The sequence below is a fragment of the Cereibacter johrii genome (genome assembly GCF_001720585.1).
GTDB lineage: Bacteria > Pseudomonadota > Alphaproteobacteria > Rhodobacterales > Rhodobacteraceae > Cereibacter_A > Cereibacter_A johrii.
Map to the genome: position 1 here is coordinate 1 of NZ_MABH01000164.1, position 55,000 is coordinate 55,000.

The window sequence follows — 55,000 nt, forward strand, 5'->3', positions numbered from 1 at the left end:
GTCGGGCGTGGTCCGCGGCATCCGCGCGCCGGCTCCGCGGCCCACGGCCCTGGGCGGGCTCTGGCTCGCGCTCTTCCTCACGCTGCCCTTCGCGGCCCTCGGCGTGCTGATCGACTTCGGATCGCGGCTCCTTCAGTGACCCGAGGAGCGGCCCCGCCCCGAGGGACAGGCGGAGGCGCTGTTTGGGGGCCCGCCTGCGGCCGTCAGAGGTCGCGCACCAGCCGCAGCGCGTCATAGATCGCGGCGTGGGTGTTGCGCGCGGCCACTGCGTCGCCGATGCGGTAGAGGCGGAAGCGACCCTCGGGATTGACCAGCCGATCCTGAGAGCCACCCGTGGCAAGGGCGTCGTAATCCACCTCGCCCAGGTTCGAAGAGAGCGGCTTCAGCTCGAAATAGAGATCGTCGAGGGGCCGCGTGCCATGGTTGACGACCACCTGATCGACCAGCCGGTCGCGCAGCGCGGGGCCGTAGTCGCTGCCCAGAACCGCGCGGAGGCGGTTGCCTTCGCGCCTGACCGACTTGAGGCGCCATGTCACGGTGAAGGTCGCGTCGCGCGCCTGCAGGCTGCGCATGTAGGGCACGAGGTTCATCGCCATCACCTCGGGCGCGAAGCTGCGGTCAGGCGTCACGATCTCGACCGCGGCCCCGGTCGCGGCGATGAGATCGGCCGCCTGAAGTCCCGCATGATCGCCTGCATCGTCGAAGACGAGGGCGCTGGCAGCCGGCTTCACATCGCCCGAAAGGATGTCCCAGGCCGAGCAGACGAGGTCGTTGCCCTCCTCCAGCACCTCGGTATGCGGCAGGCCTCCGGTGGCCACGATGACCGCATCGGGCTCTGTCGCAAGCACCGCCTCGGCGTCCGCGAAGCTGTTGAAATGGAATTTCACCCCCAGCTTCTCGCACTGGTCGAGCCGCCAGCCCACGATCGACATCATCTCGCGCCGCCGCTCCTGTCGAGCGGTGAGCCGCACCTGACCGCCGGCCTCGGACGCGGCCTCGAACACCGTCACCGCATGTCCGCGGCTGCCTGCCACGCGCGCGGCCTCGAGGCCGGCAGGACCGGCGCCGACAACGGTGATACGTTTTTTCACCGGGGCCGGCGCGATCTCGTGCGGCTGTTCGATCTCGCGCCCGCTGGAGGGGTTGTGCAGGCAGAGCGCCATGCCGCCCTGATAGATCCGGTCGAGGCAGTAGTTCGCGCCGACGCAGGGGCGGATGTCGTCTTCGCGGCCCTCGACGATCTTGCGCACGAGATGGGGGTCGGCCAGATGGGCGCGAGTCATGCCCACCATGTCGAGCTTGCCGCTGGCGATGGCATGGCGCGCCGTCGCTACGTCGGGAATGCGCGCCGCATGGAAGGTGGGAAAGCCGGTGGCGGCCCGGATCTCGCCCGCGAAATCGAGATGGGGCGCGCTGCGCATCCCCTGGATCGGGATCAGGTCGGTGAGGCCGGGGTCGGTGTCGATATGTCCCTTCACGACATTCAGGAAATCGATCAGCCCGCTCTCCTTCAGCCGGCGCGAGACCTCGAGCCCCTCGGCCGCGCCCATGCCGCCCGCCAGATCCTGATCGCCCGTGTAGCGGACGCCCACGATGAAGTCGGGCCCCACGCGCTTGCGGATCGCACCGAGCACCTCGAAGGTGAAGCGCAGACGGTTCTCGAGGCTGCCGCCCCAGGGCGCCTCGAGATCGTTGGTCAGAGGCGACCAGAACTGCTCGAGCAGGTGGCCGTAGGCCTCGAGCTCGATCCCGTCGAGGCCCGCCGCCTTCATCCGCTCGGCCGCATCGGCGAAGTCGCCCACGATGCGGGCGATGTCCCACTCCTCCATCCGCTTGGGGAAGGCGCGGTGCGCCGCCTCGCGCTCGTGGCTCGGAGCCACCACCGGAAGCCAGTCGCCCTTGTCCCACCGCGTGCGCCGCCCGAGATGGGTGAGCTGGATCATCACCGCCGCGCCATGGTCGTGGCATTCGTCGGCTAGCTTTTTCATCCAGCCCACGACCTCGTCCTTCCAGACCAGGACATTGTTGAAGACGGGCGGACTGTCGCGGGAGACGCTGGCCGATCCTGCCGTCATGGTCAGGGCCACGCCCGCCTTCGCGCGCTCGACATGATAGGCGCGGTAGCGGTCCTTCGGCATCCCGTCCTCGGGATAGGCCGGCTCGTGGCTGGTGATGAGGATGCGGTTGCGCAGCGTGAGATGCTTGAGCCGGTAGGGCTGGAGGAGCGGGTCGTTCGACATGGGAGACTCCTTGGCGGGACGGCTGCATCATTTGCCGGAATGTGCAGATGTGTCAATTAAAGGTTCTGCGGTGCACGATGGATGATCCGGGGCGAACATTCGCTTGCCTGCCGCCTGTCGCCCGCCTAAGCACGGTGACATGGAGGAACGGGAATCCGAGACGGGGTGGCGCGGATCGCGCGACGGCTGGCTTCAGGCGGCCTACGAGGCGCTGATCGAGGGCGGCGTGGAATCGGTCAAGATCATGACCCTCGCAGCGCAGCTGAAGCTCTCGCGCACCAGCTTCTACTGGTTCTTCAAGGACCGGGCCGACGTGCTCGATGCGCTGCGCAGCCAGTGGGCCGGGACGACGACCGCGCCCCTCGTGGCGGCCTGCGCCGAATATGCCGAAAGCAGGGCCGAGGCCATGCTGAACGTGCTGGCCTGCTTTCTCTCGGGGCGGTTCGATGCGCGGTTCGAATTCGCCGCCCGCAGCTGGGGCCTGCAGGATCCCTCCATGGCTGCGGCCGTCGAGGCGGCAGATGCCGACCGGCTGGCGGCGCTGACGGACATGCTGGCGCGGTGGGGGCACGATCCGCAGGAGGCGGACGTGCGGGCGCGAACGGTCTATCTGGTGCAGATCGGCTATATCTCGATGCGGGCGGAGGAGACGCTGGAGACGCGGCTCGCGCGCATTCCGAGCTATGTCGAGATCTACACCGGCGTGCGCCCGGAGTCGCGCGAGATGGCGCGGTTCCGGGCCAGACTGGGCCTCGCGGCCTGAGGCGAGCGCCGCAGGCGCCTTCGCCGGGGGGGGCGATGCACGTTCAGGAAGCGCCCACTCCTCCTGCGCGGGTACTGAGCGCAACCCTGACGTGTAACGGCATGGGTTTTAGGGCGTTTTCGCGATTGGTGCCTTGAAAGACGGGGCCGGATCGGCATCCTTGAATCATCTTTTATCTTTTCTTTGGCACGCGCGCCTTCGGGTGGCGCACGCAAACTGATCGTTCGAGGATTTTCGGCATGAACCTTCGCAGGACGCTGCTCGTTTCCACGCACAACATGGATGCCCGGCCGTGGAGCGGCGTGCTCTGGGAATGGGCCAATGTCGTCTCGCGGCTCGAGGGCGGGCGCGTGATCGCGCCGCAGGACCGTCTCTACCGGCCGGGCGCAGGGGCGGTGAGCCTGCCGTTGCGCGACCGGCTGGAGCTCAAGTACCGCAAGCTGCGCGGGCGCTACATCCCGCGGATGGAGCCGATGACGCTCGATCTCGATTACGACCTCACGCTCTATACCTGCCAGTTCGTCTATGAGATCGAGGAGATCGACCAGATCCGGCAGTGGCGCGATCGGTCGGGGATTGCCGCGATCTTCCTTCTGGAAAGCTGGTCCTCGACCTTCGAGCAATGGAAGGACAAGCTGCGGCTTCTGGACCGGTTCGACCATGTCTTCGTGCTGAACGGCTCGAGCAAGGAGGCGCTGGCACGCTATACGAGCGCGCCGATCACGCAACTGTCCACGGCGACGGACACGATGCTGACCGCGCCGTTTCCGCATCTGCCGAAGCGCGGCATCGATGTGACGGTGATCGGGCGCCGCGACGCGTCGGTGCACGAGCGTCTCCTCGATCTCTCGGCCGAGCGCGACCTTGTCTATGTCTATGACGTCTGGAAGGGGCAGGAGATGCGCGACGGCTGGGCGCCGGTGCGGCGCTACAATGCCGACCTGATCCGGCACAGCCACTGCTTCCTTGCCTGGGATCCGGGCGATCCCTCTGCGGTGCGGGAACTGGCGGGCGGCGACCGGGCGCTCTCGACGCGCTATTTCGAGGGGGCGGCCGGCGGTGCGCTCGTCCTCGGCAGTGCGCCCGACTGCCCGGAATATCATCAGGCCTTCGACTGGCCCGACGCGCTGATCCCGCTCGATCGGGACATCGGCGAGGTGCTGGCCGAACTCGAGGACGATCCGGCCCGGGTCGAGCGGGCGCGGCGCAGCAACATCGCGCAGTCTCTGCGCCGCCACGACTGGGCTCACCGCTGGAAGCGCGTGCTCGACACGCTGGGGCTCGAGGCCACGCCCGAACATGAGCGGAGGCTCCAGCAGCTCAATGAGATGGCCGCCCATGTCGAGCGGGCGGAGCCCATCGTCCGCACGCGGCCGACGGTGCTCACCTCGTCCGCAGCGGGCTAGGAGGAGCCTCGGCGGGGCCCTGAAGATGTCCGTGGGAAGTGGCGTCGCCCGGCGGTAACGCCTTAGGGATCGCTGGCCTGCGCGGCACCGGAGGGGCGTCGCGCGGCAGGCCCTTCGGCAGTGCCCTCTCGACGGCGGAGCGCCTTCGACAGGCGGCGCCTTGTGCAGGCCGAAGGCGCGAGAGTTTCCGGCCCGAGGATCGGGAGGGGCGCCCCCTCGCGCCGGCCCGCGACCGCCGATCAGGCCGCGGCCGAGACCTTTCGTCCATGGGCGGTGGTGCGGGTGAGGCGGGCCCCCAGCTCGTCCTGAAAGCTGTCGAGCTGGGCCACGATCTGATCGAGGGCGCTGTCGCTCTGGCGGTGAACCGCCCCTTCGATCCGGCTGAGCATCCGGATCGAGCCGAGCGCACTCACATGGTGGTTCATCTGCGCGAGGTGGCTTCCGAGATCCGCCGCATCGCACAGGGCGCGGCGACTGCAGTCCTCCGCCCTCGCGCGATAGTGCGCGGCCGCTTCCGCGAGCCGGCCGCGCTCGGCCTCCGGATCTCCGACGCCCGCTTCGGCGTCGCGGGCAAAACTTGCCGACATTTCCTCGAGAAGAAGGCTTGCGCCCTCGAGGAACAGGGTCTCGGCCGCGGACCGGGCGATGCCGAGGCTTCCGCCCCTGTGCTGCTCGATCCAGCGGCTCATCCCATCCGACAGGAGCGCGTAATTGTCGGCGATGGCGCTCAGGGCGCGCCCGCCTCCCTCGAGACGCGACGCCACGATGCGCAGGTTGGTGGTGATGAGGATCGCCTTCCGGAACATGCGCCGCATCGCTTCAAGTTCGGCCTCGATGCCGTCCGCCGCGCGAAGCGCCGCCAGAGCCGCGCCGAGATCCGGGGCGGGTAGGCCGGTTTCTTCGGCGCGGCAGGCAAGCTCCGCCGCGAGCGTCTGCGCCTGAAACGAGTCATACCCGGAGAAGCCCTCCCGCGAGAGCTGCGCGAGGAGAGCGGAGGCTCCCTCCGCTGGAGTCGCCCCGTCTGCCTCGGCCGCCAGAAGCTCCGCATAGACCTCCTGCACCCGGCGGAAGGTCGCGCTGGCGGGCTTGATGCGCACGGAGAGGAAGCCCTCGCGGATCGGCACCACCACGGCGAAGACCCAATAGGCGCGCCCGTCTATGGCGCGGTTGCAGACATGGACGCCGGTGGGACGTCCCGCCTTCAGCCGCTCCCAGAGCAGGTGGAACGCGGCCTTCGGCATGATCGGGTGGCGGACGATGCGGTGCGGCGCACCGATGAGTTGTCCGGCGTCGTAGCCTGAGACGCGGCGGAAGACGGAGTTGCCGGCATGGATCACGCCCCGCCCGTCGGTGCGCGAGAAGAAGATCTCGTCGAAGCCGATCGGCACCTCGTCGGTCGCAGCCTGCGGCAAGGGACTGGGTGCGAGAGGATGCGGCGCGCGCACAGGTCGTGTCATGCTGGTAACCCTGGTGCCGACTTGCAGGCGGCGGACAATCGGTAAGACCTCAACTCGACGCCCGGTGGCCGCATCCTGCAGGAGGTGCACGATGCGGCCGACGCGCGCGTCACGTCCTTCTGGTCTAGCCGCACCGGCACTCCTGACCAGCCGGCAAAAAGACGCGTAAAACTCTATCGAAAGTCGATGGTCGCGGCGGTGCAGCGCGGGCTTGTCCGGCTCTGCGCCCGAGCAGGATCCGGGAGCGTCCGCCGTATTGCTGTTTCGGCGTGAGGCATCGCCCGATCGCCGCCAAGCGGCGCGCCTGCCGCCCCCGGCTGCCTTTCAGGGTTGACCGGCCGCGCGCCTGCGTCGCGGCCACCGCGATCCGCGCATCTCGGTCGCACCACGCAGCTTGACGCCTGCCAAGACCCTGCGGACGGAGATCATGTTCCTCACATGAGGCCCAGAGCACCCGTCATCGGCACCCGGACAGATCAGCAGGACAGGGTCGGGCGAGGAGGCGACCGAGAGCAGAGGCGTCGTGCGAGGCACGGCCTCTTGTGCCCTGCCGTCTCATCGCGGCTGTCCGAGCCAGCTGACCGAAGCCTCCGTCGGGCCGAACGGAAAGAGATGGAGACCCTCTAGCCCCAGCGCGGGCTCCTGCGCTCCGGCCTCGGCCAGGGCGGCCGTGAACCGCTCGATGCTGAACCCCTCCGGATCGCTTGCCGGGCGAGCGAGCCGCTCGGCGGAGCGCCCGGCGCCGAGATCGCGCGCGAACTCCGACAGGATGTGTCGATCGGCCGGTCCGGCGGTGCCCACGCGCAGCGGCACCGTCAGGCCCAGACTGCGGAGCCGGCGGGCCAGCGCCACCACGGGCGCGGCGTCGAAGGCGAATTGCGAGATCAGAAGGGCGGCCCAAGAGTTACCCGAGGCCCAGCAAACTTAGGGTAACCGCCCGATTGTGACCACCCTTGCGGGTTCAACTGATATCTGGGGTGCGTGATACGACGTCGTTATTGGCGTCGTTACTGACGTCAACGAGATCTGCGCAGATCAGGCGGCGATCTTGTTGTCGCCGGCTGGCAGGGGCTTCCAGTTCCAGGGAAGCAGTTCGTAAAGCCGCGGGTTGATGTGGTCGTTGATACGCGCCAGCACGTCGGCGAGGTAGGCCTGCGGGTCGAGTCCGCTCAGTTTCGCGCTCTCGATCAGCGTCATGGCACGGGCGAGCGTTTCGCCCCCGGCGTCGTTGCCGGCGAAGAGCCAGTTCTTCCGCCCGATGCCGATCGGCCGCATGGCGCGCTCGGCCGGATTGTTGTCGATGGCCACACGCCCATCCTCAAGGAAGAGGCAGAAGGCATCCCAGCGGTTCAGGGCGTAGCGGAACGCCTTCGCCAGGTCGCTCTTGCCCGAGATATACTCAAGCTGCTCCTCGGCCCAGGCCTTGAACGCCCTGACCTTCGGACGGCTGTGCGCCTGGCGGACAGCGCGGCGCTCGTCGGCACTGCGGCCGTTGATCTGCGCTTCGATGTCGTAGAGCGCGCCGATCCGTTCGAGCGCCTCGCGGGCAATCTCGGAGCCGGTCTCCTTCTCGACCTCGAAGAAGGCCCTTCGCAGATGCGCCCAACAGGCTGCTTCGCGGAACCGGGCCTCGCCATTCCCCTCCGCCAGATAGAGGTCCTTGAAGCCGGCGTAAGCATCGGCCTGCAGGATCCCCTTGCCGGCCCCGAGGTGCTTCTGCGAGTGCTCGCCCTTGCGATCGGGCGAGAAGTGATAGGCCACGGCCGGTGGCGCGGTCCCCGACCAAGGCCGCTGGTCGCGGACATAGGCCCAGATCCGCCCCTCCTTCACGCCCTTGCCGAGCTCGGCCTTCTTCGACCGGTCGAGCACCCGGATCGGCGTGTCGTCAGCGTGGAGCAGGTCCGAGGCCAGAACATCCTTGCGGATCAGCTCGACCAGCGGCGCCAGCGTCTTCATCGCGCCGCCGCACCAGCCCGCAAGCGTGGTGTCGGGGATGTCGGCCCCCATCCGGGCGAAGATCTCGTTCAGGCGATAGAGCGGAAGGTGGTCGTCGTATTTGGCGACGAGAATGAAGGCCAAAAGGCTCGGACCGGCGAGGCTGCCCGGGATCGGGCGGGTCGGCGCCGGGCATTGCACCATGCGCTCGCAGCACCGGCAGGACTTCTTCGGCCGCGCCACCTCGATCAGCTTCAGCCGGGCCGTGATCATGTCGAGGATCTGGCTCACGTCCTCGCCGACGAGGCGCAGGGCGCCGCCGCAATCCGGGCAGGTCTCGCCGGGATCGAGCTCGCGGCGCTCGCGCGGCGTGTCGGGCGACACCCGCGGACGGCGGCGCGGCGCCTTCTCCGGGGCGTCACCATCGCCCTGTTCATCCGGCGCCCCGGAGACCAGTGTGGTCTCGACGCTTTCCGGCTCGGGCGGCGGAGCGACCTCGGCCTGCGCCACCTGCAGGCTCTCGAGTGCGAACTCCAGTTGCTCGATCTCGCGGGCGATCTTCTCCGAGCCCTTGCCGAAGGCCTGCCGCTTCAGCCGCGCGATCCGCATCCGGAGCGACTGCACCAGCAGGTCGTGCGCGCGCAGCGTAGCCTGCAGCTGAAGGATCATCACCTTCAGGGCAGCAGGGTCGTCCGGCAGGGAAGCAGCGGTGAGCGACATGGGCCATTGCTACCATGCCGGCGCCAAAAGGCCCAACAAAACAATGGGAAAGCGGCGCTTTGACTCACATCCGCGTCGGCGCGCTCGTCCAGCGCGGCTGGCGCCAATCGATCCCTTCCCAGAGCATAGCCATCTGCGCAGGTGTCAGTGCAACCTTGCCCTCGGTGGCCTTCGGCCAGGGGAAGTGCCCGCGCTCGAGCACCTTGTAATAGAGGCAGAAGCCCTGCCCATCCCAATGCAAGATCTTCAGCCGGTCGCCCATGCGTCCCCGAAACACCAGGAGCGCGCCGCCAGCAGGATCCTCTCCCAGCACCTTCTTCGCCCGCGCGCAGAGCCCCGCGATCCCGCAGCGCATGTCCGTGGTGCCTGCCGCGAGAAACACGCGCACGCCATTCCCAGGCCCGATCATGCGCCTTCCAGCACCCGGATCAGTTGCGCGAGGCCCGAGGGCGACAATCCTTCTATCCCGCGCAGGCGCCGGCCGTTCACGAGCACGATCTCGACCGGTGGGGTCGCCGCGGGAACCGACGGGACGCTGTTCTCTGGCGTCATCTCGACCGGCAGGAACCCGGTCTCATCTGAAAGGCTCTCGCCCCGCCGCCGGAACTCCGCCCGCCACTGATAGATGTGCTGCCGGGTCAGATCATGACGACGGGCGACATCCGCAACGCGCGCCCCATTCACACCCACCTCCGCCAGGATCGACCGCTTCTCCGCATCCGACCACCGGCGTCGCCGCTCGACCCCCGTCAAAATCTCTTGCCGCATGATCCCTTCCGCCACAGACGCGTCGGTAACGACGTCAATAACGACGGATGGCTAGACCGAAACCGGCAGCATCAGAAGGCGGCCACAACCGGGTGCTTACAACTTAGGCGCGCGGTGTCCCACGCCCGGAAGGATAGGCTTTAGCAAAATCAAAGGGTTAGAAGGCCGGTGTCCCACGCTGTCTTGATCAGTCGCCGTACGGGAGACCTGGGATCTGGCACTGAGCACATCATGAAGCGCGCCCCTCCGCGTTTGCTCAGCTAGCGGCCATGCTTGAAAATTGTGTGTGACATGCAAGGCATCGAGCGTCCGCAGCCAGCCCGAAGCGGCCCCTCGCGCCTAGTCAAGCATAGCGCCAGGAGACGCAGCAGCCTCTTGAGCGGGGGCGGCTTATCCACCACGGCGTAGAAGGCTCGTTCTAGCCGCTTATCCCAATGCGGTGAACGCGAAGTTTATATCTGCTCGGCGCCGGCTACTGACCCCTCCCAGCCTTACCGGCCAAGCCATTTCTATGTGTCAATATCGTCATCCTTCTTTGGCGCTATCTTTTTGAGCGGGCGTACGTACTTCTTGACAGATGGATCATCCGGTCTGTGATCTGCCTCCATTCTTCTAATTCGCAAAACGGATTCTTTAATCGACTTTTTGGAGGTCGATGCCACTTCATCAAATGAATCGGCCGAGAACCCAAGCCTCATTATTAAATCCCTATTCAGGTCCTCGTTGTTTCCTTTGCTGTCAGATATTTCTCGTTGCGCCCTCTTTTCAAGATAAACTCTTGCATTTTGGTAGTTGGGCGAAATAAATCTAGAGCTTCTTTCTGCGTTCGTAGCTTGGACTTTATTCGCCAGTTTCCTGAGTATCGTCAGCTCCGACCTCAAGCTTTCATTTTGGTTATGCGCCCTCTCAAGTTCTTCGATTTTGGCCGATAGCTCTTCATAGGATTTTGTCGCTTCCGCTTCCTTTTGAGCGCCTTCCTCACGGAACCGATTGATATCCTTTGCGAGCTTCAGTGCGAAAGTCCCCATCTCGTCGGCTGCCCCGCTCAATCTATTGAAGATATTTACAAACTCCAGAACAAGGGGTTCATCAGTAAATTCAGGGTACCGGATCATATGGTCGATTTCGCTCCATCCCTCCTCAAATATCGTACGAACCTGAAGTTCGCACTTGATCGAATTCTTTGTGAAGTTAGTGAGAATTATGTAGTGGATAGACCGGTATCCGTCCGCATGATTTTCGACGTGCAGGCCAAGTTTATCATATAGATCTCGCAGGTCTTGCTGGTCGCCGTTGCGCAGATATGCTACAGGTTCCTCAGCGACATCCCAAGTTCGAATAATTTCCCCGTGGAGCTTGGAGAAATCTTCTTTCAAGAGATGAAGCACCCTAATACCTATGAGGTCGGTAACTACATCCCTATAGTTCTCAATGGATATTGTCTTGTACTTTTCAGATCCAGCCGCCTTTTTCCGGCAGATCTTTGATACTAGGTGTTCCGGTGACTTCAGTCTCCATCTTACCGAATGGACGCCTGTCATTTTCTGAAGGAAACTGCTTAGACTTATGGCGACATTATGTAACTCGTCGGACCTGCCCATGTAGTCCTTATAGATGGCTTCAATAATAGAGCGGTCTTCACCCAGTTTTTCCCATCTATCTTTATCTAGCCCACATTTTTCCCAGATTTCTTCCATCTAGCTTTTCGCTACCTTCCCTATCATGCCGTTTCATAATTGAGTGCGGCCGACTGAAACCAAGCGCCTTCGGACAGTGCGAAAGCGCCTCCATTCACACTTGCGCTTATACGACCTAAGTTCAAGTGTGGCGAAGACACAGCCATGCTTTTGAAGCCGTGGCGATGCAGGAACCATATGAGAATAGTGTCGGTGTTAACTATTTGTCACAGCACCACGCCGCCACAAGCAGTCTCCCGCGTTGCTTGGCCGAAGCTCTCGGCAACGGAAGGCTTCCAGATCTCTGCATCCCACTAAGGTCGGCCGACCAACAGTCCGCTTGCTGCGCATAGCGCCCGCTAGTGCCGCCGGGGTTAACGGCCGGCTTCCCCAAAATGCCGGATTTGAACAGCTAGTTTCTATCTCTTTATGCTCACTGGACGAAGCTGGGCACGAATTCCGTCCGGTTGCCACTCTTGCCGACGCGCCATTGCCTCAATCTCCGTAACGCGCGCCGCCGGTGGCATCCGAAACAAGTTTATCATGCTTTGATCCAAAGCGCGGTAAAAGGACTGAACGTCTTCCAGCAACACAACTTTCATTTTCTCTGATGGATAAGCTTCGGCGACCGCTTCAGCGCGGGGTGCAAGGAACCAAAGTTCATGGCTAGAATACTCAGGATGCGCAGTAGCGAACCATTGCAAATGATTATGCCCTATCCCAACTTCCTCACTATTTAGGAGGCTCTCGGATTTCTTCTTACTCTTCAACGACCAAAGATACGCGGTCTTTGCTCCTTCATGGAGCCAAAGCACATCCAGCGTTGATTCCTGATCAGATTCTTGCTCAGGCCTTGACGCTTTAAATCCCAATACCTCGCCCAGAAGGCGGATCGCCTCCTCATGCTGATTTGCAGAAAGAGATGCATCACAGATCTTCCTGATGTGGAAATCAAACTTTGACCATGGATTGGACGCAATTGCTCGATCGCTTCCAAAAATCGAAAGCAATGAGGCATGCAGGCTATTCTGCGGGATGACGGCTGATGCGACAGAAGCAGATGTCGTTGGGTGAGGAAGAGTGATATCGAAGAATGTTCTCGAGCGGGCGTCAGCATACTGCTTGCTTGCACTCTCCGGGTCGCCCTCGAGCTCGTAGGTGTGCCCGAGTTGAATGCTATACCACCCAGCCAGTCTTCGGTCCGCAGATGCAACCTCCTGAGCCGCGCTACCAAGCGCTTCCCGAGCTAAATCCGCGCGACCGTCCCACAAATGCGCAGAAAACTCGGCCTCAGCCTGAGCTGCCTTGAGGATTGCAGCGTCCGTTTCACGCGCTTGGTTGATTTCCTCTTCAGTCACACCAGTAGCCGAAACGGTATCACGGTAGAAGGTTAGCCAACCGGGATCACGAGAAAGAACCTGGTTGGCCAACGCCGGGAGAGCATCCACATCTGATATGCCAAACTGATCGACAAGCGACCGGCCAAGCTGAATCTGCCTTTGCAGAAGCGACGGCAGCAAGGCCAAGTTCCGCCCCTTACTCAACCAGCTGATCAATCTGTCGTCGAAGGAGAAAATAACGCTGTAGTCGTTGCGACCTCTGTTCGTTCGACCAAAAAGCTGCACAATCCGATTTGCGATCCTAGAAGCGAATGCATTTCGCATCTCAAGGCAGTCAAACTGGTACTGCTCGCAAAGACTGAAACCAGTAGGCAACCCGTCCGCTATCGAAACACGACAGGTGCCATGGGGCAGGTCAATCCCATCGACACGAGCAACAAGTGAAAACGCGCCAGGATGCGTCTGACGACGAAATGCCTCAAGCTTCTCCGAAAACTCAGTTACATTTGGCGGCACCGCGACCGATTTGTACTTTTCCGCCGCTCGGTAGGACGAAGACGCAATCAGGACTTTGTGCTGCGCCGACAGGCTGCTAGCAATCACCGAAAACTCAGGGTTTCTGGTACCCTTCCATGTCAATTGGTCGCGGCGCCGAAGAACAACTAGGCGCTCACCTACGCCAGCATCATTCTCAGGCTCAATTTTCACTGCAGGGCGTTTGCCGAAAGCGCGGCAGAAATCAACCTCGCTGGTGAGCGTTGCAGACAGGTAGACACGCCTTATGTCTCGGGATGCCAAAAGTTCCAACCTGCGAGACGGAAGGAAAGAAGGAGAAATTTCAACGCGGTACTTTGAGATGAATATTGAGCAATAGGCCAGCTTGTCGGCAAGATGGCCGAACGCAAAGTCTTGGGCGATATTGTGCCGATGCATCCAAGAAATCAGAGCGCCGCTCTGTGCGATGGACACAACCGCCCCTGGATGCACCATGGTACAATTGTATGTGCCCGATCCTCTTAGTATGGCTGCAAGGTGCTCGCGGCGACTAATTGCCTCGAAGTAGGGCAGCACCATCTTGATGAATTCGTTAAAAGCGGCTTCATTCTTGCTTCGGTCGAACGAAATGGTAAAGCAGTCGCGAATGACCTTCTCTGCCACATGTGCGTCGTCAAAGATAATTGCCCCTGGCCTCAGGTCTCCGCGAAAAACGGACCTGGAATTGAACAGAGCCTGATAGTTAGTGATGCAAAATCCGGTGCCATTCTCAAAGGCATCATTGGAGAACCGCCCACCTCCCCTTGTAGTACACGTAAACCCGAGGCGTTCCTCACATTCTTTTCTGGTTTGCCCAACTAGATCGTTTGTTGCACACGCATAGACGACATTCTGGACGCCCTCATTCATCAAGCTTTGGGCGATGATGATGCCAACGAGAGATTTTCCAGCACCTGTATGGAGCGAGACAAGAACATCATTCTTGTTGCGGTGCTCCTCCCACTGCTCGAGAGCATGCGATTGGCCCCGCCAAAGGTCGTTAGGCGTGGCGTCCAAAGATGATGCGCTGCGGAAGACATCAATTGGCTTTATTGGTTTCGACTGTGTCGAGGGACGGCTAAGTTTATTGAAATCGAAAAGTGACATTGCGCTACCACCTACATTTCCTGAACAACACCGCTAGACGCGAGCAGAGTCAAGCTCGCAGCCAGAGTCAAGCTCGCAGCGTCGTCATAGTTGTGTTGGGCAAGCGTCTTGCTGCGTTTCGGCTGAACGGCAGCTTCGGCGGCATGCGCCGGGACGGCCGACCGGCAGCTCAGGGGCCGGGTGCGCGAAGTTGTGGCGCTCGGTGGAGCAGTAGCAAAGAGGCCGCTTTCTGCGCATCTCCGCCATCCGGGCGCGGCGCGGCGAATGACCGCAGGCAGCCCTTTGCTGCCCCTCGTGCCACGCGCAGCATAACGCTAGGCGCCGACACGAGGGGCGAAGAGCAGACATTCGCTGCACAAAAGGCAATGTCTCGTACGGGCAGTAAGCTAAACCTATATTATTCCTTTAGGAAATTCTGACGTATAAATTCGATCCGACCACCAAACTCTTCAAAAACACCAGGAAATGCGGATTTCCGGTCCTCGAAGGCTACTGGAATAGATACACCTCCCAGCAAATCGGACCATTCCGAACAGAGAAGGCCGGCATCTTCTCCCCCAGATGAATTCCCTCCCGCAACCATCGAAAAAACGAAAGGCTCTTCGCTCTTGTCGTTCCTCAAAGCTTCTCGGAAGCCCTCTATGACTGAATGTTTCAGTTCCCCTTTTCGAAGAATCACATGTCCTGGTGAGAACTCTTCGCCATCGTTCACAATCGATTTCATGTAGCTAGTGGGATTTCCCTGCAACACTTTGTGGACTACCGAACTCGACCACACATTCAACGATGAAAAAGCACCCTTTCGTCCTAGGTAGCCGGAATAAATCTGTTCTCGCAATGTGGCTTGGATATCGTTCGCATTTTTAGGGGACGCGCCCAATTGCAGCCAGATGACAGATACATCTGAAAAATCAACCTTCAACTCCTTGAGGCGAGCAAGGCCCGACTGATCATGGATAAGCAAAATGAAGGGCTTCTGCAGTGAATTTGAGAAATCTGCTAAGCGCCACCCTTCATCCTCCCAGCACCAATGCGACCGCTTCTCACGGTAGTTATTGCGAAATGAAATCGATGTGAATTTCGCGACAACTTCTCGCGTCATAATTTTTTCAAACGCATTGATCTCAAATGGCGAGACTTCTGGCGCAAGGGCGATAGCTTGTAAAATCAGGTCTTTTGTCAAGCTCAGCTTAAGTTGATCAGCGAGCTTTTCATCCCTTTCCGTAAGACCGTTTCTCTGAAGGTTTAGCGGAAGGCGTCCATCTTTATCAGTGATGAGTATCGTGGGTGTGCTCAATGATATCCCTGGCGATATATCATTTTCGAAAACCTTGACTCTGTCACCGTAATCGGTGAGATCGGTTATGTAAATATTATTGGAGTACAGTTTTGCATTGCCATTCGACCAAGGCTTTGCCTTGAACGTCCGATAACTCCACCTCACATTGGCGTAATCGCTAGATGGCACACGCACCCATTCGCCTGTATTTTCAGCGGTAAAATGTGCTGGGATCTCTTCTCCACTTTTGTCGACGCGAGCCAGGCGTGGATGTGATCCGCAATACCAGTCCCAATTCTTTTGTTGGTCAGAGTTTGAAAGTAACGCTTCAATGCAAGGGTTTTTCTTCGAGTCAATATGGATTGTAATCTTTGTCCCAATTTCCCGGATGCATTCCGTAACCTCTATCGCTTCGTTGTCGATCTCGGCTGCAAATTTGAGGCCTGTAGCATGGCCAACACGTCTTGTTTCAACAGCGATAGTGGACCCAATCAAGAAACCGGCCAATGCCCCGACGCCGAACCGTCCAGTTCGTGACACCTCTGACTTTCCGTCTGGTGTCGTGAACTGTTTCTTCCACTGCGAGCTACTGCGAAAGGAAGCGCCCGCCCGGAGGAAGTAGTTCTGAACCACATCGGCATCCATGCCGATACCCCGGTCTTCCACGACAACGGAAACCAAGTCTTCGCCTTCATAAACGGGGTAGACTATGACGTCCGCATTATGCCCTGCGAGATCGCCGCTCGGAACCTGTCCCTCAATGTGCTCTCGCTCGATGACGGCGTCGATGCTGTTCTGGATCAACTCTCGAAGTCCAATTTCGGGTCTGTTCCCATACAATGGTGCGACGAGCAAACTGAGCAGGTCAGGGCCAGATGCCTCGAAGGAGATCTTGCTTGGCAAATAGGGAACGCTCTTCGCAAAGTGTTCCGCATCATCAATGCTTGTCCGCAACCGGCGAAGTCTCAACTGATATTTGTCGAAGCCTTGCGCGGCGAACCGTCCGTATACTTCCCCCAACGCAGCCCAAGTCGAATCCAGTTCACGCTGGAATCCCTCAGCCCAAGTCCGAAACTTCAAAAATGTAGCCACGGTTTTAGGCATGGCATCCACGAAGATCGCCTCTGGGTCATCGTCAGCAGGGGTGATATTGCGCACGGACTGATGGACTTGCCATTCCCCGGTTGAGAATGGGCTACTCAGCTTTCGAAGTTTCAGCGCTGCCTTTGGAGCCCTCTCAGGTTGAATCTGAAGAAAGTCCGCAATTCGAAGAGCCGCCATCAAAATGGGGGGGTGAACCCTTTGATACTCACGCGCATGAAATCTTTCACCTACAACGTCACAAGCTTTTCGCATGGACATCCCATGACTACGAGCGATCAAACCTGCAAGTTCCGGCAAATCTCCATGCTCCGTCGTGCAGATCTTAATCCTCTCTCCGTCTGCTCCGGGAAAGCCGAATAGCGCAATCTCGTGCGCCAATCGCGGATGATGGCGGCGAAGAAACTCCCCAATCAGCAGCTTGTGTTTCGAGGTGAAGTCGTCTGGGTTATCAGGGATATCCGAAATCGGGTCAGTTGTTCCAAACAGGCTCTTGAGCTTTCGTCCATCAAATCGCTTTGCCTCCAAGATGAACTCATCCCACAGGGTTCGCCATGTCACATTGTCCGCGCTCGTACGTAATTCGTTTCTGGGATCAATTAAGCTAACGAAACCATCTGAGCTGAGATGCATGCCGCAATCATGAAGGAGCACCGAAAGCGCGAGCACCGCGTAGTCGGAAGCAGACAATGCCTCCAGTGCGTCCTCTGTCAGGATCCCAAGCGCGGTGTCCAAGACTTCAGTATTATGATTCGGACCGTGATCCGTATACTCCGGGAAAAATTCGGGCTTCGCGGAGATAATGTGTTTGCTGGAATCAATCGCGCCGTGGACCATCGTCGACAAAGCATTCTCGTTGAAGAGAGCTTCAGAGATTTTTTTGGGCAATTCCATAAAGCAACCATCCTTGTAGAGAGTTAGTGCATTGTACTGAATGTAGCTGCCAGTTCAAGTTGCATCGCTCTTCGGGTATATCAGGGTGACAAATTAAGCCTTTGACTGTGACGTCACGCTCCCACCGACTTCACCTGTTGGAAGCGGCGCAGCATGTGCTTTACGGTCCGGAGACGCTGCATCGCTGCACGTGATACGGTCGCAGATTTCTACATAGAGGCGAGCGCAGCCCTCGACGCTGTTTGGCAGAAAGTCCACAGTCCCACAAAGCGGTCATTCAGACGCGGTTGTGTGAGCGGCAGCTTAGGGCCAGACGCGTCTTGTTGTCGCCCTTGGCAGGGCAGAAGGCGGGAAGCTCGCAACCTGCGCATCGCCGCCATCCGAGCGCGGCGCGGCGCCGGCGCCTTCGAAGAGGGCGGAAAGCCGCCCTGCGGCACCGCCGCATGGCATCCGCAGCATCCTGCGAGACCGGTCAATCGCATGCACGGCGCGGGTGCCAGCGAAGCGCAGTGTGCGGACAGCCCGGAGTGGACATCGTGGGCGGCAAACTCTAGACCATGAATAGGACAATCACTTGGCTCTGGCAGAATGATTAGATCACTCCTCTTTTTGGCGATGCTCGCATTGGCGAAGCCTCTCAGCGCAGAGCAGGTTGACATGACTGGAATGTCTTGTCGCTCCATGACGGCTATTGGGCAAATATTGACTTGGGAATTCTACGATAAAGTCGCGATCAGGTATTTTGAAGACGGAAGTGTCTCAAGTCTCCCACGCGTTGGTGTAGGTGCTTACGAACGATACGACCGAGAGGGAAATTGGGCCGCGATATATCTATTCTATGATGTTGGAACGGGCGTTCAGCTCCGGGTACTTTCTAGGCCGGGCGCGATTGCAACGGAGCAGAACAGAGCTGCACCACTCGAGCGGAATGTCAGCGCCTTTGTCGGCGAATGTGAGCAGATATGAAATAGCCCATGATTCTGTTTGTGCTCTAACCATGGCAGTAGCCGAATGCCTCAGGAATTTGATCTGGATCTAGAAGCCAGTGGCCTGTGTCTCGCTTGCCGACATTCTAGGCTCGGTACGGAGGACTGCCACAGCCGAGCTGCGCGAGATCTCGAGGGATGTCGAGCTTTGGGAGAAGTACCCGGACGCGGCTAGACGTATGGACGCGATGGCGACCTTCGCAAGGGGCGGTGACCTGCCTGACCGCGACACGGCAGGGCGGACGCAGAAGCATTGCGAAAGCGGTCACCCATGCAGCGCACTGCGAGGCGGGCGTGTGCTACTGCATAGGGTGGGCAGCGGCTCAGGGGCGTTGTGAGCTTGCCCATCTTGGCGGAACGGTTGTCACCGGGGGGCAGCTATCGCCTCGCTCAAAACCCTGCAACGGACGGCGACCTGCAAGGCGAAGCGCAGAAGATCTGTATGGCGGAGGGAGTCCAGGAGGACAACGCTGTCTATATTCTGATTAGACTTGCCAGTCCTTGCGAGTTCCTCTTCTATGTAACTAAAGGCAACCTACATTTTTGTGGAGAAACAATGATGGGCAGTTCTTTCGGAGCAGTACGACCTGTCCGACGCAACGTGTTCGTCAGCTACCATCACGGTGGCGATCAGGCATATTATGACACCCTTACCAAGACAATGCATGACCGATTGCAACTTATCACTGACAACTCTCTAGAGCGTCGTATCGACAGTAGCGACCATAACTACATCATGCGGCGCATACGAGAATATCATCTCCACGGCAGTTCTTGCACCATCGTTCTCTGCGGCGCAAACACCTGGCGACGAAAGTATGTCGACTGGGAAATCCATGCCTCGCTGATCCAGCAGATGGGACTGGTTGGGGTTTGGCTGCCCTCGCTCCCCTTATCGCCGAATAATGGCACTGACAAGCCCGCCAGGTTGCAGGATAACATTGATTGCGGGTACGCTGTTTGGACTTCTTGGAACGAGATTGCAGCGAACGCGAATGTTCTGACTGAGGCCATTGAGCGAGCGAACAGTGCATCGAAGCTTCTCATAGAAAATACGCGCGTTCGGCAAGGTCGCAATCTATGAACCCGACAAAGGATCCGCACCATCGCCCCCAAGTTCTGGATCTACTTCGTATTCACGTTATTTGGGCAAACGGGTCTGAAGAGGGCGCACGCATCGCTGAGCTATTATCTAAGCACTTCGACGGAATTGGAATGGAGCGCGACGGTGTTGCGTATAGGGTGCCTGTGCGTTTCGCAAGCGCCCCTTGGATTGATGCATCGCCCCTTCCTGCGCTCATTGATCTGAGCCGTGCTGTCCACAATGCAATTGTGTTACTCCACGACGACGTTATGCAGGATGACGTTGAGGCATGGGACGACTACGTTAAACGAATTAGGGAAGCGATTTCCGATCGCGGCAACACTGATTTCATCATACCGTTTGGCAGTCCTTCTGGTGATGCTCCGCTCCCAACCGATGCTGCCGCCAGTATTCAATACACATATAGAAAAGCTTGGGCTCAGGCAGGAATGTCAGCCAGTGCCCGGGACAGTAGACTGCTCTTGCATACGCTTTATCAGATACGTCGCCAGCTTGCGCTAATCGGGGGCGGGGATGGCCAAGAGAAGATTTTCGTGAGTCATGCAAAGGCGGATGGAGACACAACGGCCTCAGCGATCGTGACCTTCGTGAACGATAAGAGCCAAGATGTCACCCTTCACACCTTCTACGATGCCAAAGAGCTCAACCCAGGAGAGGATTTCAGCGAACGCTTTGCAGAGGAGATCGAGTCGGGGACCCTTCTCGCAGTTGTCTCTGACGCCTACGATTCGCGACCTTGGTGCGTGTTCGAATTGACTACTGCAAAGCGCAAACGTCGTCCCATCGTACTTGCCGACATTGGTCAACGGAGAACTAGCCGCACGTACCCCTACGGAGCAAACCTCCCGAAAGTCAGGATCTTTCCTAAGCCCGACGACACGAGTTGGATTGAGCCCCTGCTGGTTGAGACGATTTCAGAGGGACTGCGCTGCGATCTCTTCGAACGTCAAGCTGCCAGGGTCGTCAGGAATTCGAAGAGCGTGCTGCTGCTGCCTAGACCTCCTGAACTCTTTGACGTGATCGATGCGGATAAGTTGTCGACCCTTATCGTCTACCCGGACCCGCCCCTTAGTTCAATCGAGGAGGAAGTATTGTCTAAGGCGCTCGCAAGGATATCGCCTACTACACGTTTGTCGACGCTTGGTGAACTATCGTGAGCGCTCTCAAAGGCAAACTAGTGGCTCTGTCGGTGAGCGACGCCCCTGATCGGGCCCGGCTCGGTCTGCCGAAGCGTGAGGTAGATCGGGCGCTTTTCTCGATATGCACAGTGATGGTTCGATCTGGTGCCAGAATTGTTTACAGCGGCAATCTAGACCCAAGCGGTCTGACTTTCACTATGTTCCGACATCTGGCTGGTGCTTACGTTGCAACAGGAAAGGCGCCGTTCATACATATCATCCCCGAGCCAGTTTTTCGTGAAACGACCTTCGACGCACTAGGCTTGGTCTTGCGTGAAGGTGCGTCAGTTGTAGAAACGCTTGTTCATATAGAAGGTGGCCTTGTCCCAATACGATCAGTAGAGGACGGCTTGCGCGTCGGAAGGGGCGCCTCGAGTGTCAGGTTGCGCAATGACGAGGAGTTCAGGATTTGGCTTGAAGCCAAGTCCCAGCTCGATAGCGCTTCAGCATTTTCGGCGGCCAGGGAGTCAATGACACATGTGTCTCAAGCGCGCGTTGTGCTTGGCGGGAAGATGGGATTGCTAGATGTTCCCGACGACGCTTATCAGGGTGCTATGCCTGGAATTGTGGAGGAGACGCTCCTTGCACTGGCAGCGGACCTCCCGTGCGTTCCGTTAGGCGCCTTTGGCGGTGCGGCGCGTGATGTTGCTATTGCTTTGCACCTGCTCGACCCCGCAAAACGTGTACCGCGAGGTGAGCAGTCAGCAACGTATGATGCGTCGCTACGACAGGTCGCTGCATATCGCCACAGAATTCCCGCACACCTTGAATCCGCCTTGAAGTCGCTTGCCGATGACGATCGCAGTGAAGCAATGGCATATGAAATAGCTGATCTCCTTGAACTATGGCTTACTCACCAGCAGGCCCTAAACTCCAAAGAATGACCGCAGGCACAAAAACATGAAAGTAATGATTCTGGGTGGGTTACCTGATCAAACATCGTCAGTGGGATCAATCAAAAGTGCGAGGCTTATGAATGGCGTTTCTCAATTGGCTCATCAATTGGTGGCAGATGGTCACGACTTAGTTCTGTGCAGCCCATTTGAAGGCTCCGCCGACCACGCAGCACTAACGGGACTGGAAAATAGCGACAGACCAGCACGGATTGAGTTTCATTTTCCAGATGTTGAGATCATCCGAAAACGAGTTGAGGAGTGGGCTGGGCGCCTTCCCAATGTTACATTCGATATGTTTCCCCATCACCCTCCAGTGACTGATGAGCCAGATGCTTCAATGTATTCATGGCTCCTCTCGCAACTGAGCGCCTTGGATCGAGCATCTGCACTGATCTCCATAGGAGGAAGGATCGGAGCTTCTGCAGAACTTTTGCTTAAGCTCGCTCACAGCCGCGGCCGACTAATTATTCCACTGGCGGGATTAAAAGGGGCCTCTGCTAGATTCCTCGAATCCCATCGATCAGAATATGATGACATTCTCGGAGACGATATCCAGGCCCTTCACGAGATTGAGGCCGATAAAGACTTCTCATCCATCCTTTCAAAAGCCATTCACAAACAGTCGCCCAGAAAAATGGCAAACCGGCGCGCTTTCATCAGCTATGCGAAGGCACATGCAGATGACGCCGACTTTGTCGAAGTGACACTGCGCCGTCGCGGGTTTGACGTCGTTCGCGATGAAGCTTCCTTCTCTCCGGGCCACAATATACCGACCGAGATAAGGGAAAAAATATTTAGTTCAGAGGTCTTCATAGCGCTTTGGTGCGCAGCCTACGCTTGTAGCCCATGGTGTTTCGATGAGATGGAACTAGCTCTTGATCGCCTAGAGGCGGGAAAGATTGCCCTATGGATTTTGCAACTTGACGATACCCGTATTGTCCCGCCGAGGGCGAGAGATAAACTTTCATATCCCGCCCAAAATAGAGATAAGCTCAAGGGCGCCCTGGAAGTTATGATCGCCTCTGGATTGGCGAAACCCTAGCATCCTCGATCCCGTAGAAAACTCTATTCTTCAGGAACTGAGGCAGAAGCTGATCACTGAAGGGGTGATGCACTAATGGCCGACTACTTTACGCGTTCCGAGTATGTTGGATTCGCCCAAGGACTTTCACTTCAGGAGCGCACAAACGTTCGAAAGCGCGCTGAGACGCGTTCTCCAGACCGAGCCATCTTCCTTTCTCATTCAAGCAAAGATGAGGACATACTCCCTGGGGTCATTCGAATTCTGGAACTTCACGGCGCCACGGTTTACATTGACAAAAAGGACCCGGGCCTGCCACCTTACACGAATAAGGAAACAGCCGCAAGCTTGAGGCTCAGGATTCGGCAAGCAAGAAAGTTTATACTTCTCGCCTCAGAAAACAGCAAGGACAGCAGGTGGGTGCCGTGGGAATTGGGAATCGCAGATGGCTACAAATCGTTTGATAATATTGCAGTACTCCCGGTCCTAGAAGACACGAGACAAGATAGCTGGACAAGCTGGGAGTATCTAGGGCTCTATGATCGCGTGGCTTGGAAGATGTTTAGAGGTAAAGAAGAGGAAGAGTGGATGGGCTGGGATAGGAGGGAAAACACCGCACATCCTTTACGCACTTGGTTGAACCGTTGAGTGTTTCACTCGCTTTGCCTCGGCCGGGTGAACCTCGCGTTTGCTGCAGACGACCGCTACACGCCCTTCCACGTCGAAAAGGCCGAGACATTCAACAAGTGCCGCCCTCTCAGATCGAAGGTCCCGCGTCACCACCTTCAGATGGCGGCATGCGGGCGCGGCAGCGATATCTTTGGGTCAGAGCGTTGCTTGGGCAGAGCTGCTCCGGGCGGACCTAAGGCCCGAAGCATAGCCGTCCATGATCGGGAGCACTAGGGTGACAGCTACCGCCCGCAGATGCTGCGCACTTATTTGAAGGACCGATTCTCGGAACGCTGCCGCGCAGCAATCTTCGAGTTCGAACGTCTGCAATGGGCCGACGACCTGCGTTTCATCGTGGTGGGCCAGCTGACCGAGCTGACGCAGACGCCACAAACGGCCTGATGCTCTCATGCTGGATTGTCGGCAGTAAGATCTGCGTTGAGCTTCAGGGCGTACAGAAATCCGGCAAAGCCCGCTCGGGTAACATCACCCCGGACAGGGACAGGGCAATGATCGCAGTCGGCCCCGCAGTATTGTCGCTCTCCAGCTTCGTCGGCAAGCGGATTTCCGCCCTAGGCGCAAGGCCGGATCCCTCTGCCAAGATCGAGAAGACATTGGTCGATGCCGAGCCGGTAAAGGTCCGATTCCGATGCTTCCAGCCGCGATCCTGGACAAGTTCCAGAGCGACGCGCGCCGAGGGTGCAATCCGGGTGGCCTCTCCGGCACCGGCGTGCAGCACATATCCGCCCGCCGTGTTCGCCTCGGCCCAGTCGAAGACGATCTCCTCCGTTCCCAGCGTCAGTTTACCCGAAGATTCCTGCTCTTCGCGCAGCCCTAGGGGAACCTCCACCGTGACGGTGATGCTCCCCACGACCTGGGGACGCAGTTGGTCCGGGTCGGGGATCGCCTGCTCCATTCCTTCGACCCATGGGGCCAGCAGGTGGTCCCCGGCTTGCGCCCGCAACCCTTGCTCCAATGCCGCAACCTGTGCCGGAGACCGTGCCTGAAGGTTGTCCCGCATCCCGGTGTAAAGCACCAGCAGCGACCCGGCGGTCTTGCAGGCGAGTTGCCTGTCAGCATCCGCCAATTCGGACAGGGCGACTTCCCCCACCGCGACCTTCGCCGCGCTGCCACGCTCCTTCCCCCGCTCGGCCAGCATCGCTTCCAGCACCTTGCGGGTCTCTGCCTTGTGCTCGTCGACCAGGGCGCGCAGTTCCTTCTCGAAATCGTCGCGCTTGAGGTATTCCTCTAGCTTGATCATGGCGACATCCGCGCCGACCCAAGCGATCCCCGCCCCGATCAGGCCGCAGGCCGCCGCCCCAGGCCCGGTCCAGGAACAGACGGCCGCACCGGTCCCTCCGCCGGCCAACGTGGCCGCCCATTTCGTCCCGGTCTTGGCCGCCACTTTCGCCGCCAGCTTGACGCCCAGTTTCGTGGCGAAAACCTTGGTCATGCCCTTTAGCGCAACCGCTTCCAGCGCCACCATGCCCCCTGTCTTCGTGATCCGAATCTTGCTGTCCTTTAGCGCCCTGGCGACCACCGGCCCGAGTGCCTCGGCTCCACCCGGCAGTTCTGCCATCGCCCTGTCCAGCACGCCGAAGTATCTTTGATCGAATTCCCGGCCCAGATCCGCCGCAACCGAGTCCAACCGCCTGTCCAGGCCGGCGAACATGTACTTGTCCAGACCGGAGGATATCTCCCCGATTGCCGCCGCGCCCAGTTCCAGCCATTCGCCCTTCAGCGAATAGTGGAAAACCATATAGGCCGGGATGCCCGCATAGACCGGCGCATAGGCCTTATCCAGCATCGGGTCGATCTCTGCCCGGACCTTGGCGGCTTCTTCCCCCGCCACGGCAAACCAGTGTTCCACCTGCGTCGCCTTGGCTTCGGCTTCGGCGGGGCTCTGGCTGGCGGCCTTGCCTTCGCCCTCGGCGCCCTGCTTTGCCAGTTGCCGGCTGGCCGCGAAGTGCAGTGCCAGCGTGACCAGCAGAAGGACGGCGATGGTTCCCCAGAACCAGTGCGACGCCTTCAGCCGCTTCGCGGTCGGCCTGCCGGAAGCTTGAGCGGGGTCTTTCGGGCTCGTGGCCATCATGCCTCTCTGTCGTAATGCGTGTCTATGAAATTGGTGACGACCACGCCCGACCGCGCAGCGAGGAACCCGAACAATGCCGCATCGAGGTTGAACAGCAGGGCAACCAGCGGATAGTCGCGCAACTGCGCCACTAGCCACAGCTTCGCCGCCTTGAACGCATAGCCGAAGGCCAGGACCTCGGCAATCCAGCCCCGCCGTTCCGGAAGCGCATCAAACCCCAACCGCACCGCCTCGGAAAACGTGGCGTCGAGCATCGAAAGGGGAACGCTCGTCGTCCGCCAGGAAATAAGGAACAGGACGATGGCGAAAGGGAGACCGACCAGCCAGGCACTGGGCCCCAGGGTAAGTATCCGGTCGAACGGCGGCATGAAATGGCGACCGACGAACCCCCTCGCCCAGAGAAACAGCCAGGCGGTCGAGAACACCAGCCCGAGCAGAACGGCTGCCTCGGCCGCCGACATGTTCAACACCTGCCAAGCCAGGAAGGGAACCAGCGCCCCCACCAGTAAGGTCGATGAGAAGAAGGCTAGGATCCGCCCGGACAACCAGCGCGACAGCCAGGACTCTGGCTTCAGCACAATCCCGCGCTCGGCCAGCCAGTGATCGATCACCAGCGACCAGTTCCCCAAGAAGATCATTGCGGCCAGCAGCAGAAGCCAAAGGACTGCCAAGTCAGAAAAGGCGTAACTTAACCGCCAGAGGTAAAGCAGAAGCCCCGAAAGGAGAGATGTCGCCAAGGAGATGGAAAGGTTTCTCATTCAGCCAATGACCCAATTGCTCCCAAGGCCCGGTCATTGGGAGATCTTACAATGCAGCTTACGCGCGAGTAAATTTGGCGCAATAGTTTCTTTGGCCTGCTGCCGGTTCCGTGGACACGGATTTAAGTCCGTAATCAAGGAACTGGAGAGACAGAATGACGAGACGGAAGTATAGTCTTCAGTTCTAACCCTAGGCCGTCAGACTGGTGACGGACCGTGATCGGACTCTCATCGTCGCTGACCGCCAGCTTTTCCCGCCTAACTGATCTACTTGCCGGGTATTTGCGGCAGAGCAAGGCGAATGGCGGCTTTCGGGAAGCGGCTACGCAGCATTCGTCGAGTTCGACCGTCAGCAAAGGACGGGAAGCCGCCTGATGGCGGCGCGGCATTGCATTCGCAGCGTGAGGGACAAAGCGGTCCTCAACCAATTCGTGACGCGGCTGCTGCGTGTTGGATTTGAAAGAGCGAAAGCTCGACGGACGCCACAGGGACGGGCAATTGAGGCAACTATGACATACAGGTCCGTCTTGGCCTGAAGCCAAGATCCAAGCTGCCATCGGCCTGAGTGCAGGCCATTGTGGCCTTCGGGGGATGCCGTCGTGATGCACGAAGGACGCGCGGAACAATCCCTTGCCCCGCGCGCCCTTTCCTCGGTTCAGAAGCCTTCGATCACGATCTTGCCCTTTGCCGTGCCCGCCTCGATGGCCGCATGGGCGCGGCGCAGGTTTGCAGCATCGATCGGGCGCAGCACATCGGTCACTGTGGTGCGGATGCGGCCCGCGTCGATCTGTGCCGCCACCCAGTCCAGCAACCTGTGCTGTTCGATCATGTCTGGCGTCTGGTGCATGGCACGGGCGAACATGAATTCCCAATGCAGGCTGGCCGCCTTGGTCTTCATCCCTGCCATCGGCATCGGCAGATGGGTATCGTCGATCGACACGATACCGCCCTGCGGCCGGATGAGCTCCACCGCCGCATCCCAGTGACGCATGTCATTGAAGATCCCGATGTGATCGACGTGGTGGAACCCGAGCGCGCGGGTCTGCGCCACCATGTCGCCGCGATGGTCAACCGTGTGATCGGCCCCCAGTTGCCGCACCCAATCGACCGTTTCCGGACGCGAGGCCGAGGCAATCACCACCAGCCCGGCCAGTTTCGCCAGCTGGATCGCGATGGAGCCGACGCCGCCCGCCCCGCCGATCATGAGGATGGTCTGCCCGGCGGACGCGCCGTCCCGGTCGATCCGCAGCCGGTCGAACATCGCCTCATAGGCGGTGATCGTGGTCAGGGGCAGCGCGGCGGCCTCGGCAAAGGACAGGCTTTGCGGCCTGGTGCCCACGATGCGTTCATCGACCAGATGGAACTGCTGGTTCGATCCGGGGCGCGTGATGTCACCGGCGTAATAGACCGCATCGCCGGGACGGAACAGCGTCACATCGGGGCCGACGGCCGCCACCACGCCACTGGCATCCCAGCCCAGCACACGGGGGCTGGCTTCGACCTGGTCCTTGGGCGCGCGCACCTTGGTGTCGACGGGGTTCACCGCCACGGCCTTCACCTCGACCAGAATGTCGCGACCCTGCGGCACGGGCTTTGGCAGGGTCACGTCCAGAAAGGCCTCGGCCTCGGTCACGGGCAGATAGCGGGTCAGGCCAACCGCCTTCATCTCGGATGTCATGTCTTGTCCTTTCAGGGTTGGGGCAATGTGTCGTAGGGCTGGTAGGTGGTGAACCCTTCGGCCCCGCCCCCGAACAGGGTGCCGGGGTCGAAATCGGCCAGCGGCAGGTTCCCGACCAGCCGCTGCGGAAAATCGGGATTGGCAAGGAACGGACGCCCGAAGGCCACCATATCCACAAGCCCGCGCGTCAGCATCCCTTGCGCCTTGCGCGCGTCATAGCCGCCCGCCACGATGATGTGGCCTGCAAAGGCCTGTCGCAGGGCCACGCGGAATCCCATCGGCGTTTCGGGGGCATCGTCCCAGTCGGCTTCGGCGATATGGATATGGCCCAGCCCGATATCGTTCAGCGCACGGGCCAGGGTCAGGATGGCGTCGGGCGCATCGGGATCATCCATCCCGCGTTGCGTGATGAACGGCGAAAAGCGGATCCCCGTCCGCGCCGGGCCGAAGACGGCAGCGACCGCCTCGGCCACTTCCAGCGCCAGCCGGATGCGGTTCTCGACCGTGCCGCCATACGGGTCCGTGCGGTGGTTCGATGTGGTGCGCAGGAAACTGTCCAGCAGATAGCCGTTCGCGGCGTGAATTTCGACCCCGTCGAACCCGGCCTCCAGCGCATTCCGGGCCGCACTGGCATAGTCCTGGACAATTCCGGGGATTTCCGAGGTTGCCAGCGCTCGCGGCACCGGACAGGGCAACATGTTCCCTTTGCCCGTCGCCGGATCGACCACCCAGACCGAGGCTCCGGGCGCAATGGCAGACGGGGCCACGGGCAGCCCATCCGCATGAAAGCTCTCATGACTCATCCGGCCGACATGCCACAGTTGCAGCATGATCCGCCCGCCCGCCGCATGGACGGCATCGGTCACCTTGCGCCAGCCCGCCACCTGGTCGGCAGAGTGGATGCCAGGGGTAAAGCTGTAGCCCTGTCCCTGCGGGCTGATTTGCGTGGCCTCGGTGAGGATCAGCCCGGCCGAGGCCCGTTGGGCGTAATATTCCGCCATCAGATCGGTTGGAACATTGCCGGGCTGCGCCGCACGGGCGCGGGTCATGGGGGCCATGACGATCCGGGACGGCAGCTGCGCGCCGCCGTGGACCAAAGGGGAAAACAGGCTGTTCATGCTGAGCCTCCATACGAGGGCTGTGTCGGAGAAGGTGCGGACGCGGAGGCATGGGGGTGAGCCCCTGTGCCTGGGCTGTGATGACGGAAGACCGCCTCGACCAGTGCACCGCCGGGGGCCTGCAGGAAGATCCGCCGCTCCTGCAACTCGGGCAGGTCCATCCGCTTCCACGGAATGCGCAAGCCATCCCGCCGGTCGCAAAAGTCAGCCTCGTTCTGCAATCTGAAGGCCACGTGATCCCAGCCGTCGCCGCGCAACGGCATGAACGTCGGCAGAGCCGCGATCAGATGCAGGATCGGTGCCTGATCGGCATAGAGCCACTGCCCCGGGATATTGCGGATCGCGGCAGGCCGTGGCCCCTTCTTCAAGTCGGGAAACACCGACAGGAAGAAATCCCGCGTGGCCTCCAATGTGCTGGTGCGAAGTGTGACGTGATCCAGATGCATAAGGCTGTCCCGGCTTGGCTGGTCCGACTTACACCTTGCGGCAGAACCGCAGAATTGGCAGATTTCCGAAGTCATCATTCGGGAATGCCGAACAATGGTGTTGGACAATCTGCGCCTGTTTCTGACCATTCTGGAAAAGGGCAGCCTGGCTGCCGCCGGGCGTGAGGCGGGGCTGTCCCCGGCCACGGTGTCCGAGCGGCTTGCCGCGCTGGAGGCGCATTACGGCACGCGTCTTCTGAACCGCACGACCCGCGCCCTTGCCCCGACCGAGGAAGGCCGCGCTTTGGCCGAAGGCGCGCATCAGCTGCTGGCGGACTTCGACGCGCTGGACGCCCGCATGAAATTCGGGATCGACCACATCGCCGGACCCATCCGCCTGTCTGCCCCGGTGGATCTGGGACGCGCCCGGATTGCCCCTGTGCTGGAGGCGTTTCAGGCCGCCCATCCCGAGGTGACATTCGATCTGCATCTGCATGATGGCTACGTAGACATTGCCGGCCAGGGGCTGGATCTGGCGATCCGGTTCGGCGATCTGGCGGACTCGAACTTGCGGGCGCGCCGTCTGACCACCAGCCGCCGCCTGATTTGCGCCGCGCCCAGCTATCTGGCGCGCTGCGGCAGGCCGGAGCATCCTGCCGATCTGGTCGGGCACAACTGCCTGCTCATGCGCTTTGGCAGTGAAATTGACCGGCTGTGGCCGTTTCAGATCAACGGTCAGATCGAACGACACGCCGTGCGCGGCAACCGGGTGGCCAATGACGGGGCCTTGGTGCGGGAATGGGCCGTGGCGGGGCATGGCATCGTGCGCAAGTCGGAATGGGACGTAAACGACGACATCAAAGCCGGGCGTCTGGTGCCGATCCTCCAGCCCTTCGCAATGCCAGGGCTGGCCTTGCAGGCCGTCTTCCCCGAGGGCCGCACCGACCAGCGCCGGATCCGCCTTTTGCTGGATGCGCTGGTCGCGGCGTTTCAGGGGCGGTGACCTGGGTGAAGATCGCTTGCCCCCGGCTCTGTTGCACAAATCCCGTGAGGGGTTCATCTCGAGACTCCAGCGTGGGATCCGGGGCACATGAGCAGACCTACAGCTCCGACCTGCAAGACAAGGAACTGGCCTGCGTACAACGAGGCGCTCAAGCGTCGCGGTTCGCTGACGATCTGGTTCGATCCCGCGATGACGTGGGGAGCTACACCGACAGGCAGGCGCGGGCGGCAGCCCGTCCATGGTGACGCAGCCGTCCAAGCCTGCCTGACCATCAAGGCCTCTTCGGTATGGCCCTCCGCCAGACCACAGGGTTTGTCGAGAGCCTGCTGCGGCTGATCGGCCCGGACTGGGCGGTGCCCGACTTCAGCACGCTGTCGCGTCGCCAGAGTGAGATGGGACCGTGGCGCCAGTGGCGCCGCGTAAGCCCATCGAACGCTGAAGGAGAACACCCCCTACCGCGGCTCGGACGGCCCGCTTCACCTGCCGGTCGACAGCACCGGGATCAAGGTCGAGGGGGAAGGGGAATGGAACGCCCGCAAGCATGGCGGCACGAAGCGGCGGGTGGTGCAAGATTCATATCGGGATCGACGAGAAATCGCCGGAAATCCGCGCGGCCGAGCTCACCACCAGTGGGTATCACCGCAGAAGCCGCGCCGAGACCAGGATGCACAGGGTCAAGCTCGCGGGTCAGCGTCTCTCCGCGCGCGAGTTCGACCGTCAGGTCGCCGAGTTCCAGGTCAGGGTTGCCGTCCCTAACGGCTTCACCGCACCCGGCACGCCCATCACAGAGGCCGCACGATAGATCTATCGGGGGAAGGGAAAGCACGCCTCTCATCCGAATTGCGCAACAGAGCCATCGCGCTTCACGGATAATTGTTGTGCGAATCGAGGCGGAATGCAACTTGTGGTTGTGTCGCCGGACCGATTTCGGGCCGGCGTCCAGTCAGTGGAGAGTCCCATGAGAGTGCTATTTCTTGCCGCCGGTTGCGCATCGATGGTCATGACCGGGACCGCCGCCCTTGCGGGGGCCGGCGCGAGTATGAACGCCTGCGTCTATCTCGCGGTCCCGCCCGCGCAGCCCATTACCTTCAGCTTCACCGCGGGTGGTAGCGCGGATCATTGCATGAACGACATCGGCCAGGATGCTTCGGTCGTGGCCAGTCAGGCAGGCGTTTCCTGCGTTTCCGTAGGCTATGTCGAGGAAAAAGGCTCGTCGACGGGCGGCGATACCTGCGCCACCGATACCTCGACCTGGATCCTGAGCTATTCGTCCTCGGCGGGCGGCTATTCCGGCTCGGTACAGGCGCACATGTCGCATCCGATCTTCAGCTCGAACCATATCGAGATCGACAACGCCTCGCCCGACACCTACATCTGCTCGACCGCGCACCTGTGCAACTCGACCAAGTTGACATGGGATTCCGGCACCCAAGGCCCGCTCTACATGATTTTCGAGCCCGGCGCGCACAACTGATCGCGCGCATCCCACCGACATTCTGACAATCGCTGCGGCCTGTCTCTGGGCCGCGGCCCCGTTTTTTTTAGCCGGGCGCCCCAGGGCGTGAAACCGGACCCAGGGAGCATGTCATGACGTCGTCGCAATATCAGGGCTCGCAGGCCTATAACCAGTCGCTGCAAAGCAACGAATACATCAACAGGAATACCGGGTCGCTGGTGGTGTCGCTGCCGCTGGTGCAGTTGCGCGGGATCACCGACGCCATCGGCCTGTCGCTGACGCTGGGCTATTGTGCGGGGGCGTCGGGCCAGCTGGGTCTGCCGCAGGGCTGGGGCTGGGGGCTGCCCTTCGTCGCCGCCGGGCAATCGCTGACGGTCGAGGGCAAGACCTTTGTCATTGACCCCACCTGGACCGACAGTTCGGGCTATCAGTCCGGCCTGCGCTATCTGAACGACCATGGGCGCCGGTTCCAGACCGTCATCCCGCCGCAGCCCGTTCCAGGCGGCGGCGGGACATACGGGTTCATGCTGCGCTACGACGACGGATCGATCAGCTATTTCGACGCCACGGGCAAGCTGATCGCGCATGCCGACCTTTACGGCAACATGCTGCGCTATGCCTATACCAACCCCTTGGGCGACGTGTTCCAGAACAGCCTGGCCAGCATCACCGACAGTTTCGGCCAGGTTGTCACGTTCGGCTATTCCGGCGGCACGATATTGCTGACCCTGCCCGACGGATCGAGCGTGACCGTGGCGTTTTCGAGCCAGGGTGTCCAGCATGTCACCAACCAGATCGGCGCGGTCACCGCCTTCAGCTATGCCTCGGCCTCGGGCACGACGGTCGTCGGCGCGATCTCCTATCCTACCGGGATGACAACGACGCTGGCCTACACCGGCCTCCGCTACATCGACGCCCGAGGGAATTCCGGCACCCGCCCGGCCGTGCAGTCGATAACCCGGACCGGACCGGGCGGCGCGTTCCTGGACCGGAGCGACTACAGCTATGGCACCGCATCGGGCGGCAATACCTATACCGGGGCAACCGCGGGGTACCGGATGGGAACGGCCTCGGACGGGCTCATGGACAGCAACAACACGGCCTACCAGTACGACGTGCTGGAACAGCGCCGCGACCCGGGAGGCGCGCTCATTGCCGCCAACCGGGTGTTCTTCAACTACCTGCACTGCCCGCTGACCGAGCATGCCTATCTGGTGGACGCAAACGGCCATGCGCAAGAGGCGCACCGCACCTCCTATACCTACGACATCGTCACCGACGCCCACGCGCGAAGCGTGAACATGAACAAACCGGTGACGACGGTGCACAGCGTCTATGACGCGGCGGGCGGCACATGGTCCGACAATTCGCAGGCAGATGTCGCCTACGATCTTTATGGAAAGATCACGTCGAGCAGCCAGTACGACCTGAGCAGCGGCAGCCCCCGGCTGACCGGCCAGCGGACGCACAGCTTTCTCCAGGTCGCGTGGGGAGGCGAGATGCCGCAGCGGACCGACTACCTCGATGCGGTCACCGGCCAGACGACGCGGATCGACTATGTGCTGACGGCCGACCAGAAATCCATCGCCGCCACCACCGTCTCTACCCAGGCGGCGGGCGCGGGCAGTTTCGCCCCCTACAAGACCAAGACCTTCCAGTTCGATCCCCGGGGCTGCCAGACCGGCTGGACCCTGACCTGGGCCCAGGGCTACAGCGGTCCCGAGGGGGCGGTCGCTTCGGTCGGCGAACAGACCTCCTACAGCTACGATGCCGCGTCGCATCAGCTGACCGTCGACACGACTGACGCCAACGGCCACACCCGGGTCGCGGTCTTCGACATGCGCCTGCCGGGCGGACCCTGCCTGAGCCAGACCAAACCCGGCGGCGCGCGGCGCAGCTATGCCTATGACCCGCTGGCGCGCCTGATGCAGGAAACCGACCCGCTGGGCGATGTCACGACCCATGCCTATACTCTGGCCGGAAACGGTGGCGGCGGCACCAACACGAGCACCGTGACCCAGTCCAACGGCTATGTCCTCTGCACGACCTATGATGCAAAGGGGCGCGCCGTCCTGATGATGGACAATGGCGATCCAACCCAATCGACGCCCAGCCTGTCGCGTACCCTGCGCCGCGTGAGTTTCAATGCGCTGGATCTGAAGGCGAGCGAGACCGACGCCACCGACCAGACCCTGACGATCAGCTATGACGCGCTGGGACGTCAGATCGCCCTGGCCGATGCGCTGGGCAATCAGAGCACGACCGTCTTCGATGACGCGGCCCGAACGGTCAGCACCTCGATGAACGGCGATCTTCGCACGGTCATCACCCGTGACGGGCTGGGCAACACGATCCAGACCGACACCCATGCCGACAGCGGCTCCCCCCAGGCGGGCCAGGTGCAGCGCGTGACCTCGGCCTATGACGGCTTTGGCCAAGTGGTGACCGAAACGCACTTCAGCATCTTCGGCGGCAACGTTGTGCAGAATTCGGTCAAGACCTTCACCTATACGCCGGACGGCAATCCCGAAGTTGTGGAGTTCACCGGCACCCCCGCGACCGCCGCGTTGCAGGCGACGCGCTGCACCACCACGCAGCGCGACCTGAACGGCAATCCGGTCCTGGTCACCCGCAACGTCAGCTATAACGGCGTGGCGCAGCCCCCCGTTGTCAGCGAGACGCTGACCTATGATCCGGTCGGCAACCTGATCGAGATCCGGAACCAGACCGGGCAGATCGAACGGCTGAGCTACACGACCGACAGCGCCCTGCAAAGCCGCACCCGCTATGACGGCACCCAGACGACCTATGCCTACGACGCCGCAGGCCAGGTGCTGAGCGAGACCACGAACGGGCAGACGCGCACCTTCGCCTATCTTTCGAATGGCAGGATCGAGCAGGTCACCGATCCGAGCGGCACCTTGCGCTATGCCTACTCTCTGGACGGCACGGCCTCGTCCGTGACCTATCCCGACGGCAAGACGCTGTCGCTGACCAAGGACGCCACCAGCCGGGTGGTGTCGATGATCCTGCCCGATGGCACCGCGGCAAGCTATTCGTACAACAACCTGAACCAGATCACCGCGCAGACCATGGGCGGGGTCACGCTGAGCAACAGCTGGGGCACGGCCAACCACGCCAACGGCGTGTTGCTGAAACAGGTGCTGGGCGGCGCGACGGCGCAGACCACGCAGTTCGGCTATGACGGATACGGGGCAAACGACAGCGTCGCTGTCACCGACGGCGCGGGCATCGGCGTCCTGAGCGCCGCCGCCACCCGCGACGGCTGGCGGAACCTGGTGTCGCTGACGCTCGCTTCGGCTGTGAACGCCGATCCTTCGGTGAACGTCGCGAAGACGATGAGCTATGACGGCCTGAGACAGCTGGTGGGGATCACGCTGACCCCGTCCGGCGGCGGATCGCCGACCCAGGTAAGCTATGCCTACGATGGCGCCGCCAACGTGCTGACCCGCACCCGGAACGGCCAGCAGGAAAGCTTTGCCTACAACGCTCTGAACCAGATCACCTCGGGCGCTGCCGCCTATGACGCCAACGGCCGCATGGTCAGGGACGTGGACGGATCGACCTATGGCTTCGACCCGCTCGACCGGCTGATCAATGTGGGCATGGCCTCGGGGCCCGCGATGTCCAACAGCTATGGTCCGCAGGGCGCGCTGGCCTCGGTGATCGACGGCAGCACCGAGGACAGGTTCTATCCGCTGGCCGGGACCATGGTCAGCGTGGCGGCGAATGCCCAGTCGGGCACGCCGGAATGGCACGGGCTCATGTGGGCGGGACAGATGCCCGTCGCGCGGGTCAGCGCCGGATCGGTCACCGCCTATGCGGCGGCGTCGAAATCGGTCTATGTGCACCGCACCTCGGCCGGCAGCAACGCTCTGGCCATCTCCGCCTATGGCACGGTCACACCGCAATCCGCGCTCGACCGCGCCAACAGCTTCAACTGGAATTCGCAGTTCACCGACCCGGTCAGCAACCTGACCTATCTCAGGGCGCGCTGGTACAACCCGGAAACCATGCGCTTCTTGTCGCTCGATCCGCGCATCACCATGAACCGGTATGCCTATGCCATGGGCAACCCGATCGCGAACTCCGACCCGCTGGGCCAGAGCTGGGAAGAGATCGTGGGGCTGATCGCCGGGGTCATTGTCGGCATCGGCGCAACCGTGCTGACCGGCGGGGTCGCGGGCGCAGCCGCGGCGGCGGTCTTCGGCACCGAATGCGTGGCCGCCAGCATCGGCGCGGGCGCGCTGGCGGGTGCCGTGGGCTCGGTCGCGGGGGATCTGACCAGTGCCGCGATCTCGGGCCAGAAGATCACCGGCGCGCGGGTCGGCATCGACCTGCTGAGCGGCGCGGTGGGGGGCGCGCTCGGCGCGGGCCTTGGGGGCGCTGCGGGCCGGGTCGCGATGCGCGGGGCGCTGAACGCGGAGTGGTCGCAGGCGGCGATCACCCGCGTCGGCCTCATCACCTCGGGCGCCATCGGCGGGCTGACCGGGGCCGCGGCCTCGGCCGGGGTCACCTCGGTCGCCTATCAGCAGCCGTTCTTCTCGACCGGGAACATCGTCAGCATGGCGGTGGGCTTCGGCGCCGGCGCGGGTGGCGGGATCCTGATGTCGGGCGCCTATCTGGGCAAGATAAACGCCAAGATCATTCCGGTGCCCATCGGCGAGGACGAACTGCACCTCATCACCCCGGCGGCCGACACGCGCGGCGCGGTGGGCGAGAACGAGCGCCTTCTGGTGATGGCGCCGCAGCCCGAGGCCGAAACCAGCGCCAACGGATTCCTGAGGCGCCCGGGCGGATACAAATACGCGATGCGGCTGGATTTCGGCGAGGGCGACGGCGAGGGCCGCCCGCTGATGGCGCCGGGGCGCGAGGAATCGGTGGACACCATCGCCGGGCATGGCGCGGGCAACACGATCTTCGCCAGCGTCGATGTGAGTGGCGACGGAGTCCCCGATTTCGTGCGCCCGATCTCGGGCCGCAACTTTGCCCGGTATCTCGTGGACGAGGGCTGGCGCGAGCGGGAGGGGCCGATCAAGCTCATGTCCTGCTTTGGCGCCTTCCGCAATGCACGGGTCATCGCCGACGCGCTGGGCCGCGATGTCTGGGCGGGTTATCCCGAGCTCGACCGCTATTCCTTCACCGGCTGGGTCCGCTTTCCGGCGCCGCATTAGGCGCCGCAGGCCGCGACAAATCCCAGCCCCGGTCGGCTGCGGCTGCGAACTCCGGCGACCGCGCGATTGTCTCGCGCCATCGCCGCCCGGGGCAACATCCGTGTGCTCCGGGCGCAGAGCCGCGCGGAACTTAGCGCCTGACCGGGTTTTCGGCGCGGCGCCTCTTTTTCGGCAATTGCGCGTCGGGGCCACGCACCGCCGACATGCGCGTGCAGTCTGGCCCATTTCCCCCTGTTATCTGCTATGCGGGTACCAAGGAGAGGCGCCGGATGAACACACAAGGCCACTTCGATGAGATGTGGGGCACCGGGCAGCAACTGCGTGAGCCCTTGGAGGGGCTGAGCATTCGTCGGCGCCAGGAGGCCCGAAAGCGGCCTCTGAGGGCTGATATTCTCCGGACCTCAAGACTCGCGTAACCCTTGAAAACAAAGGAAAAATCCGGCCGCAGCCGGACAGGGAGGACGCTTTCTCTGAGGCAAGTGGCGGAGAGACAGGGATTCGAACCCTGGGTCGGCTCACACCGACAACGGTTTTCGAGACCGCCGCATTCGACCACTCTGCCACCTCTCCGCGTCAGGGGTCGTCGTGGGACGGGCATTTAGCGAAGCTCGCGGACGCTTGCAAGGGACAAAACGACGGCGGGATCATGCCGCGGCGCAGCGGGACTTCGGCTCGTCCCTTGGCAAGCGCCGGACAAGCCACTAGCTCTGTGCCAAACCCTCTCCCGAAGGCATTCCCATGGCCCTGCCATCGACCCTGATCCGACTGGTGCTCCTTCTCGGGACGGTCGCAGCCCCGCTGTCCGTTGCGGCGCAGACGGCGCCGGAGCCTTCCGTTCCCCTGCCGCACGAAGGGCAGGCCATGGCCCCCGGCGTGCAGGTGGCCGCCCTCGAGGAGGCGCTGCGCATCGGCGACGTGATTGCGGTCATGCGCGAAGAGGGGCTCGAATACGGGTCGAGCCTCGAGGCGGAGCTCTTTCCGGAGCGCGGCGGATCCCGCTGGCGCGCGGTGGTCGGGCTGATCTACGACACCGAAAGCATGCGCAAGCGGTTCGATGCGGCGTTCGAGGCCGAGGTCTCGCAGGATCCCCAGGCGATCGGGCAGATGTTCGACTTCTTCGGCAGCGACACAGGCCAGCGCATCCTTCAGCTCGAGATCGAGGCGCGGCGCGCCCTGCTCGACGAGGCGGCGGAAGAGGCGGCGAAGGTGGCCGTCGAGGAGATGAGTGCGCGCAACGACCCGCGGCTCGAGCTCCTGCGCGAGTTCGCCGAGGCGAACGATCTGATCGAGCTGAATGTGGTGGGGGCGCTCAATTCGAATCTCGCCTTCTATCGCGGCATGGCGGACGGGGCGGCCTTCGAGCAGCCGATGAGCGAAGAGGACATGCTGGCGGACGTCTGGTCGCAGGAGGCCGACGTGCGCCGCGAGACGGAGGCCTGGCTCTTCCCCTATCTGGCCCTGGCCTACGGGTCGCTGTCGGATGCGGAGCTGAAGGAATATATCGCCTTCTCGAAGACGCCGGCGGGCAGGAAGCTGAATGCCGCCACGTTCCGGGCCTTCGATGCGGTCTTTTCGGCCATCTCGCGCGATCTGGGCCGCGCCGCGGCCCGGCAGATGCAGGGCGAAGATATCTGAAGCTCCGGCTGTGAGGGGCGCGCGCGGAGCGGATGCCGGGGCAGGGGATGGCGAGATCTTGCAGCATGAGCCAGCCGGAACGGCTTGACTCGTGGAGGCCTTTCTCGCATAAGCGCGCATCCCGGCCGGATCCTTTCGGCAGGGCTCTGCATCCGTTGGCGATCTGCCCCTTGGGACGGCCTTCGGAATCATCACCATGACACCTCTCGGGGTGCGCTGTCCGAAGGCATCCAACGCCGGGTCGCACCGGGGCCGCAGGACGCGGAGCAATGAAGGAAAGACCATGTTCGCGGTCCTCAAGACAGGCGGCAAGCAGTACAAAGTCCAGGCGGGCGACGTGCTGCGCGTCGAGAAGCTGGCGTGCGAAGCCGGCGACAAGATCCAGTTCAACGACATCCTGATGGTCGGCGGCGAGTCCGTCACCGTCGGCGCGCCCTTCGTGGCCGGTGCCGCGGTTCAGGCGGAAGTCATCGCCCAGATCAAGGGCGAGAAGACGATCCACTACGTCAAGCGCCGCCGGAAACATTCGTCGCAGCGCACCAAGGGCCACCGCCAGCAGCTCACCCTGCTGCGCGTGACCGACGTGCTCGCCTCGGGCGCCGATGCCTCGGGCGTGGCCGCCGCGACCGGCACCGCCGATGCGCGCCGCGCCGCCCACAACGCCAGCGCGAAGGAGTAACACCCCATGGCACACAAGAAGGCAGGCGGTTCGTCCCGCAACGGCCGCGACTCGGCTGGCCGTCGTCTCGGCGTGAAGCTCTACGGTGGCCAGGAAGCCATCCCGGGCAACATCATCGTGCGTCAGCGCGGCACCACCTGGTTCCCGGGCGCCGGCGTCGGCATGGGCCGTGACCACACCATCTTCGCCACCGTGGAAGGCCGCGTGGAATTCAGGAAGGGTCTCAAGGGCCGTACCTTCATTTCCGTGCTCCCGACTGCGGAGGCTGCGGAGTAAGCCGAACCTTCACAGTTCGTCTGTAAGGGGGGGATCGGCGAAAAGGCCGGTCCCCCTTCCGCTTTTCCGGCCGGTGCCGGCGGGGCGGAACCCGTGCCGGGGGCAGACCCGCCCCCGTCCCAGGTGCCAGTGCTTCAGAGGAGGAAGCCCGTGACGCTTGACATGATCTCGACCACGCTTCCGGCGACGGAGGCCCATCCGGCCGGCGGCCGTCTCGTGCTGCGCCCGGTGCGCAAGTCCGATGCCGGGCTCTTTGCCATGTATGCGGGCGACCGGCGCGTGGCCGAAGGCACGCGCGGCATCCCGCATCCGCTGCCTCCGGGCGCGGCCGAGGCCTTCGTCAACCGCTCGACGGCCGAAGCCCCCTCCGAGGATGTGTGGGTGATGGACGGCTCCGCCTCGGGCCTGTCCGAGGTGCTGGGCGTGATCTCGCTGAAGCGCATGGACCGCGACCAGTCCGAGATCGCCTATTGGGTGGCCCCGGCCTTCTGGAACGCGGGCTTCGCCTCCGAGGCGGTGCGGGCGCTGATCGAGGCCAATCCGCAGGGCTCGCGCACCATCTTCGCCGAGGTCTTCCAGGACAATCCGCAATCGGCGCGGGTGCTCACCAACTGCGGCTTCGAATATATCGGGGACGCCGAGGCCTTCTCGGTGGCGCGCAACGCCCGCGTGCCGACCTGGACCTATCTGCGCCGGCTCTGACCCCACGGTCGCAGGCGCCAAACGACGGGCGGAGGCTTGAGCCTCGGCCCGTTTCTCTCTATCGCCAGAAGCGACCAATCGGAAAGTCCCGCTCATGAAGTTCCTCGACCTCTGCAAAGTCTACATCCGCTCGGGCGGGGGCGGGGGCGGCTGCGTCAGCTTCCGGCGCGAGAAGTTCATCGAATTCGGCGGCCCCGACGGGGGCGACGGCGGCAACGGCGGATCGGTCTGGGCCGAGGCCGTGGACGGGCTGAACACGCTGATCGACTTCCGTTACCAGCAGCATTTCTTCGCCAAGTCGGGGCAGCCCGGCATGGGCAGCCAGCGCACCGGCAAGTCCGGCGACGATATCGTGCTCAAGGTGCCGGTCGGCACCGAGATCATCGACGAGGACGAAGAGACGGTGATCGCCGACCTGACCGAAGTGGGCCAGCGAGTGCTCCTCGCGCAGGGCGGCAACGGCGGCTGGGGCAACCTCCGCTTCAAGAGCTCGACCAACCGCGCGCCGGCCCGCGCCAACCCGGGCCAGCCCGGCATCGACCGCACGATCTGGCTGCGGCTGAAGCTCATCGCCGACGCGGGCCTGCTGGGCCTGCCCAACGCCGGCAAGTCGACCTTCCTTTCGGCCACCTCGAACGCCCGGCCGAAGATCGCGGATTATCCCTTCACCACGCTGGTGCCGAACCTCGGCGTCGTGGGGGTGGACGGCAAGGAATTCGTGATCGCCGACATTCCGGGCCTGATCGAGGGCGCCTCCGAGGGCCGCGGCCTCGGCGACCAGTTCCTCGCCCATGTCGAACGCTGCTCGGTGCTTCTGCATCTGGTGGACGGCGCCTCCTCGACCATCGTCAAGGACTATCGCACCATCATCGGCGAGCTCGAGGCCTATGGCGGCGACCTCGCGCTGAAGCCGCGCATCACGGCGATGAACAAGATCGACGCGATGGACCCCAAGCAGATCTCCGACCGCCGCCGCGCGCTCGAGAAGGCGACGGGGGGCAAGGTCTTCACCATCTCGGGCGTGGCGGGCACCGGCCTCATGGAAGTGCTGCGCGCGCTCTGGGCCGAGATCGACGGGGCGCGCGGCGACAAGGTGGAGGAGCACGCGCCGTGGCAACCCTGATGCCGCTTCAGGCGCCCGATATCCGCAGCGCCAAGCGTCTGGTCGTGAAGATCGGCTCGGCGCTCCTCGTGGATGGCGAGGGCCTGCGTCGCCAGTGGCTCTCGGCGCTGGCGCTCGACGTGGCCGAGGCGCGGACGCGGGGCACGCAGGTGATCCTCGTCTCCTCGGGCTCGATCGCGCTGGGGCGGCGGGTGCTGCATCTGCCGCCGGGGCCGCTCGCCCTCGAACAGAGCCAGGCGGCGGCGGCGGTGGGCCAGATCCGGCTCGCCCGCGCCTATGAGGAGGTGCTGGCCCCGCACGGCATCACCACCGCTCAGGTGCTGGTCACGCTCGAGGATACCGAGGATCGGCGGCGCTACCTCAACTCCCGCGCCACGATGGAGACGCTGCTCGGGCTCGGCACCGTGCCCATCGTGAACGAGAACGACACGGTCGCCACCGACGAGATCCGCTTCGGCGACAACGACCGGCTGGCCGCGCAGATCGCCGTCACGGTGGGGGCGGACCAGCTCGTGCTCCTGTCGGATGTGGACGGCTTCTATTCGGCGAACCCCAAGGAAGATCCGACCGCCCAGCGGTTCGATCTGGTCGAGACGATCACGCCCGCGCTTGAGGCGATGGCGGGCGATCCGGTCTCGGGCCTGTCCAAGGGCGGCATGAAGACCAAGATCATGGCGGCCAAGACCGCCGTCGCCGGCGGCTGCGCCATGGCGATCACCGAAGGCTCGGCCATGCGGCCGCTCAAGGCGCTGGAACAGGGCGCCGCCCGCACCTGGTTCGTGGCGCAGGGCGACCCGCAGGCGGCGCGCAAGCGCTGGATCAATGCGATGAAGCCGCGCGGCACGATCCGGGTGGATGCGGGCGCGGTGCAGGCGCTGCAGGCGGGCAAGTCGCTGCTGCCCGCGGGCGTGGTGGCGGTCGAGGGCAATTTCGGGCGCGGCGATCCGGTCGAGATCGCGGGGCCCATGGGCGAGGTGCTGGGGCGCGGGCTCACCCGCTACACGGCGGTCGAGGCGGTGCAGATCGCGGGCCACCGCTCGGCCGAGATCGTGGCCATCCTCGGCTACAGCGGCCGGGCCGCGCTCATCCATCGCGACGATATGGTGATCTGAGGCCGCCGCCCCGTCCGGGCGGGCCACGGCCTGAAGGAGAGGACAGGGACATGGACGGAACGGATGTGACGATGCTCATGCGCGAGATCGGTGCCCGCGCGCGCACTGCTGCGGCGGAGCTCGCCTTTGCCGAACCGTCGCGCAAGGAAGAGGCCCTGACGGCCGCGGCCGAGGCGATGCTCGCCCGCGCCGACGAGATCCTCGAGGCGAACGGCCGCGATCTGGCCTTCGGCGCCGAGAAGGGCCTGACCCCCGCCATGATGGACCGGCTGAAGCTCGACCGCGCGCGGATCGACGGCATCGTCGACGGGCTGCGGGCGGTCGCGGGCCAGCCGGATCCCGTGGGGCAGGTGATCGCCGAATGGGACCGGCCGACCGGCCTGCACATCCGCCGGGTCCGCACTCCGCTCGGAGTGGTGGGCGTGATCTACGAGAGCCGGCCCAACGTGACGGCGGATGCGGGCGCGCTCTGCCTCAAGTCGGGCAATGCGGTCATCCTGCGCGGCGGCTCCGAGAGCTTCCATTCCTCGGGCGCGATCCATGCGGCGTTGCAGGACGGGCTGCGGCAGGCGGGCCTGCCGGTGGATGCGATCCAGCGCGTGCCCACGCGCGACCGCGCCGCGGTGGCCGAGATGCTGCGCATGGTCGAGCATATCGACGTGATCGTGCCGCGCGGTGGCAAGGGGCTCGTGGGCCTCGTGCAGGCCGAGGCGCGGGTGCCGGTCTTCGCCCATCTCGAGGGCATCTGCCATGTCTATGCCGACGGCGACGCCGATCTCGAGAAGGCGCGTCGGGTGGTGCTGAACGCCAAGACCCGCCGCACGGGCATCTGCGGCTCGGCGGAATGCCTGCTGATCGACCGGGCCTTCCTCGCCAAGCACGGGCCGGTGCTGATCGAGGATCTGCTGAAGGCGGGCGTCGAGGTCCGCGCCGAGGGCGAGCTGGCCCAAGTGCCGGGCACGGTGCCCGCGCAACCCGACGATTTCGGGCGCGAGTTCCTGGACATGATCATCGCCGCCAGGGTGGTGGACGGGGTGGACGGGGCCATCGCCCATATCCGCCGCTACGGCTCGAGCCATACCGAATCGATCCTGACCGAGAACGACGCCACGGCCGAGCGATTCTTCCGCCGGCTCGACAGCGCGATCCTGATGCGCAACGCCTCGACCCAGTTCGCCGATGGCGGCGAGTTCGGCATGGGCGCCGAGATCGGCATCGCCACCGGCAAGATGCATGCCCGCGGCCCCGTGGGCGCCGAGCAGCTCACGAGCTTCAAATATCTCGTGACGGGAGACGGCACGATCCGGGCCTGAGGCTCAGAACGAGAGCCTGATCTCGGACTCGCGGATCTCGGACGTGAGGCGTCGGCCCTGACGGGACATCTCGTCGGGGACCAGCGCGAACTGCACGCGGGCCGCCGAGATCTCGACCTGCGCCATCGGGTTCGACAGCATCTCCCACAGGTCGGGCTCGATCTTCATCTTGTTGGCCTGTCCCACCAGCAGCCAGCGCGCATCGTTGCGCTCGACACGGATGCGCCCGCCATAGGCCATGGCCGTCTCGAGGCACAGCAACAGCAGGAACGCGAGCTTCACCTCGCGCCGGGGCAGGTCGGTCGGTCCCTCCCAGTCGATCTGCAGCCGCCCCCCGCGCGTGAGGTCGCTCACGATCGACAGGATCTCGGGCCGGCCGATCCGCTGATCGAGCGTGGTCGCGCCGAAGGCCACGCGGAAGAAGCGGATGCGCGCATTGGCATGGGTCACGCTTTCCAGGATCAGCGCCATCTCCGGCCCGCGGATCGCCCCGTCCATCAGCAGAAGCTCGACGCCATTGCCGATGGCGCCGATCGGGCTGATAAGATCGTGACAGATGCGCGAACCCAGAAGAGCGGTCAGATCGGTTTTTTCGGTCATGGGCGGGCTCCACGAAAGGCGGAAGGAACGGACATGAACACGCTGCTCGAACCGGGAATGCTGGTCCGGCATCCGGGGCAACCGGACTGGGGGATGGGTCAGGTGCAATCCAACGTCAAAGGCCGGATCACGGTGAACTTCGAACACGCTGGCAAGGTCTTGATCGATGGCGGTCGGGTCGAGCTTCAACTTGTGCTTGATCTGTAAGACAGATCTAGCGACGGGAGATTGCATAATTCAACCATGAATTGAGGGCATATCCGCGCAGGGCCTCGCGGCGCGCGGGCCGGGCGGAGGCACGCCCCGGGCGGCAGTTGCATCCGGCGGGGGCATTTCCTATGAAGCCCTGACCGTCCGGTGAGGGAGGCAAGGTCCGGGAATGATCGCCGACGACCCGCATCTGGAACTGAGGCTCGCCGCATCCGAGCGCGATCTGCTGGCGGCCCAGCGGCTGCGCTATGCGGTCTTCGTCGAGGAGCTCGGCGGCGACGGCGATCTCGTCGACCACGCCCGGCGGCTCGAGCGGGATGAGTTCGACGATCTGTGCGACCATCTGCTGCTGATCGACCGGCGGCGGGATGCCGGGGCGCTCGAGGATGTGGTGGGGGTCTACCGGCTTCTGCCGGGCGAGCGCGCCGCGCGGGCGGGGCGCTTCTACTGCGACAGCGAATATGATCTCGATCCGCTGCGCGCCAGCGGACGGCGGGTGCTGGAGCTCGGGCGCTCCTGCGTGCATCCCGACTATCGCGGCGGCGCGGCGGTCTTCCTGCTCTGGAGCGGGCTTGCGGATTACGCGCTGGCGCAGCGGACCGAGCTTCTCTTCGGCGTGGCGAGCTTTCACGGCACCGATATCGAGGCGCTGGCCCAGCCCCTGTCCTGTCTCCACGCCTTCCATCTCGCCCCCGAGGAGCTGCGGGTGCGCGCGCGCTCCGACAGCGGCCAGCGGATGGATCTGATCCCGCCCGAGCGGATCGACCGGCGCGCGGCGATGCTCGCCATGCCGCCGCTCATCAAGGCCTATCTGCGGCTGGGCGGCGTGGTGGGCGAGGGGGCCTGGATCGACCGGGCCTTCAACACGACCGACGTGTGCCTCCTCATGGATACCGCGCGGATGTCGGCCCGGCACCGCGACTTCTACGCCCGGCGCACGGTCTCCGCGGAATGAGCGACTGGCGGTCGGACCGGCCCGCGCTGCGGGCCATCGGCGCGGCCGGCTGGGCGCGGGCGGCGGTGAAGGGCATCGCCATGGCGCTTCTCGTCTATGGCGGCCTGCTCCTCCTGCTGATCCTGCGCCAGATCGAGCGGCCGCTCTGCGGCCTCGCGCGCCCCGTGACGCCCTTCATCACGCAGGGCGTCTGCCGCGGGGCGCTCGCGATCCTCGGGCTGCGGGTGGTGACGGAAGGCCGCCCGATGGAGGTGCCGGGCGCGGTGGTGGCCAACCACGGCTCCTGGCTCGACATCTTCACGCTGAACGCGGTGCAGCGGGGCTATTTCGTCTCGAAATCCGAAGTGGCGGGCTGGCCCGGCATCGGCTGGCTGGCCCGGGCGACGGGCACGGTCTTCATCAACCGCAGGGGCTCGGAGGCTCTGGTCCAGCAGCGCCTGTTCGAAGAGCGTCTGCGCGCCGGGCATAGGCTTCTGTTCTTCCCCGAGGGGACCAGCACCGACACGCTGCGCGTCCTGCCCTTCAAGTCGACGCTCTTCGCGGCCTTCTTCACCCACGGTCTCGAACATGCGCTGCACATCCAGCCGGTGACGGTGATCTACAGCGCCCCCGAGGGCGAGGATCCGCGCTTCTACGGCTGGTGGGGCGACATGGATTTCGGCAGCCATCTGGTGAAGCTGCTCGCGGCGCCCCGGCAGGGTCGGGTGCGGATCACCTTCCACGCGCCGGTGCCCGCCGACGGCTTCGCCGGCCGCAAGGGCCTCGCCGCCCGCTGCGAGGCGCTGGTGCGCGAGGCCTTTCCGCCGGAGCCTCTGGCCCGGACGGGCGGCTGACCGGCCGGGGCCGGCGCGCCTCAGCCCAGCGGGGCCAGCAGCCGGCGCAGCGCCGCCGCCGCATCCTCCTCGCGCCAAATCTCCTCGCCCACGGCGAAGAAGTCGGTGAGGGGGGCGAGCTCGGCCACCTTCTCGGGGGTAAGCGCCCCCTCGGCCACGACCGGCACCTCGATCATCTCGGACCACCAGCCGAAAAGCTCGGCCTCGGCCAGGCTGCCGTCGCCGAGCGCGGTCGCGCCCACCGGGCCGAAGGCGACATAATCCGCGCCCGCCTCGGCCGCGTTGATCCCCTCGTGCCGGGTCCGGCCGCAGAAGGCGCCGAGGATCGCATCCGGCCCCAGATCCTTGCGCAGCTTGCGCACGAGCCGGGCGCCGTCGGTCAGATGCACCCCGTCCAGTCCCAGCCGCTCGACCATCAGCACATGGTTCTCGATCACCAGCGCCACGTCGCGGGCATGGGCCACCTCGCGCAGCGCATCGCCCGTCCGGGCGATCCGGTCCTCGTCCTTGCCGGCGAGCGCCAGCCTGAGGCAGGCCACCTCGGTCGAGTCGAGCACCGCCGCCAGCCGGTCGGGGAAGATCTCTAGATCGATCTCGGGCGGCGTGACCAGATAGAGCTGCGGACGTTCGACTTCGGCCATGATGGGTCTCCTTCGGATCGCGAAGCCTATAGCCGAGGGGCGCGCGCTTGGAAATGGCATTGCGCCGCAGGGCCCTTCTCCCCTAGGAAGCGCCCGGATCCGAAGGGAGCGCCATGAGCATCGAACCCGTCTTCATCCTCGTCCGCCCGCAGATGGGCGAGAACATCGGTGCGGCCGCGCGCGCCATGCTGAACTTCGGCTTGGGCCGCCTGCGCATCGTCGATCCGCGCGACGGCTGGCCCAACCCGAAGGCGGTGGCCATGGCCTCGGGGGCGGGGCGGCTTCTCGATCATGCCGGCCTCTTTCCCACGGTGGCCGAGGCGATCCGCGACTGCGACTATGTCTTCGCCACCACCGCCCGCGGGCGCGAGCTCACCAAGCCCGTGATGACGCCCGAGCGCGCCATGGCGCACGGCCGGGCGCTGACGGGCGAGGGGCGGCGCGTGGGCATCCTCTTCGGGCCCGAGCGCACCGGGCTCGAGAACGAGGATGTGGCGCTGGCCAACGCCATCGTGACGGTGCCGGTGAACCCCGAATTCTTCTCGCTCAACCTCGCGCAATGCGTGCTGCTGCTGGCCTACGAATGGCGGCGCCAGCATGACGAGACCCCGCCCGAGGTCATCGACATGGCGCGGGTGGATTTCGCAAGCGGCCTCGAGGTCGAGAAGCTCGGCGATCATTTCGAGGAAAAGCTCGAGGCCGCGGGCTTCTTCTTCCCGCCCGAGAAGGCGCCGGGCATGAAGCTCAACCTGCGCAACATGTGGGCCCGGCTGCCGCTGACGCGCGCCGACGTCCAGACCCTGCACGGGATGCTGCGCCAGATCGCCTGGAAGCTGAGACAGTAGCGCCCGGCCGCTCCCGACCTTTGGATGAGGCTCCCCTCCGGCGAAACGTGCCAGAGTGGGCCGCCAACAGGGAGGAAGAGAATGGCGAGACTGCTCGTGATGTATCGCACGCCCGAGGACGGGACGGCCTTCGACCGGCACTACGCCGACACCCACATCGGGCTTGCCGCGAAGATGCCGGGCCTGCGCAGCTACGAGATCAGCGAGGGCGCCGTGGCCACGCCCGGCGGGCCCGCCGACTACCGGCTGGTGGCGATCCTGCGCTTCGACGACATGGCCGCTCTGAAGGCGGCGCTTGCGAGCCCCGAGGGGCAGGCGGCCGTCGAGGATGTGGGCCGCTTCGCCACCGGCGGCGTCGATATCTACATGTTCGACGACCGGCCGGCCCAAGGCTAGATCCGCGTCCCTGCGCCCCCCCCCGCGAGCCCTTGAAGCGGGCAGGCGGGGGGCCTACTCTCCCCGGCGGAACGGGAGAGCCGGATGGCAGTGAAAAAGCGCAGCATCTTCGAGGAAGTGGGGCAGGGGGCGAAGGCGCCGGTCCCGCAGGGCGGCAGCATCGACCGGGGCCATGGCGGCGCCCGGCGCGGCATCCGGCTGTGGCTGATGGCCCTCTTCCTCCTCGTGATGGCGATGATCGTGGTGGGCGGCCTGACGCGGCTGACCGACTCCGGCCTCTCCATCACCGAATGGCGCCCCGTCACCGGCGCGGTGCCGCCCCTGAACGAGGCCCAGTGGTCGGCCGAGTTCGACAAATATCGCGAGAGCCCGCAATACCGGCTGATGAACGCCGGCATGACGCTGGCCGAGTTCCAGCGCATCTACTGGTGGGAATGGGGCCATCGCCAGCTCGGCCGCGTGATCGGCCTCGTCTGGGCCGTGGGGTTCCTGGGCTTTCTCGCGGCGCGCAGGATCCCGCGCGGCTGGTGGCCGCGGCTCCTGGCACTGGGGGCTCTGGGCGGGCTTCAGGGCGGGATCGGCTGGTGGATGGTGGCCTCGGGCCTCGAGGGCGACAAGGTCACCGTCGAAAGCACGCGGCTTGCGACGCATCTGGGCCTCGCCTTCATCATTCTCGGCCTGATCGCCTGGCAGGCGCTCCTCCTCGGGCGCAGCGAATCCGATCTCCTGCAGGCCCGGCGCCAGAAGGAAGGGCGGCTCGTCACCCTGACCGCCGTGCTGATCGGCGTGGCCTTCCTTCAGGTCGTGCTGGGCGCGCTGGTCGCGGGCATCGACGCGGGCCGCGGCTTTCCCACCTGGCCCGACATGAACGGCACCTTCCTGCCCGCCGACATGTTCTATGTGCCGGGCGTCGAGACCGACTGGAGGAACCCCGCCTGGTGGCTGGGTCTCCTGCAGAACCCGGGCTTCGTCCAGTTCCTGCACCGCATGACCGGCTATGCGCTGGCGGCTCTCGGCCTGATCTTCTGGATCTTCGGCCGCCGCTCGCGGCACCGGGCGACCCGCGGCGCCTTCGACCTTCTCGCCATGGCGCTTCTGGCGCAGATCCTTCTCGGCGTGGGCACGGTGCTCTCGGCCGCGGAATGGCAGGTCGCCATCGCCCATCAGGTCGGGGCGATCGTGATCTGGGTGCTGATCCTCCATGCCCGTCACCTCGCGCTGTATCCCCGTGTGGGCTCGATCCGGAAAGGAACGCTATGAGCGCCGACGTCGCCTTCACCGAACTGATGGACTATCAGCGCCAGACCGAGGCGCTGGCGCAGGTCATGGGCCGGCTCTCCTGGGACCAGGAGACGGTGATGCCGCGCGGCGCCGCCGAGCAGCGGGCCGAGGAGATGGCGGCGCTCGAGGGCGTGCTCCATGCCCGGCGCACCGATCCGCGCCTCGCCGAATGGCTGGAACTGGCCGAGCCCGAGGACGAGGAGGACGAGGCGCAGCTTCGCCTGATCCGCCGCAGCCACGAGCGGGCGACCAAGGTGCCCGGCCGTCTCGCGCAGGAGATCGCCCGCGTGACCTCGGCCGCGCAGGGCATCTGGGCCGAGGCCCGGGCGGCGGACGATGTCTCGATGTTCCTGCCGACCCTCACCGAGGTGGTCCGCCTCAAGCGCGAAGAGGCGGCGGCGCTGGCCGGGGGCCGCGACCGCTACGATGCGCTCATCGACGATTACGAGCCCTCCGCCACGGCGGCCTCGATCTCGGCCATCTTCGACCGGATGCGCCCGCGCCTCGTCGCGCTGCGCGAGGCGGTGCTCGGGGCCGAGGTCCAGCCGCAGCCGCTGTCGGGGCATTTCGGGCTCGAGGCGCAGGTCCGCATGGCGCGCGATCTGGCGGCCACCTTCGGCTACGACTGGAGCCGCGGGCGGATGGACATGGCGGTCCATCCCTTCTCGTCCGGCTCGGGCAGCGATGTGCGCATCACCACCCGCGTGGTCGAGGCCGACCCGTTCAACTGCTTCTATTCGACGATCCACGAGGTCGGCCACGCGGCCTACGAGCTCGGGATCGACCCGGACTATGCGCTGACGCCGATCGGCGCTGGCGTCTCGATGGGTGTCCACGAGAGCCAGAGCCGGATCTACGAGAACCAGCTCGGCCGGTCGCGGGCCTTCACCGGCTGGCTCTACGGCCGCATGAGCGAGCGGTTCGGCGATTTCGGCATTGCCGATGCCGAGGCCTTCTACGCCACCGCGAACCGTGTCCAGTCGGGCTATATCCGCACCGAGGCCGACGAGGTGCATTACAACCTGCACATCATGATGCGCTTCGATCTCGAGCGCGGGCTGATCCGCGGCACGCTCGAGCCGGAGGATCTGGAAGAAGCCTGGAACACCCGCTTCCTCGAGGATTTCGGCGTGGCGGTGGACCGGCCCTCGCACGGGATGCTGCAGGATGTGCATTGGTCGGTTGGGCTCTTCGGCTATTTTCCGACCTATGCGCTGGGGAACGTCTATGCGGGCTGCCTGATGAAGGCGATCCGCGCGGCTGTGCCCGATCTCGACGACCAGCTCGCCCGCGGCGACACGTCGGGCGCGACCGGCTGGCTGCGCGAGAACCTGCAGCGGCACGGCGGGCTCTACCGGCCGCACGAGACCGTCACCCGCGCCTGCGGCTTCGAGCCGACCGAGGAGCCGCTCCTCGATTATCTCGAAGAGAAGTTCCGCGGCATCTACCGGCTCTGACGGCGGCCGTGGCGGCGGGGGGCTTCACCGCAGCTCTGGGCCGCGCCGCACGGCGCACGGCGGCTGCCCTCGTCGCCTGCTTCCGTCGCGGCCTCTCGGCCGAGGAGGTGGAGGCGCGCCTCGCCGCGCGCTCCCTCGCCGATCAGGCGACGGTGGTGGTGGCCGTGCTCGGCGCGCTGTTCCTGACAAGCCTCCTCTTCGCCCAGGCGGGGCCGGTGGGCTTCTTCCTCTTCCTTCTGCTGGTGATCGTGGTGGTCGGCTGACCCGCCCGGGCCCGGTTGACAGATGTCAACTGTCCGCACGCAAAAGCCGCCCCCGCGCCTGGCCGCGATTTTTGCGGCCGCGGCGTGATCCGGGGGGCGCGGCCCCGCGTAAGCGGTGCACGATCAACCCAAGCAGAAAGGACCTGACCGATGAGCTACCTCTTCATGGAATCCGTTCTGACCTTCGGCACCCTCGGCTTCGTGCTCGCGCTGGCCTACGTCAACATCCGCCAGACCGAGAAGCAGCTCGAAGAGAGCCGCAAGCGCCGTCAGGGCCTCGAGGCGGCCGTGGCCGAATGATGCTGTTGGGCCGGGCGAGCGATTGCCCGGCCGGTGTTGCCCCGGGGGAGGCCTGAGCCGGACGCCTCCCGATGATGCGGGAGGCCGGGGCCGGACCTCTTTTCCTCCCCGATCCACGGGAGAGGGACGCGCCCCGAGACCGACAGTCTTCCTGCTGCCGCCGCCCGCCGTTGGCGCAAGAGGAACCGGGACCGGACCTCTCATACTCTCCGATCCAGAGGGCGTGCCTGAGCCGGGCGGCCTTCCTGCCGCCTGCCGATGGCGCAAGAGGGCCCCAGATCCTACCCGATCCACAGGCGGACTCGCCTGAGGCGAAGCGAGAGCGCATCAGGCCCAGTCGGGCGCCCGTTTCTCGAGGAAGGCCGCCACGCCCTCTTCCGTATCCCGCCACATCATGTTGTCCGCCATCACCGCGCCGGTGAGCGTGTAGGCTGCGCCGAGCCCCATGCCCGCCTGATCGTAGAAGGCCCGCTTGCCGGTCCGAACCGCAGCGGTGAGCTTGCCCGCAACGACTGCCGCCAGTTTCTGCACCTCGGCCGAGAGATCCTCGGGCGGGACCGTGCGGTTCACGAGGCCCACCTCGCGGGCGCGATCGGCCTCGATGAATTCTCCGGTCGTGAGCATCTCGAAGGCCACCTTGCGCGGCACGGCGCGGGTCAGGGCCACCATCGGCGTCGAGCAGAAGAGCCCGATATTCCCCCCGTTCACCCCGAAGCGCGTGCCATGGGCCGCCACCGCCATGTCGCAGGAGGCGACGAGCTGGCAACCCGCCGCGGTGGCGATGCCATGGACCTCGGCGATCACCGGCTGGGGCAGAGCGGGAATCGCCTGCATGACCGCCGCACAGCGGGCGAAGAGGTCCGAGAAATAGGCGGCGCCCCGGTCGTCGGACTGGCGCGCGGCCTGCATCTCGCGCAGGTCGTGGCCCGCGCAGAAGGCCTTGCCCGCGCCGCGGATCACCACGACACGGATCGTCCGGTCCTCGGCCAGCGCGCGGAACTGCTCTTTCAGCGCCGCCAGCATGGCATCCGACAGCGCATTCAGCGCCTCGGGCCGGTTCAGCGTCAGCGTGGCCACCGCGCCGCGGTCCTCGCGCAGCAGGATCTGGGTCATCTTGTCACTCCTCCCCTTTGCGGTCAGCCTAGCGGGTCGGAAGCAGGGAGGAAAGCATGGGGCTGAAGCTGGAGGCGGCGGATCTGGCCGCGTTCCTCGCGCGGGAGTTTCCCGAGGTCGCGGACGATTTCGAGGTGCTCTCGGCCGGAGAGGAACTGGCGATGCGGCTCAAGGTGGGGCCGCAGCACCTGCGGCCGGGCGGCACCGTCTCGGGGCCCTCGATGTTCGCGCTGGCCGATGTGGCGATGTATCTGGCGATCCTGTCCCGCATCGGGCCGGTGAAACTGGCCGTCACCACCAACATCTCGATGGATTTCCTGCGCAAGCCCGAGGCCGCGCGCGACCTGATCGGGACGGCACGGATCCTGAAGCTCGGGCGGGTGCTGGCGGTGGGGGACGTGCTGATCCGCTCGGCGGGATCGGAGGCGGTGGTGGCGCGGGCGGGCCTGACCTATTCGATCCCGCCCGACCGCGCCGCCTGAAGGGCCTCAGTCCCTGGTGATCTTGAAGCGGCCGTCGATGGTGGCGCCGCTCTCGATCACGACGCTGCGGTAGGTGACATCGGAGGTGAGCTGCGCTGCCGACCGCACGACGAGCGAGGCGCAGGAGAGCCGCCCCTCGAGCTGGCCGCGCACCTCGACGCTCTCTGCGCTGAAGGTGCCGCTCGCGCGTCCCTCGGGGCCGACCATCAGCCCGCGGGCGGTGATCGTGCCCTCGACCTCGCCCATCACCTCAATGCTGCCCGACGAGGTGATGTCGCCCACGATCTTCAGGTCCGAGCCCAGGGTGGACTTGGAGGCATTGGAGCCGGTGCGCTGCGGCGCAGGCTCGACGGGTCTGTTCTGCATCGTGATTCCCTCTTTCGCGCGGCCCCGCGGCCGGGGGCACGGTGCGCGGCCCGCGCCCACACGTTCGCCCGATAAAGGGTCAAGGCTGGGGTCCGGTCAAGAGCGGGTGGGGGGAATTCCGCCGATCGTGGACAAATGGGCGGGCGGATGGTCAGATGACTGCGATCTCCTGCAAGGAAGAGGCGCGCATGACGGACGGCCCCGATCGCGACTTCTGGCTGCCGGTCTCCGGCTTTGATCTGCCGCGCTTCGCGGGCCTGCCCAGCTTCATGCGCCTGCCCTTCGTGCCGCCCGGCCATCCGCGCTTCAAGGAGGTGGAGGTGGGTCTCGTGGGCGCCCCCTGGGACGGGGGCACGACGAACCGGCCGGGGCCCCGGCACGGGCCGCGCCAGCTGCGCGACCTCTCGACCATGATCCGTGCCGAGAATGGCGCGACCGGCGTGCGTCCCTTCGAGAGGCGGCGCTGCGCCGATCTGGGCGACGTGGCGCCCAATCCCGCCGACCTGATGGACAGCCTCGCGCGGATGGAAGCCTTTTTCATCGACCTCCGCGCCGCAGGCATCCTGCCGCTGACGGCGGGGGGCGATCATCTCTGCACGCTGCCGATCCTGCGCGCTCTGGCCCGCGACCGGCCGCTCGGCATGATCCAGTTCGACAGCCACACCGATCTCTTCCACAGCTATTTCGGTGGGATGCGCTATACCCACGGCACGCCCTTCCGCCGCGCGGTCGAAGAGGGGCTGCTCGATCCGCGGCGCGTCTGCCAGATCGGCATCCGCGGCGGCACCTACGACCGCGAGGACCGCGACTTCGCCGCGGCGGTGGGGATCCGCATCGTTCCGGTTGAGGAGGTCCACGCCCGCGGGGTCGAGGATGTGATGGCCGAGGCCCGCGCCATCGTGGGCGAGGACGACACCTATGTGAGCTACGACATCGATTTCGTCGATCCGGCCTATGCGCCCGGCACCGGCACGCCCGAAGTGGGCGGCCCGACCTCGTGGCAGGCGCTGAGCGTGGTGCGGCAGCTGCAGGGCTTGCGGATCGTGGGCGCGGATCTGGTCGAGGTCTCTCCGCCCTTCGATCCGCCGGGCGGCACGGCCTTCCTCGGGGTCTCGATCCTGTTCGAACTTCTCTGCGTGATCGCAAGCAGTGCCGGACCTTCGGCCGAAGGAGGCGCCGCATGACCGACCTCATCGTCACCAACGGGGCCGTCCTGACCATGGACCCCGCCCGGCCCGAGGCCGAGGCCCTGGCCATCGCCGAGGGCCGGATCACGGCCGTGGGCCGCCGCGCCGAGATCGAGCGGCTGGCCGGCCCGCAGACGGAAATGATCGATGCGGGCGGAGGGACGGTCCTGCCGGGCTTCGTGGAAAGCCATCTCCATCTGGTGCTGGGCGGGGCGGAACTGGCCCATCTCCAGCTTACGGGCGTCCATGGCGTCGAGGCGCTGACGCGGGCGGTGCAGGGCTTTGCCGCGGCCCATCCCGAGCGTCCGCTGCTCATGGCGCAGGGCGGCGACTACGGGCTGCTTGACCGGCCGATGACGCGGCAGGATCTCGACGCGATCCTGCCCGACCGGCCCTTCGCCATCACCGCGCCCGATCATCACACGGTCTGG

48 protein-coding genes, 1 tRNA gene and 1 pseudogene (1 of these 50 cut by a window edge) are annotated in these 55,000 nt (G+C 64.0%); 31 read left to right on the forward strand and 19 right to left on the reverse strand.

Features of this window, described 5'->3' with window-relative positions:
* Nucleotides 1–203: 203 nt before the first annotated feature.
* Nucleotides 204–2,240: an N-methyl-L-proline N-demethylase HpbA gene (gene hpbA / locus A9O63_RS14950; RefSeq protein WP_069332661.1), complete on the reverse strand. Its 2,037-nt coding sequence runs from the start codon at nt 2,238–2,240 to the stop codon at nt 204–206.
* A gap of 139 nt (nt 2,241–2,379) precedes the next feature.
* Here hpbA and A9O63_RS14955 point away from each other — a divergent pair, with 139 nt between their 5' ends.
* Both A9O63_RS14955 and A9O63_RS14960 read left to right on the forward strand, forming a co-directional pair.
* A complete protein-coding gene (locus A9O63_RS14955; protein ID WP_069332662.1) occupies nt 2,380–3,003 on the forward strand; it encodes a TetR/AcrR family transcriptional regulator in 624 nt (207 codons plus the stop codon).
* A 239-nt stretch (nt 3,004–3,242) separates the two neighbouring features.
* Nucleotides 3,243–4,409 (forward strand): glycosyltransferase family protein, encoded by a 1,167-nt coding sequence (locus A9O63_RS14960; protein WP_069332663.1) that lies wholly within the window; start codon nt 3,243–3,245, stop codon nt 4,407–4,409.
* 239 nt (nt 4,410–4,648) lie between these two features.
* On the opposite strand, the gene A9O63_RS14965 is transcribed toward A9O63_RS14960, so the two are convergent.
* From A9O63_RS14965 to A9O63_RS22290, 8 genes are all read right to left on the reverse strand, one after another.
* Entirely contained in the window at nt 4,649–5,866 is a 1,218-nt protein-coding gene (locus A9O63_RS14965) for a PAS domain-containing protein (RefSeq protein ID WP_235836995.1), read from the reverse strand.
* Between the two features lie 555 nt (nt 5,867–6,421).
* Nucleotides 6,422–6,721, reverse strand: a complete 300-nt coding sequence (locus A9O63_RS14970; RefSeq protein ID WP_235836996.1) for a hypothetical protein — start codon at nt 6,719–6,721, stop codon at nt 6,422–6,424.
* 180 nt (nt 6,722–6,901) lie between these two features.
* Nucleotides 6,902–8,521 (reverse strand): IS66 family transposase, encoded by a 1,620-nt coding sequence (gene tnpC / locus A9O63_RS14975; RefSeq protein WP_069332664.1) that lies wholly within the window; start codon nt 8,519–8,521, stop codon nt 6,902–6,904.
* Nucleotides 8,522–8,585: 64 nt separating this feature from the next.
* On the reverse strand, nt 8,586–8,930 hold the full coding sequence (gene tnpB / locus A9O63_RS14980; protein ID WP_023921643.1) for an IS66 family insertion sequence element accessory protein TnpB: 345 nt from the start codon (nt 8,928–8,930) through the stop codon (nt 8,586–8,588).
* On the reverse strand, nt 8,927–9,289 hold the full coding sequence (gene tnpA, locus A9O63_RS14985) for an IS66-like element accessory protein TnpA (RefSeq protein WP_069332665.1): 363 nt from the start codon (nt 9,287–9,289) through the stop codon (nt 8,927–8,929). The genes tnpB and tnpA overlap by 4 nt, the downstream gene beginning before the upstream one ends.
* A 509-nt stretch (nt 9,290–9,798) precedes the next feature.
* Nucleotides 9,799–10,986: a RelA/SpoT domain-containing protein gene (locus A9O63_RS22280; RefSeq protein WP_084295950.1), complete on the reverse strand. Its 1,188-nt coding sequence runs from the start codon at nt 10,984–10,986 to the stop codon at nt 9,799–9,801.
* 398 nt (nt 10,987–11,384) lie between these two features.
* Nucleotides 11,385–13,946 carry a DEAD/DEAH box helicase family protein gene (locus A9O63_RS22285; protein WP_084295952.1) on the reverse strand — a complete coding sequence of 854 codons (2,562 nt, stop codon included), beginning with the start codon at nt 13,944–13,946 and terminating at the stop codon, nt 11,385–11,387.
* Between the two features lie 397 nt (nt 13,947–14,343).
* Nucleotides 14,344–17,220, reverse strand: a complete 2,877-nt coding sequence (locus A9O63_RS22290) for an HD domain-containing protein (protein WP_084295954.1) — start codon at nt 17,218–17,220, stop codon at nt 14,344–14,346.
* 1,320 nt (nt 17,221–18,540) lie between these two features.
* Between A9O63_RS22290 and A9O63_RS14990 the strand changes: the two genes are divergently transcribed.
* The 6 genes from A9O63_RS14990 to A9O63_RS23580 all read left to right on the forward strand — a co-directional run bounded on the left by A9O63_RS14990 (nt 18,541) and on the right by A9O63_RS23580 (nt 23,477).
* Nucleotides 18,541–19,290, forward strand: coding sequence for a TIR domain-containing protein (locus A9O63_RS14990; RefSeq protein WP_205631852.1), 750 nt, complete (start codon nt 18,541–18,543; stop codon nt 19,288–19,290).
* Nucleotides 19,287–20,468 carry a toll/interleukin-1 receptor domain-containing protein gene (locus A9O63_RS22295; RefSeq protein WP_084295956.1) on the forward strand — a complete coding sequence of 394 codons (1,182 nt, stop codon included), beginning with the start codon at nt 19,287–19,289 and terminating at the stop codon, nt 20,466–20,468. Before A9O63_RS14990 ends, A9O63_RS22295 begins: the two co-directional genes overlap by 4 nt.
* Nucleotides 20,465–21,373 (forward strand): hypothetical protein, encoded by a 909-nt coding sequence (locus tag A9O63_RS22925; protein ID WP_141703100.1) that lies wholly within the window; start codon nt 20,465–20,467, stop codon nt 21,371–21,373. Before A9O63_RS22295 ends, A9O63_RS22925 begins: the two co-directional genes overlap by 4 nt.
* Before the next feature lie 16 nt (nt 21,374–21,389).
* Nucleotides 21,390–22,427, forward strand: a complete 1,038-nt coding sequence (locus A9O63_RS22300; RefSeq protein ID WP_084295958.1) for a toll/interleukin-1 receptor domain-containing protein — start codon at nt 21,390–21,392, stop codon at nt 22,425–22,427.
* A 75-nt stretch (nt 22,428–22,502) separates the two neighbouring features.
* Nucleotides 22,503–23,054, forward strand: coding sequence for a toll/interleukin-1 receptor domain-containing protein (locus tag A9O63_RS14995; protein ID WP_069332667.1), 552 nt, complete (start codon nt 22,503–22,505; stop codon nt 23,052–23,054).
* Nucleotides 23,055–23,345: 291 nt separating this feature from the next.
* Nucleotides 23,346–23,477 carry a hypothetical protein gene (locus A9O63_RS23580; RefSeq protein WP_268874940.1) on the forward strand — a complete coding sequence of 44 codons (132 nt, stop codon included), beginning with the start codon at nt 23,346–23,348 and terminating at the stop codon, nt 23,475–23,477.
* A 43-nt stretch (nt 23,478–23,520) separates the two neighbouring features.
* On the opposite strand, the gene A9O63_RS15000 is transcribed toward A9O63_RS23580, so the two are convergent.
* The 5 genes from A9O63_RS15000 to A9O63_RS15020 all read right to left on the reverse strand — a co-directional run bounded on the left by A9O63_RS15000 (nt 23,521) and on the right by A9O63_RS15020 (nt 29,167).
* A complete protein-coding gene (locus A9O63_RS15000; protein ID WP_108223419.1) occupies nt 23,521–25,167 on the reverse strand; it encodes a hypothetical protein in 1,647 nt (548 codons plus the stop codon).
* A complete protein-coding gene (locus A9O63_RS15005; protein WP_069332669.1) occupies nt 25,164–25,925 on the reverse strand; it encodes a hypothetical protein in 762 nt (253 codons plus the stop codon). Before A9O63_RS15005 ends, A9O63_RS15000 begins: the two co-directional genes overlap by 4 nt.
* A 655-nt stretch (nt 25,926–26,580) precedes the next feature.
* The gene (locus A9O63_RS15010) at nt 26,581–27,591 is read right to left on the reverse strand and encodes a zinc-binding alcohol dehydrogenase family protein (RefSeq protein ID WP_069332695.1); all 1,011 of its coding nucleotides are present in this window, start codon (nt 27,589–27,591) and stop codon (nt 26,581–26,583) included.
* Nucleotides 27,592–27,614: 23 nt separating this feature from the next.
* Complete coding sequence (locus A9O63_RS15015; RefSeq protein ID WP_069332670.1) at nt 27,615–28,721, reverse strand: alkene reductase; 1,107 nt, start codon at nt 28,719–28,721, stop codon at nt 27,615–27,617.
* The gene (locus A9O63_RS15020; RefSeq protein WP_069332671.1) at nt 28,718–29,167 is read right to left on the reverse strand and encodes a VOC family protein; all 450 of its coding nucleotides are present in this window, start codon (nt 29,165–29,167) and stop codon (nt 28,718–28,720) included. The genes A9O63_RS15015 and A9O63_RS15020 overlap by 4 nt, the downstream gene beginning before the upstream one ends.
* A 94-nt stretch (nt 29,168–29,261) precedes the next feature.
* Between A9O63_RS15020 and A9O63_RS15025 the strand changes: the two genes are divergently transcribed.
* The 4 genes and pseudogenes from A9O63_RS15025 to A9O63_RS15040 all read left to right on the forward strand — a co-directional run bounded on the left by A9O63_RS15025 (nt 29,262) and on the right by A9O63_RS15040 (nt 36,800).
* Nucleotides 29,262–30,149, forward strand: coding sequence for a LysR family transcriptional regulator (locus A9O63_RS15025; RefSeq protein WP_069332672.1), 888 nt, complete (start codon nt 29,262–29,264; stop codon nt 30,147–30,149).
* A gap of 87 nt (nt 30,150–30,236) precedes the next feature.
* Nucleotides 30,237–30,951, forward strand: a pseudogene (locus tag A9O63_RS22305) (IS5 family transposase).
* A gap of 156 nt (nt 30,952–31,107) precedes the next feature.
* A complete protein-coding gene (locus A9O63_RS15035; RefSeq protein ID WP_084295959.1) occupies nt 31,108–31,623 on the forward strand; it encodes a hypothetical protein in 516 nt (171 codons plus the stop codon).
* Between the two features lie 113 nt (nt 31,624–31,736).
* A complete protein-coding gene (locus A9O63_RS15040; protein WP_069332674.1) occupies nt 31,737–36,800 on the forward strand; it encodes an RHS repeat domain-containing protein in 5,064 nt (1,687 codons plus the stop codon).
* 480 nt (nt 36,801–37,280) lie between these two features.
* Here the strand turns inward: A9O63_RS15040 and A9O63_RS15045 are convergent.
* Nucleotides 37,281–37,370, reverse strand: a tRNA-Ser gene (locus A9O63_RS15045).
* Between the two features lie 168 nt (nt 37,371–37,538).
* Here A9O63_RS15045 and A9O63_RS15050 point away from each other — a divergent pair.
* From A9O63_RS15050 to A9O63_RS15080, 7 genes are all read left to right on the forward strand, one after another.
* Nucleotides 37,539–38,435 carry a DUF2059 domain-containing protein gene (locus A9O63_RS15050; RefSeq protein ID WP_069332675.1) on the forward strand — a complete coding sequence of 299 codons (897 nt, stop codon included), beginning with the start codon at nt 37,539–37,541 and terminating at the stop codon, nt 38,433–38,435.
* 283 nt (nt 38,436–38,718) lie between these two features.
* A complete protein-coding gene (gene rplU / locus A9O63_RS15055) occupies nt 38,719–39,114 on the forward strand; it encodes a 50S ribosomal protein L21 (protein WP_069332676.1) in 396 nt (131 codons plus the stop codon).
* Nucleotides 39,115–39,120: 6 nt separating this feature from the next.
* Nucleotides 39,121–39,390 carry a 50S ribosomal protein L27 gene (gene rpmA / locus A9O63_RS15060; protein ID WP_009566779.1) on the forward strand — a complete coding sequence of 90 codons (270 nt, stop codon included), beginning with the start codon at nt 39,121–39,123 and terminating at the stop codon, nt 39,388–39,390.
* A gap of 150 nt (nt 39,391–39,540) precedes the next feature.
* Entirely contained in the window at nt 39,541–40,092 is a 552-nt protein-coding gene (locus tag A9O63_RS15065; RefSeq protein ID WP_009566778.1) for a GNAT family N-acetyltransferase, read from the forward strand.
* A 94-nt stretch (nt 40,093–40,186) separates the two neighbouring features.
* Nucleotides 40,187–41,215, forward strand: a complete 1,029-nt coding sequence (gene obgE / locus A9O63_RS15070) for a GTPase ObgE (RefSeq protein ID WP_069332677.1) — start codon at nt 40,187–40,189, stop codon at nt 41,213–41,215.
* Nucleotides 41,215–42,327, forward strand: a complete 1,113-nt coding sequence (proB, locus tag A9O63_RS15075; RefSeq protein ID WP_069332678.1) for a glutamate 5-kinase — start codon at nt 41,215–41,217, stop codon at nt 42,325–42,327. Before obgE ends, proB begins: the two co-directional genes overlap by 1 nt.
* A gap of 50 nt (nt 42,328–42,377) precedes the next feature.
* Entirely contained in the window at nt 42,378–43,640 is a 1,263-nt protein-coding gene (locus A9O63_RS15080) for a glutamate-5-semialdehyde dehydrogenase (RefSeq protein WP_069332679.1), read from the forward strand.
* A 3-nt stretch (nt 43,641–43,643) separates the two neighbouring features.
* On the opposite strand, the gene A9O63_RS15085 is transcribed toward A9O63_RS15080, so the two are convergent.
* On the reverse strand, nt 43,644–44,240 hold the full coding sequence (locus tag A9O63_RS15085) for a histidine phosphotransferase family protein (RefSeq protein ID WP_069332680.1): 597 nt from the start codon (nt 44,238–44,240) through the stop codon (nt 43,644–43,646).
* A 33-nt stretch (nt 44,241–44,273) separates the two neighbouring features.
* On the opposite strand from A9O63_RS15085, the gene A9O63_RS15090 reads away from it, so the two are divergent.
* The 3 genes from A9O63_RS15090 to olsA all read left to right on the forward strand — a co-directional run bounded on the left by A9O63_RS15090 (nt 44,274) and on the right by olsA (nt 46,238).
* Nucleotides 44,274–44,447 (forward strand): DUF3553 domain-containing protein, encoded by a 174-nt coding sequence (locus A9O63_RS15090; protein WP_069332681.1) that lies wholly within the window; start codon nt 44,274–44,276, stop codon nt 44,445–44,447.
* A gap of 172 nt (nt 44,448–44,619) precedes the next feature.
* Nucleotides 44,620–45,405, forward strand: a complete 786-nt coding sequence (olsB, locus tag A9O63_RS15095; RefSeq protein WP_069332682.1) for an L-ornithine N(alpha)-acyltransferase — start codon at nt 44,620–44,622, stop codon at nt 45,403–45,405.
* Nucleotides 45,402–46,238 carry a lyso-ornithine lipid O-acyltransferase gene (gene olsA / locus A9O63_RS15100; protein WP_069332683.1) on the forward strand — a complete coding sequence of 279 codons (837 nt, stop codon included), beginning with the start codon at nt 45,402–45,404 and terminating at the stop codon, nt 46,236–46,238. The genes olsB and olsA overlap by 4 nt, the downstream gene beginning before the upstream one ends.
* 20 nt (nt 46,239–46,258) lie before the next feature.
* Here the strand turns inward: olsA and A9O63_RS15105 are convergent, their stop codons facing one another.
* On the reverse strand, nt 46,259–46,879 hold the full coding sequence (locus tag A9O63_RS15105; protein WP_069332684.1) for a thiamine phosphate synthase: 621 nt from the start codon (nt 46,877–46,879) through the stop codon (nt 46,259–46,261).
* A 113-nt stretch (nt 46,880–46,992) separates the two neighbouring features.
* Here A9O63_RS15105 and A9O63_RS15110 point away from each other — a divergent pair, with 113 nt between their 5' ends.
* The 6 genes from A9O63_RS15110 (at nt 46,993) to A9O63_RS22310 (ending at nt 51,421) form a co-directional block, all read left to right on the forward strand.
* On the forward strand, nt 46,993–47,724 hold the full coding sequence (locus A9O63_RS15110; RefSeq protein WP_069332685.1) for an RNA methyltransferase: 732 nt from the start codon (nt 46,993–46,995) through the stop codon (nt 47,722–47,724).
* 81 nt (nt 47,725–47,805) lie between these two features.
* On the forward strand, nt 47,806–48,120 hold the full coding sequence (locus A9O63_RS15115; protein ID WP_069332686.1) for an EthD family reductase: 315 nt from the start codon (nt 47,806–47,808) through the stop codon (nt 48,118–48,120).
* Between the two features lie 84 nt (nt 48,121–48,204).
* The gene (gene ctaA / locus A9O63_RS15120; protein WP_069332687.1) at nt 48,205–49,380 is read left to right on the forward strand and encodes a heme A synthase; all 1,176 of its coding nucleotides are present in this window, start codon (nt 48,205–48,207) and stop codon (nt 49,378–49,380) included.
* The gene (locus A9O63_RS15125) at nt 49,377–50,858 is read left to right on the forward strand and encodes a carboxypeptidase M32 (protein WP_069332688.1); all 1,482 of its coding nucleotides are present in this window, start codon (nt 49,377–49,379) and stop codon (nt 50,856–50,858) included. Before ctaA ends, A9O63_RS15125 begins: the two co-directional genes overlap by 4 nt.
* An 8-nt stretch (nt 50,859–50,866) precedes the next feature.
* A complete protein-coding gene (locus A9O63_RS15130; RefSeq protein ID WP_069332689.1) occupies nt 50,867–51,121 on the forward strand; it encodes a hypothetical protein in 255 nt (84 codons plus the stop codon).
* Nucleotides 51,122–51,271: 150 nt separating this feature from the next.
* Nucleotides 51,272–51,421 (forward strand): hypothetical protein, encoded by a 150-nt coding sequence (locus tag A9O63_RS22310; RefSeq protein ID WP_002723414.1) that lies wholly within the window; start codon nt 51,272–51,274, stop codon nt 51,419–51,421.
* Nucleotides 51,422–51,748: 327 nt separating this feature from the next.
* On the opposite strand, the gene A9O63_RS15135 is transcribed toward A9O63_RS22310, so the two are convergent.
* Complete coding sequence (locus tag A9O63_RS15135; RefSeq protein ID WP_069332690.1) at nt 51,749–52,534, reverse strand: enoyl-CoA hydratase; 786 nt, start codon at nt 52,532–52,534, stop codon at nt 51,749–51,751.
* A 56-nt stretch (nt 52,535–52,590) separates the two neighbouring features.
* Here A9O63_RS15135 and A9O63_RS15140 point away from each other — a divergent pair, with 56 nt between their 5' ends.
* Nucleotides 52,591–53,016 carry a PaaI family thioesterase gene (locus A9O63_RS15140; protein WP_069332691.1) on the forward strand — a complete coding sequence of 142 codons (426 nt, stop codon included), beginning with the start codon at nt 52,591–52,593 and terminating at the stop codon, nt 53,014–53,016.
* Between the two features lie 6 nt (nt 53,017–53,022).
* Here A9O63_RS15140 and A9O63_RS15145 read toward each other — a convergent pair whose 3' ends face one another.
* A complete protein-coding gene (locus tag A9O63_RS15145) occupies nt 53,023–53,382 on the reverse strand; it encodes a bactofilin family protein (RefSeq protein ID WP_069332692.1) in 360 nt (119 codons plus the stop codon).
* Nucleotides 53,383–53,537: 155 nt separating this feature from the next.
* Here A9O63_RS15145 and A9O63_RS15150 point away from each other — a divergent pair, with 155 nt between their 5' ends.
* Nucleotides 53,538–54,566: an agmatinase gene (locus tag A9O63_RS15150; RefSeq protein WP_412841984.1), complete on the forward strand. Its 1,029-nt coding sequence runs from the start codon at nt 53,538–53,540 to the stop codon at nt 54,564–54,566.
* On the forward strand, nt 54,563–55,000 hold the 5' portion of the coding sequence (locus A9O63_RS15155; RefSeq protein WP_069332693.1) for an amidohydrolase. Its footprint extends 1,215 nt past the window's final position; only the first 438 of its 1,653 coding nucleotides appear in the window; its start codon is at nt 54,563–54,565; its stop codon lies off the right edge, out of view. Before A9O63_RS15150 ends, A9O63_RS15155 begins: the two co-directional genes overlap by 4 nt.

Bases quoted from the DNA above. Each gene is read 5' to 3' on its own strand.
- hpbA (WP_069332661.1), bottom strand. From the start codon at position 2,240: ATGTCGAACGACCCGCTCCTCCAGCCCTACCGGCTCAAGCATCTCACG.
- A9O63_RS14955 (WP_069332662.1), top strand. From the start codon at position 2,380: ATGGAGGAACGGGAATCCGAGACGGGGTGGCGCGGATCGCGCGACGGC.
- A9O63_RS14960 (WP_069332663.1), top strand. From the start codon at position 3,243: ATGAACCTTCGCAGGACGCTGCTCGTTTCCACGCACAACATGGATGCC.
- A9O63_RS14965 (WP_235836995.1), bottom strand. From the start codon at position 5,866: ATGACACGACCTGTGCGCGCGCCGCATCCTCTCGCACCCAGTCCCTTG.
- tnpC (WP_069332664.1), bottom strand. From the start codon at position 8,521: ATGTCGCTCACCGCTGCTTCCCTGCCGGACGACCCTGCTGCCCTGAAG.
- tnpB (WP_023921643.1), bottom strand. From the start codon at position 8,930: ATGATCGGGCCTGGGAATGGCGTGCGCGTGTTTCTCGCGGCAGGCACC.
- tnpA (WP_069332665.1), bottom strand. From the start codon at position 9,289: ATGCGGCAAGAGATTTTGACGGGGGTCGAGCGGCGACGCCGGTGGTCG.
- A9O63_RS22280 (WP_084295950.1), bottom strand. From the start codon at position 10,986: ATGGAAGAAATCTGGGAAAAATGTGGGCTAGATAAAGATAGATGGGAA.
- A9O63_RS22285 (WP_084295952.1), bottom strand. From the start codon at position 13,946: ATGTCACTTTTCGATTTCAATAAACTTAGCCGTCCCTCGACACAGTCG.
- A9O63_RS22290 (WP_084295954.1), bottom strand. From the start codon at position 17,220: ATGGAATTGCCCAAAAAAATCTCTGAAGCTCTCTTCAACGAGAATGCT.
- A9O63_RS22295 (WP_084295956.1), top strand. From the start codon at position 19,287: ATGAACCCGACAAAGGATCCGCACCATCGCCCCCAAGTTCTGGATCTA.
- A9O63_RS22300 (WP_084295958.1), top strand. From the start codon at position 21,390: ATGAAAGTAATGATTCTGGGTGGGTTACCTGATCAAACATCGTCAGTG.
- A9O63_RS14995 (WP_069332667.1), top strand. From the start codon at position 22,503: ATGGCCGACTACTTTACGCGTTCCGAGTATGTTGGATTCGCCCAAGGA.
- A9O63_RS15000 (WP_108223419.1), bottom strand. From the start codon at position 25,167: ATGATGGCCACGAGCCCGAAAGACCCCGCTCAAGCTTCCGGCAGGCCG.
- A9O63_RS15005 (WP_069332669.1), bottom strand. From the start codon at position 25,925: ATGAGAAACCTTTCCATCTCCTTGGCGACATCTCTCCTTTCGGGGCTT.
- A9O63_RS15010 (WP_069332695.1), bottom strand. From the start codon at position 27,591: ATGAAGGCGGTTGGCCTGACCCGCTATCTGCCCGTGACCGAGGCCGAG.
- A9O63_RS15015 (WP_069332670.1), bottom strand. From the start codon at position 28,721: ATGAACAGCCTGTTTTCCCCTTTGGTCCACGGCGGCGCGCAGCTGCCG.
- A9O63_RS15020 (WP_069332671.1), bottom strand. From the start codon at position 29,167: ATGCATCTGGATCACGTCACACTTCGCACCAGCACATTGGAGGCCACG.
- A9O63_RS15025 (WP_069332672.1), top strand. From the start codon at position 29,262: ATGGTGTTGGACAATCTGCGCCTGTTTCTGACCATTCTGGAAAAGGGC.
- A9O63_RS15035 (WP_084295959.1), top strand. From the start codon at position 31,108: ATGAGAGTGCTATTTCTTGCCGCCGGTTGCGCATCGATGGTCATGACC.
- A9O63_RS15040 (WP_069332674.1), top strand. From the start codon at position 31,737: ATGACGTCGTCGCAATATCAGGGCTCGCAGGCCTATAACCAGTCGCTG.
- A9O63_RS15050 (WP_069332675.1), top strand. From the start codon at position 37,539: ATGGCCCTGCCATCGACCCTGATCCGACTGGTGCTCCTTCTCGGGACG.
- rplU (WP_069332676.1), top strand. From the start codon at position 38,719: ATGTTCGCGGTCCTCAAGACAGGCGGCAAGCAGTACAAAGTCCAGGCG.
- rpmA (WP_009566779.1), top strand. From the start codon at position 39,121: ATGGCACACAAGAAGGCAGGCGGTTCGTCCCGCAACGGCCGCGACTCG.
- obgE (WP_069332677.1), top strand. From the start codon at position 40,187: ATGAAGTTCCTCGACCTCTGCAAAGTCTACATCCGCTCGGGCGGGGGC.
- proB (WP_069332678.1), top strand. From the start codon at position 41,215: ATGCCGCTTCAGGCGCCCGATATCCGCAGCGCCAAGCGTCTGGTCGTG.
- A9O63_RS15080 (WP_069332679.1), top strand. From the start codon at position 42,378: ATGGACGGAACGGATGTGACGATGCTCATGCGCGAGATCGGTGCCCGC.
- A9O63_RS15085 (WP_069332680.1), bottom strand. From the start codon at position 44,240: ATGACCGAAAAAACCGATCTGACCGCTCTTCTGGGTTCGCGCATCTGT.
- A9O63_RS15090 (WP_069332681.1), top strand. From the start codon at position 44,274: ATGAACACGCTGCTCGAACCGGGAATGCTGGTCCGGCATCCGGGGCAA.
- olsB (WP_069332682.1), top strand. From the start codon at position 44,620: ATGATCGCCGACGACCCGCATCTGGAACTGAGGCTCGCCGCATCCGAG.
- olsA (WP_069332683.1), top strand. From the start codon at position 45,402: ATGAGCGACTGGCGGTCGGACCGGCCCGCGCTGCGGGCCATCGGCGCG.
- A9O63_RS15105 (WP_069332684.1), bottom strand. From the start codon at position 46,879: ATGGCCGAAGTCGAACGTCCGCAGCTCTATCTGGTCACGCCGCCCGAG.
- A9O63_RS15110 (WP_069332685.1), top strand. From the start codon at position 46,993: ATGAGCATCGAACCCGTCTTCATCCTCGTCCGCCCGCAGATGGGCGAG.
- A9O63_RS15115 (WP_069332686.1), top strand. From the start codon at position 47,806: ATGGCGAGACTGCTCGTGATGTATCGCACGCCCGAGGACGGGACGGCC.
- ctaA (WP_069332687.1), top strand. From the start codon at position 48,205: ATGGCAGTGAAAAAGCGCAGCATCTTCGAGGAAGTGGGGCAGGGGGCG.
- A9O63_RS15125 (WP_069332688.1), top strand. From the start codon at position 49,377: ATGAGCGCCGACGTCGCCTTCACCGAACTGATGGACTATCAGCGCCAG.
- A9O63_RS22310 (WP_002723414.1), top strand. From the start codon at position 51,272: ATGAGCTACCTCTTCATGGAATCCGTTCTGACCTTCGGCACCCTCGGC.
- A9O63_RS15135 (WP_069332690.1), bottom strand. From the start codon at position 52,534: ATGACCCAGATCCTGCTGCGCGAGGACCGCGGCGCGGTGGCCACGCTG.
- A9O63_RS15140 (WP_069332691.1), top strand. From the start codon at position 52,591: ATGGGGCTGAAGCTGGAGGCGGCGGATCTGGCCGCGTTCCTCGCGCGG.
- A9O63_RS15145 (WP_069332692.1), bottom strand. From the start codon at position 53,382: ATGCAGAACAGACCCGTCGAGCCTGCGCCGCAGCGCACCGGCTCCAAT.
- A9O63_RS15150 (WP_412841984.1), top strand. From the start codon at position 53,538: ATGACTGCGATCTCCTGCAAGGAAGAGGCGCGCATGACGGACGGCCCC.